The 57671-nt window shown below is 39.9% G+C and carries 48 protein-coding genes and 4 tRNA genes (1 of these 52 cut by a window edge); 20 read left to right on the forward strand and 32 right to left on the reverse strand.

The features are described 5' to 3' along the window. On the reverse strand, positions 1-1468 hold the 5' portion of the coding sequence (msbA, locus tag AAEU28_RS01730) for a lipid A export permease/ATP-binding protein MsbA (RefSeq protein WP_421962696.1). The gene continues 281 nt to the left of window position 1, outside the view; only the first 1468 of its 1749 coding nucleotides appear in the window; it begins with the start codon at positions 1466-1468; the stop codon falls past the left edge of the window. A 213-nt stretch (positions 1469-1681) separates the two neighbouring features. Beyond that, positions 1682-3919, reverse strand: coding sequence for a DNA internalization-related competence protein ComEC/Rec2 (locus AAEU28_RS01735; protein WP_421963087.1), 2238 nt, complete (start codon positions 3917-3919; stop codon positions 1682-1684). Positions 3920-3940: 21 nt separating this feature from the next. On the opposite strand from AAEU28_RS01735, the gene AAEU28_RS01740 reads away from it, so the two are divergent. Next, complete coding sequence (locus tag AAEU28_RS01740; protein ID WP_138478583.1) at positions 3941-4447, forward strand: DUF2062 domain-containing protein; 507 nt, start codon at positions 3941-3943, stop codon at positions 4445-4447. Between the two features lie 64 nt (positions 4448-4511). Here the strand turns inward: AAEU28_RS01740 and AAEU28_RS01745 are convergent, their stop codons facing one another. The 21 genes from AAEU28_RS01745 to AAEU28_RS01845 all read right to left on the reverse strand — a co-directional run bounded on the left by AAEU28_RS01745 (position 4512) and on the right by AAEU28_RS01845 (position 33572). Next, on the reverse strand, positions 4512-6251 hold the full coding sequence (locus AAEU28_RS01745; protein WP_421962697.1) for a DUF3466 family protein: 1740 nt from the start codon (positions 6249-6251) through the stop codon (positions 4512-4514). Positions 6252-6262: 11 nt separating this feature from the next. After that, positions 6263-8173: an ABC transporter ATP-binding protein gene (locus tag AAEU28_RS01750; protein WP_421962698.1), complete on the reverse strand. Its 1911-nt coding sequence runs from the start codon at positions 8171-8173 to the stop codon at positions 6263-6265. Between the two features lies 1 nt (position 8174). Then, positions 8175-8402 carry a glutaredoxin family protein gene (locus tag AAEU28_RS01755; RefSeq protein ID WP_421962699.1) on the reverse strand — a complete coding sequence of 76 codons (228 nt, stop codon included), beginning with the start codon at positions 8400-8402 and terminating at the stop codon, positions 8175-8177. Then, the gene (rlmKL, locus tag AAEU28_RS01760) at positions 8395-10506 is read right to left on the reverse strand and encodes a bifunctional 23S rRNA (guanine(2069)-N(7))-methyltransferase RlmK/23S rRNA (guanine(2445)-N(2))-methyltransferase RlmL (protein ID WP_421962700.1); all 2112 of its coding nucleotides are present in this window, start codon (positions 10504-10506) and stop codon (positions 8395-8397) included. Before rlmKL ends, AAEU28_RS01755 begins: the two co-directional genes overlap by 8 nt. 68 nt (positions 10507-10574) lie before the next feature. Continuing rightward, positions 10575-11102, reverse strand: a complete 528-nt coding sequence (locus tag AAEU28_RS01765) for a cell division protein ZapC domain-containing protein (protein WP_421962701.1) — start codon at positions 11100-11102, stop codon at positions 10575-10577. Between the two features lie 122 nt (positions 11103-11224). Then, the gene (pyrD, locus tag AAEU28_RS01770; protein WP_421962702.1) at positions 11225-12235 is read right to left on the reverse strand and encodes a quinone-dependent dihydroorotate dehydrogenase; all 1011 of its coding nucleotides are present in this window, start codon (positions 12233-12235) and stop codon (positions 11225-11227) included. Between the two features lie 79 nt (positions 12236-12314). Continuing rightward, positions 12315-17153 (reverse strand): NAD-glutamate dehydrogenase, encoded by a 4839-nt coding sequence (locus tag AAEU28_RS01775; RefSeq protein ID WP_421962703.1) that lies wholly within the window; start codon positions 17151-17153, stop codon positions 12315-12317. A gap of 200 nt (positions 17154-17353) precedes the next feature. Next, complete coding sequence (locus AAEU28_RS01780) at positions 17354-19684, reverse strand: efflux RND transporter permease subunit (RefSeq protein WP_421962704.1); 2331 nt, start codon at positions 19682-19684, stop codon at positions 17354-17356. Beyond that, a complete protein-coding gene (locus AAEU28_RS01785) occupies positions 19684-20682 on the reverse strand; it encodes a WD40/YVTN/BNR-like repeat-containing protein (protein ID WP_421962705.1) in 999 nt (332 codons plus the stop codon). The genes AAEU28_RS01780 and AAEU28_RS01785 overlap by 1 nt, the downstream gene beginning before the upstream one ends. Before the next feature lie 99 nt (positions 20683-20781). Continuing rightward, on the reverse strand, positions 20782-22149 hold the full coding sequence (locus AAEU28_RS01790) for a DUF1329 domain-containing protein (RefSeq protein WP_421962706.1): 1368 nt from the start codon (positions 22147-22149) through the stop codon (positions 20782-20784). Between the two features lie 11 nt (positions 22150-22160). After that, on the reverse strand, positions 22161-24272 hold the full coding sequence (locus AAEU28_RS01795) for a DUF1302 domain-containing protein (RefSeq protein WP_421962707.1): 2112 nt from the start codon (positions 24270-24272) through the stop codon (positions 22161-22163). Positions 24273-24587: 315 nt separating this feature from the next. Beyond that, the gene (locus AAEU28_RS01800) at positions 24588-24809 is read right to left on the reverse strand and encodes a DUF2835 family protein (RefSeq protein WP_421962708.1); all 222 of its coding nucleotides are present in this window, start codon (positions 24807-24809) and stop codon (positions 24588-24590) included. Then, the gene (gene pepN / locus AAEU28_RS01805; RefSeq protein WP_421962709.1) at positions 24810-27407 is read right to left on the reverse strand and encodes an aminopeptidase N; all 2598 of its coding nucleotides are present in this window, start codon (positions 27405-27407) and stop codon (positions 24810-24812) included. It abuts the gene before it with no gap. Positions 27408-27461: 54 nt separating this feature from the next. Then, positions 27462-28922 (reverse strand): Na+/H+ antiporter NhaC, encoded by a 1461-nt coding sequence (gene nhaC / locus AAEU28_RS01810; protein WP_421962710.1) that lies wholly within the window; start codon positions 28920-28922, stop codon positions 27462-27464. A 315-nt stretch (positions 28923-29237) separates the two neighbouring features. After that, positions 29238-31274 (reverse strand): carboxy terminal-processing peptidase, encoded by a 2037-nt coding sequence (gene prc / locus AAEU28_RS01815; RefSeq protein WP_421962711.1) that lies wholly within the window; start codon positions 31272-31274, stop codon positions 29238-29240. Positions 31275-31284: 10 nt separating this feature from the next. Then, positions 31285-31938, reverse strand: coding sequence for an RNA chaperone ProQ (gene proQ, locus AAEU28_RS01820; protein ID WP_138478556.1), 654 nt, complete (start codon positions 31936-31938; stop codon positions 31285-31287). Positions 31939-31952: 14 nt separating this feature from the next. Beyond that, positions 31953-32231 (reverse strand): hypothetical protein, encoded by a 279-nt coding sequence (locus AAEU28_RS01825; protein WP_130253618.1) that lies wholly within the window; start codon positions 32229-32231, stop codon positions 31953-31955. Then, a complete protein-coding gene (locus AAEU28_RS01830; RefSeq protein ID WP_138568362.1) occupies positions 32231-32689 on the reverse strand; it encodes a GAF domain-containing protein in 459 nt (152 codons plus the stop codon). Before AAEU28_RS01830 ends, AAEU28_RS01825 begins: the two co-directional genes overlap by 1 nt. A gap of 131 nt (positions 32690-32820) precedes the next feature. Further along, the gene (locus AAEU28_RS01835) at positions 32821-33195 is read right to left on the reverse strand and encodes a hypothetical protein (protein ID WP_421962712.1); all 375 of its coding nucleotides are present in this window, start codon (positions 33193-33195) and stop codon (positions 32821-32823) included. Between the two features lie 155 nt (positions 33196-33350). Continuing rightward, positions 33351-33441: transfer RNA gene (locus AAEU28_RS01840), tRNA-Ser, on the reverse strand. Positions 33442-33481: 40 nt separating this feature from the next. Further along, positions 33482-33572, reverse strand: a tRNA-Ser gene (locus tag AAEU28_RS01845). 264 nt (positions 33573-33836) lie between these two features. Here AAEU28_RS01845 and AAEU28_RS01850 point away from each other — a divergent pair. Genes AAEU28_RS01850 through AAEU28_RS01870 form a run of 5 tightly spaced genes read left to right on the forward strand, consistent with a single transcriptional unit; the run spans position 33837 to position 35863 of the window. Next, positions 33837-34505 carry a Bax inhibitor-1/YccA family protein gene (locus tag AAEU28_RS01850; protein ID WP_130253620.1) on the forward strand — a complete coding sequence of 223 codons (669 nt, stop codon included), beginning with the start codon at positions 33837-33839 and terminating at the stop codon, positions 34503-34505. A 54-nt stretch (positions 34506-34559) separates the two neighbouring features. Next, the gene (tusD, locus tag AAEU28_RS01855) at positions 34560-34913 is read left to right on the forward strand and encodes a sulfurtransferase complex subunit TusD (protein ID WP_421962713.1); all 354 of its coding nucleotides are present in this window, start codon (positions 34560-34562) and stop codon (positions 34911-34913) included. Continuing rightward, complete coding sequence (gene tusC, locus AAEU28_RS01860; RefSeq protein WP_421962714.1) at positions 34910-35269, forward strand: sulfurtransferase complex subunit TusC; 360 nt, start codon at positions 34910-34912, stop codon at positions 35267-35269. The genes tusD and tusC overlap by 4 nt, the downstream gene beginning before the upstream one ends. Beyond that, entirely contained in the window at positions 35266-35532 is a 267-nt protein-coding gene (locus AAEU28_RS01865; protein ID WP_421962715.1) for a hypothetical protein, read from the forward strand. Before tusC ends, AAEU28_RS01865 begins: the two co-directional genes overlap by 4 nt. 1 nt (position 35533) lies before the next feature. Then, positions 35534-35863, forward strand: coding sequence for a TusE/DsrC/DsvC family sulfur relay protein (locus AAEU28_RS01870; RefSeq protein ID WP_138628714.1), 330 nt, complete (start codon positions 35534-35536; stop codon positions 35861-35863). Positions 35864-35924: 61 nt separating this feature from the next. Here the strand turns inward: AAEU28_RS01870 and AAEU28_RS01875 are convergent, their stop codons facing one another. Next, positions 35925-37163 (reverse strand): amidohydrolase family protein, encoded by a 1239-nt coding sequence (locus AAEU28_RS01875; RefSeq protein ID WP_421962716.1) that lies wholly within the window; start codon positions 37161-37163, stop codon positions 35925-35927. Positions 37164-37172: 9 nt separating this feature from the next. Further along, a complete protein-coding gene (locus AAEU28_RS01880) occupies positions 37173-38555 on the reverse strand; it encodes an amidohydrolase (RefSeq protein ID WP_421962717.1) in 1383 nt (460 codons plus the stop codon). Positions 38556-38994: 439 nt separating this feature from the next. Between AAEU28_RS01880 and AAEU28_RS01885 the strand changes: the two genes are divergently transcribed. Beyond that, entirely contained in the window at positions 38995-39360 is a 366-nt protein-coding gene (locus tag AAEU28_RS01885; protein ID WP_421962718.1) for a DUF3718 domain-containing protein, read from the forward strand. Between the two features lie 69 nt (positions 39361-39429). Here the strand turns inward: AAEU28_RS01885 and AAEU28_RS01890 are convergent, their stop codons facing one another. Then, positions 39430-40122 (reverse strand): DUF445 domain-containing protein, encoded by a 693-nt coding sequence (locus AAEU28_RS01890; protein ID WP_421962719.1) that lies wholly within the window; start codon positions 40120-40122, stop codon positions 39430-39432. A gap of 156 nt (positions 40123-40278) precedes the next feature. Here AAEU28_RS01890 and AAEU28_RS01895 point away from each other — a divergent pair, with 156 nt between their 5' ends. Next, the gene (locus AAEU28_RS01895; protein ID WP_421962720.1) at positions 40279-41136 is read left to right on the forward strand and encodes a fructosamine kinase family protein; all 858 of its coding nucleotides are present in this window, start codon (positions 40279-40281) and stop codon (positions 41134-41136) included. Between the two features lie 81 nt (positions 41137-41217). Next, on the forward strand, positions 41218-41421 hold the full coding sequence (locus AAEU28_RS01900; RefSeq protein WP_421962721.1) for a CPXCG motif-containing cysteine-rich protein: 204 nt from the start codon (positions 41218-41220) through the stop codon (positions 41419-41421). An 18-nt stretch (positions 41422-41439) separates the two neighbouring features. Here the strand turns inward: AAEU28_RS01900 and AAEU28_RS01905 are convergent, their stop codons facing one another. Further along, positions 41440-42069: a riboflavin synthase subunit alpha gene (locus AAEU28_RS01905; protein ID WP_421962722.1), complete on the reverse strand. Its 630-nt coding sequence runs from the start codon at positions 42067-42069 to the stop codon at positions 41440-41442. Between the two features lie 138 nt (positions 42070-42207). On the opposite strand from AAEU28_RS01905, the gene AAEU28_RS01910 reads away from it, so the two are divergent. The 4 genes from AAEU28_RS01910 (at position 42208) to AAEU28_RS01925 (ending at position 44805) form a co-directional block, all read left to right on the forward strand. After that, positions 42208-43557, forward strand: a complete 1350-nt coding sequence (locus AAEU28_RS01910) for an MATE family efflux transporter (protein ID WP_421962723.1) — start codon at positions 42208-42210, stop codon at positions 43555-43557. Then, positions 43535-44536 carry a DUF3080 family protein gene (locus AAEU28_RS01915; RefSeq protein ID WP_421962724.1) on the forward strand — a complete coding sequence of 334 codons (1002 nt, stop codon included), beginning with the start codon at positions 43535-43537 and terminating at the stop codon, positions 44534-44536. Before AAEU28_RS01910 ends, AAEU28_RS01915 begins: the two co-directional genes overlap by 23 nt. 102 nt (positions 44537-44638) lie before the next feature. Further along, a tRNA-Val gene (locus tag AAEU28_RS01920) sits at positions 44639-44715 on the forward strand. 13 nt (positions 44716-44728) lie between these two features. Then, a tRNA-Val gene (locus AAEU28_RS01925) sits at positions 44729-44805 on the forward strand. 31 nt (positions 44806-44836) lie between these two features. Here AAEU28_RS01925 and AAEU28_RS01930 read toward each other — a convergent pair. Both AAEU28_RS01930 and msrA read right to left on the reverse strand, forming a co-directional pair. Beyond that, positions 44837-45886 carry a sensor domain-containing diguanylate cyclase gene (locus tag AAEU28_RS01930; RefSeq protein ID WP_421962725.1) on the reverse strand — a complete coding sequence of 350 codons (1050 nt, stop codon included), beginning with the start codon at positions 45884-45886 and terminating at the stop codon, positions 44837-44839. Between the two features lie 163 nt (positions 45887-46049). Then, complete coding sequence (msrA, locus tag AAEU28_RS01935) at positions 46050-47246, reverse strand: peptide-methionine (S)-S-oxide reductase MsrA (protein WP_421963088.1); 1197 nt, start codon at positions 47244-47246, stop codon at positions 46050-46052. Between the two features lie 220 nt (positions 47247-47466). Here msrA and AAEU28_RS01940 point away from each other — a divergent pair, with 220 nt between their 5' ends. The 7 genes from AAEU28_RS01940 (at position 47467) to asnB (ending at position 55016) form a co-directional block, all read left to right on the forward strand. Then, positions 47467-48981, forward strand: coding sequence for a leucyl aminopeptidase (locus AAEU28_RS01940; protein WP_421962726.1), 1515 nt, complete (start codon positions 47467-47469; stop codon positions 48979-48981). 144 nt (positions 48982-49125) lie between these two features. Then, entirely contained in the window at positions 49126-49773 is a 648-nt protein-coding gene (gene pxpB / locus AAEU28_RS01945; RefSeq protein WP_421962727.1) for a 5-oxoprolinase subunit PxpB, read from the forward strand. Beyond that, on the forward strand, positions 49773-50708 hold the full coding sequence (locus AAEU28_RS01950; protein ID WP_421962728.1) for a biotin-dependent carboxyltransferase family protein: 936 nt from the start codon (positions 49773-49775) through the stop codon (positions 50706-50708). The genes pxpB and AAEU28_RS01950 overlap by 1 nt, the downstream gene beginning before the upstream one ends. Positions 50709-50712: 4 nt before the next feature. Beyond that, positions 50713-51441: a DUF969 domain-containing protein gene (locus AAEU28_RS01955; RefSeq protein ID WP_138561679.1), complete on the forward strand. Its 729-nt coding sequence runs from the start codon at positions 50713-50715 to the stop codon at positions 51439-51441. Beyond that, complete coding sequence (locus AAEU28_RS01960; protein WP_421962729.1) at positions 51438-52460, forward strand: DUF979 domain-containing protein; 1023 nt, start codon at positions 51438-51440, stop codon at positions 52458-52460. The genes AAEU28_RS01955 and AAEU28_RS01960 overlap by 4 nt, the downstream gene beginning before the upstream one ends. Then, positions 52453-53136: a pyroglutamyl-peptidase I gene (pcp, locus tag AAEU28_RS01965; protein WP_421962730.1), complete on the forward strand. Its 684-nt coding sequence runs from the start codon at positions 52453-52455 to the stop codon at positions 53134-53136. The genes AAEU28_RS01960 and pcp overlap by 8 nt, the downstream gene beginning before the upstream one ends. Before the next feature lie 218 nt (positions 53137-53354). Further along, positions 53355-55016 carry an asparagine synthase B gene (asnB, locus tag AAEU28_RS01970; RefSeq protein ID WP_421962731.1) on the forward strand — a complete coding sequence of 554 codons (1662 nt, stop codon included), beginning with the start codon at positions 53355-53357 and terminating at the stop codon, positions 55014-55016. Between the two features lie 190 nt (positions 55017-55206). On the opposite strand, the gene AAEU28_RS01975 is transcribed toward asnB, so the two are convergent. From AAEU28_RS01975 to AAEU28_RS01985, 3 genes are all read right to left on the reverse strand, one after another. Beyond that, a complete protein-coding gene (locus AAEU28_RS01975) occupies positions 55207-55524 on the reverse strand; it encodes an AzlD domain-containing protein (RefSeq protein WP_421962732.1) in 318 nt (105 codons plus the stop codon). Beyond that, complete coding sequence (locus AAEU28_RS01980; protein ID WP_421962733.1) at positions 55517-56332, reverse strand: AzlC family ABC transporter permease; 816 nt, start codon at positions 56330-56332, stop codon at positions 55517-55519. Before AAEU28_RS01980 ends, AAEU28_RS01975 begins: the two co-directional genes overlap by 8 nt. A gap of 140 nt (positions 56333-56472) precedes the next feature. Continuing rightward, on the reverse strand, positions 56473-57300 hold the full coding sequence (locus AAEU28_RS01985; protein WP_421962734.1) for an AraC family transcriptional regulator: 828 nt from the start codon (positions 57298-57300) through the stop codon (positions 56473-56475). Between the last annotated feature and the right edge of the window lie 371 nt (positions 57301-57671).

The following is a 57671-nucleotide window of genomic DNA, read 5'->3' on the forward strand; positions in this document are numbered from 1 at the left end:
CAATACGTTGTCTTTGACCACCAGATAACATCACGCCGTTTTCACCGACTACTGTGTTAAGACCCTGTGGTAAGTCTTTTACAAACTCCCAAACATGTGCTTTTTTGGCTATTTCGATAATGTCTTGTTCGGTTAAAACCCTATCAGCACCATAACAAATGTTGTTTGCTAAGGTATCGTTGAACAACACCACTTGCTGAGAAACAATGGCAAATTGGGCTCTAAGATCTTTAAGTGGATAATCTGAAATATTATGGCCATCTAATAAAACTTCACCCTCTTTGAAATCGTAGAAACGAGGAAGTAGAGATGACAGTGTCGACTTACCAGAACCAGAACGGCCAACTAATGCGATATTTTCACCTGCTTTTATCTTTAACGACAAGTTGCTTAAAACAGGCTCATCCTTCGTAGGGTAAGTAAAGGTAATATTATTAACTTCAATATCACCGTTCGCTTTTTCAAGCTTTCGTGTCCCCGTATCTTTTTCAATGTCTAAATCTAAAATTTCAAAGATACTTTGTGCTGCTGTTATACCTCGTTGCAATTCGACATTCACATTCGCTAATTGTTTTAGTGGCTTTAACATCATCATCATTGATGACAAAAGAACCACAAACGTGCCTGAAGTGATGGTATCGATAACACTTGGCATCGCGATAATTGCTAAAATTAATGCCATCGCCCCCGCTGCTAAAAACTGAATGACAGACACACTGATTGCTCGAGTTGCATCCATTTTCACTCGTTGCTGACGGTTTTGATTATTTACTTGGGCGAAATTGGCAATTTCTTTATCTTGGCCGCCATAGCCATGAATGACTTTATGACCTGCCAACATTTGTTCTGAACCCCGTGTTACACCACCCATCGCGTCTTGAATATTTTTTGATATTTTCCTAAAACGCTTTGCGACTACAGCCACAATAACAGCAACAATAGGAATAACGGTTAAAAATATTGACGATAACTTCCAGTTCGCTTCGAACATAACGTACAGTAAGAAAACTACAAACGCGCCTTCTCTTATAATAACCTGTAGAGCTCGAGTAATCGCTTGCTGAACTTGTTCAGTGTCAAATGTGATCTTAGATATCAGTTCACCATTGGAGTGCTGATCATGAAATGACACAGGTAAAAACAGCATGTGTTCAAACAATTGCTGTCTCAGTTTTTGCACGACCCTAGAGCCTACATAACTTAAGCAATAAGAAGCCATGTAATTAAATACGCCACGCCCTAACACAAGCACAATTACAACTACCGGCGCCCAAGTTAATACTTCCGTATTTCTTGAGGTTAAACCATCATCAATAAACGGCTGCATTAAGCGGATGAACTGGGCATCCATCGCCGCATACCCAAGCATACCAATTACAGAGAATATGGCTGCTAATTTGAAATCATAGGTATATGAAAAAAGACGTTTATAAATTTGCTTTGCATTATGCTTGGCATTGGTTTGCATAGAAGCTCTCAACTACTTAATAACCTTGTTATTGTACTTCTCAAACGCATAAAACTAAATGCTCTACTGCAAATAACCTAAGCTCTAGATAATAAATCTAGCTATAACACTTACTTTAGGTGTTGAATCCAACGAGTTAATCTACAACTTATGATGAACAATCATGTAAAGTTTCATGCTACCTCAAAGCTACTGTTGTATTTAAACTCTCAATTAAAATCGATATCGATGCTTTACCCAAAAGTTAGTCTTTTCTCTTGCCAGTTCTATTTCATAAGAATCAGCAAAGAATTTAATGGTAATTTGCCCGGAAAATGCGGTATCGATTAATTTTATATTTTGTGAAGAGTAGCGTTCTTTAACCGTTTTATGGGGTAGATGCCAAGGGGAGAAATAGTTTCTTGAAATTAAACCTAGCTCAGGCTTTACAGCTTCTAGAAATGCAGTGCTTGAGGATGTTTTACTACCATGATGTGGTACGAGTAATATTTCTGATTTTAACACCTGACCATATTGCTCGACGAGTAGCCTTTCTGCTTCATTCTCAATGTCACCTGTTAATAAAATACTTCCACTAGAGCCAGACACTTTAACTACACAAGAATTGTTGTTATCTGAGTTCATGGTTTTAATAGGCCATATAGTCTGAATGTTTATGTTTTTCATTTTTATATTCTTAATATGACAGAGGTTTAACGGATCTCCATTATGAAAAGTCCTTAATGAAGCAAAATTATCATACGCATAAAGCTCATCAAGCCCGCCACTATGATCTTTATCATTGTGACTAATGATGGTGTGCCTTAACTCTAATCCACGCGCTTCTATCTCAGGCAAAGTGACCCGCTCAAACAATGAATAAAAGTTAAAGTACTTGGCACCTAGATCATACAATAATGCTTGGTCATCAGATACGATGAGAACTGATGTTCCATGGCCAACATCCATCGCATCAACCTGCCATAGAGGGGTCGAAACCGCATAGCTGGATACCATTGAAAATGCTGGTACAAGCGAAAACACCCTGAATTGTTTGATTAGTAGCAGCATCACAATCAGGTAAAATAGCACCACAGTTTCAAGTGATAGCTGTGACCATTTCATCCATGCGACGTCGAGAAGGTAATGCGTTGCCATATCTAACCCTGCTGACAATAGATAATCAACAAACATAAAATCTATGTTGCTAGATACACTGTTGAGTAATAAACATAAAATGATGTATGGGAAAATAACAATACTTAATAAAGGGATGACACATAAGTTGACAAGTAAACCAACAACACTCACCCCATTGAAAAAATAGATGCTGAGTGGCGCTAAGCTAATTAACAAAGCAAACTGAATTAACAATAACCTGATAAAAGTATTTGAAAAAAAACTGTTAGCTTCGGTTTTCTTCAAAACCCATATTACAGTTGCGTAACCGATAAAGGATAAATATAAGCCAGGATCAAGCAAAGAGAAGGGGTTTATCAATAACACAACGACCAGCGCATAGCTTAACATTTGAACTACTTTTACTGCTCGTCCTGTAATGAAAATATACGACAATATCGCTACCATTAGCCAGGCTCTAATTGCTGAGACTGGAAAATCACAAAGGTAAATATACTGAAATGAAAGTATTAGACTCAAAGTAATATAAAGTTTATTGAGGTTGAAACGCTGGTGACTGATCGGGAGCACACTTAAAGTCACCCAAGATGCGCCCTTAACTAGATAAAAACAAATAAAAACAAGGATCCCCACATGTAAGCCTGATATTGCCAGCATATGTCCAATACCAAGCTTTATGACATGCTCTTTCGTTTCTTCTGGTGTTCTTGATTTATCTCCGGTACTCAATCCATAGTATAGCCAATTTAATTCTTTTTCTTTGAACGCCTCCCAGGTTTTATCACGATAGCTTTGCCTTAAGTTTTTTTCTGCTGAAATATGCTCTTCCAGCTCAATAATTGTTCCCTTAAAGTAGATTTGTTTCTTAAAAGCATACTGTTCAGAATCAAAACTATGCTTATTTTTCCGTGTTCTAAAAACTTTTAGCTTAACGTTTGCCGTAACTTCGTCTCCTTGGACTAAGTTTACAATATCTGCTTGTATTGCTAATTGCGCTTTAACCGTTTTATAAAAAGGGATTTCTTGATTGTTTAATGCGATTAATTTTATTTCTACAAGCGAGTTTTTATGTGATCCAATCACTTTTGTGACAATGCCGTTTAACTCACTCACTTCTTTCAGTGCCCTTTTATCTGGCTCATAGCTATAAAAAAGCGCAGATTGTAGGCCTACGACAAAAATAGCAAAAATAAACCCTAACAATAGATTGAAAATGGGCTTAAAATAGCAACACATTACGATGAGGAATATCAGTAAGCTGTAAAACTGCCAAGTGTGAAAGTAAAATACCGCTTGAACACAGCCGTACAGAAATCCCCAGCACATCAACATTGAAGTATATGGTTGCTTGTTATGCCAAAAAAGACGATCCAAAAATTTTTACCTGATCACAACAAGGTCAAACAGCAAAAATCTTTGAAGATTTTTGGCAGTTTACTCCACGATGCGAATCTTTGGCATCTCAATCGCCGCTCTGCACGAGGCGCTTTTTCTGTAGGCTTATTTTTCGCTTTCATCCCTGTTCCTTTTCAGATGGTGTTAGCTGCAGCTTGTGCAATTCCTTTTAGAGTGAATTTACCTCTTTCTGTTGCATTAGTTTGGTTAACAAATCCTTTAACTATGCCGCCTATTTTTTACTGCTCTTATAGAGTTGGTGTATTCGCATTAGGCCAAGAAACACAACCTTTTCATTTTGAAGCAAGCTGGGAATGGCTTGTTGAAAGTCTCTCTACTATTGGCCCTGCATTTATGGTTGGCTCACTTATTTGTGCATCTATCGCAGCACTCATTGGTTATTTCGGTATAGACTGGCTTTGGCGCCATTCAGTCAACAAAGCTTGGAATTCTCGAGGCCAATAACCTCATAAATTATAGACATAAAAAAAAGCCCTTCCGGGCTTTTTTTTATGTCTATAGAGAGGATTTACGCTTTGCGTCTTCTCAACCACAATAAAGGAAGTGCAAACATAGAAAGAAAACCAAAACTTGCTGACTGTCTTTCATATTGTTCAGCTTCCGGAGGTGTACACTCGTCGATTGTGCCACCTGCGATAGGCGTCAAAAGGACCGGAACTGAAATTGCTTCTTTTTCAATGTTGCCCTCAGAATCCTTCATTACTTGACCTAAGCTGTCACGACGCTCAACTGTTTTAGTCGCATTTGCGTATATATGACCCGATTCAGTGATTTTTGTCGCTTCTGCAATCGTATATGGGAACGCAGTGCCATCTTCAGCTCGACAAGGCAAGAAATCATTAATATTTGTTACTTTGTCAGAACCAATTTCATATAAAAATGCTTCATATTTTGGAACAGACGTGTTTTTCTCAATTTCACCTTGACCAATGATCTGGCCTTTATCATTAATATCTCTTAAAGTCGCTTTTGATCCATTAAAAAATGCTGGGATTTCTTTGTAAGTATCTGAGTTAATATCGTAGTAGAAGCCAACTTTTTTTCTTACTATAAGACCACCACCATAACTTCTGCCTTGTTCATAGTAATTACCAATAACAATATTATTGTTGTTGATATCTATGGCTTTACCACCTTGAATATAGTTTTCGTGAGGATGAATTCTTATAAACTGGCCATCTTTAAAGTAACCAGCCTGCTCGTAAGAATAAAGTCTGTCATCATCAGTATTTCTTACAACTGAGTATCCTACTGATATCCCATTTTTATTCGTAGCGAGCGCCAAACTACTGAAGGCACTTTTTTCATCTTCTTTACGAACTAAACCCAAACCTAACTTTGCAGTACTTACCACATTTAAATTATTGTCTAATTCCCATTGATAAGCTTCAGTGTTATAGAAACTTCCCCTTTGCAGATCCCATGAACAGACTTGTACTAGTTCATCAATCCCGTCACATTGTTCATTGTATCTTTCTTGACTATTTTCTGGGATAGATATACTACTGCTACCAACTGCAATGTAATTACCAGAATCTAATTGAACAATATCTGTAACTAATGAAGAACCACCATAAGTATCAATTTCAGGTTCAAGCGTGACCCTTTTACCACTAGGCGAAATAACTATTCCACGAGAAGACCAATCTCTGACAAAAACGGTTTTATCGTCTTCGCCTTCTTTTTTGAAAACTTCCGGTCTATATGGTGCAGAACCCCAAGCGACAATGACACCATCGTTAGTAATTGCAGTCGGGAAGTTAGTAACTGAGCGTGTTAGTGAATCAGCATAGGTTGCTTGAGTATCAAAAATAACGAGTTCATCTGCAGAGTTAGCGGTAATTGTTAAGCCAATACGATCGTTAAGTTTCTGGTAATCGGCTTCGCTGCTTTTACCAGCCAAAAATCCGAGCATAAATGCGTTAGCATCCGCATTTGTTGCAGAAATACCATTCTTTACATCTTCTAATGTAAAGGTAGCTTCTTTGTTTATGTCAGCAAGCGCATCTACATACCTATCATAGGCTGTCTTTAAATCTGAATCATCGAGGTTTAAATACGACACATCGATAGCATAATTAAATAATTGTGTTGCAGCACCGATGATATCCCCAGATTCATTCACATCTGAGATAAATGTATTTTTGCCATTTTCATATCTTGGTAATTCAGTTAACTGGTAAGTAGCAGCCAATGCTGTACTACTTAGTACAGACAACATGCTTGCTGCTAAAATTGTTTTTTTCATTTTAATCCTTACTACTGATTCTGTAATTCTTCTAACTCTTCCCAGCGGGCATAAGCAGTTTCAAGCTCAGACTCTAGATTTGCCAATTGGTTCAATGCCGCTTGCGTTTCCTGTTGAGGTTGTTTGAAAAACTCTGGATCATTCACCAAGGTTTGTTGTTCTTCAAGCGCAAGTTCAAGGGCTTCTACTTTACTAGGCAGTTGTTCTAATTCAAGTTTTAATTTGTAACTTAGCTTACTACTTTTGTTATTTGTTTTATCTTTTTTTACTTCTTTTGCAGCTTGTGCAACCTGCTGCTTTTCCAGTTGCTTTCTTTTTTCATCAAGCTCAGCTTTATAGACCTGATAGTCTGTGTAACCACCAACAATATCAATTACTTCACCGTCACCTGAAAACGCCCAGACACTATTACAAGTGTTATCAATAAACTCTCGGTCGTGACTTACAATTAGGATTGTACCTTGATATTGGTTGATAATGTCTTCTAACAGTTCAAGCGTTTCAATATCCAAGTCATTGGTCGGTTCATCTAAAACAAGGACATTTGAAGGTTTCAAGAATAGCTTTGCTAATAACAAACGATTTTTCTCGCCACCTGACAGTGCTTTAACTGGCGTTCTAGCTCGCGCAGGCGGAAATAAGAAGTCTTGAAGATAACCCAGCACATGTCGGCTACGACCGCCCATCATGACTTCTTGCTTACCTTCAGCAACATTGTCTTGCACCGTTGCATCTTCGTCTAACTTTTCTCTGTATTGATCAAAATATGCAACTTCAAGGTTTACGCCTTGTTTGACATTGCCTGATACGGCTTCAAGTTGACCGAATAGCAATTTAAGTAAGGTTGTTTTACCTACACCGTTTGGTCCAATTAAACCGACTCTATCTCCACGCATAACAAGGGTAGAGAAATCATTGACAATAGGTTTATCTTTAAAGGCATGCTTCAAGTTTTTAGCTTCAAACACAAGCTTACCAGAGCGATCTGCTGTTTCGATATTAAAGTCAGCTTTACCTACTTGTTCAACTCGCTGCTTTCGTTCCACACGCAATGCTTTTAATGCTCTAACCCGGCCTTCATTACGAGTACGACGTGCTTTAATGCCTTGTCTGATCCAGGCTTCTTCCTCGGCCAAACGCTTATCAAATAGAGCATTTTGCGCTTCTTCAACTTTCAGGTCATGCGCTTTTTGCTCAAGATATTTTTCGTAGTTACCTGGGTAAGAAATTAACTGGCCGCGATCTAAATCTAGGATACGGGTGGCAATACTGCGGATGAATGCCCTATCGTGCGAAATAAATACAATGCCGCCTTTGAAATCTTTTAAAAACTGCTCTAGCCAAATAACACTGTTCATATCCAAGTGGTTCGTTGGCTCATCAAGTAGTAATAAGTCAGGTTCACTCACAAGTGCTTTGGCAAGGGCAACCTTTCTTAACCAGCCACCTGATAGCTTTTCCAATCGCATATCTGAAGTCAGCTCTAACTGTGCTAAAACTAACTTAATACGGCTTTCAAAGCGCCAACCATCTTGGGCTTCAATACGAGAAGACAGTTTCTCAAACTTATTTAACACAGACTCAGAGTAGTCTGTTTGCATTTGCTCACTGACATGGTGGTATTCAATGAGTAAATTAGCAATGTCAGGAATACCATTCGCGACATAATCAAAAACCGAGCCTTCAGCGCCTTTAGGCGGATCTTGCTCTAATCGTGATACCTTTAAATCACTAACTTGATTGATTTCTCCATCGTCGAGTTGAACTTGCCCATCAAGTACTTTGAGTAAAGTTGATTTACCGGCGCCGTTACGACCAACAATACAGACGCGTTCACCGGCTTCAATCACCGCATCAGCATTATCTAATAGTGGGTGTGTGCCAAAAGCTAACTGCGCTTTTGCAATTCTGATTAAATCCATCTTAGTTTATAAACTCTTTTAATTTTTGTTCGTCGAATGGCCAACCTAGCTCTTGGTTGTTTTTATTTGCAACAACAGGAATGGTGAACTGATATTTCTCTACCAACTCTGGCTCTTCAACGATATCTCTTAAAATTATTTGCTCAGACTGTAACTGAGCATTCAATAACGCAAGGGCTTGCTCACATAAATGGCAGCCCTCGGTGTGATAAAGGGTAAACTTATCCATGTGTGATCAACCAACTATTATGGATCTGCTTATTACGTTTAAAGTCAGGTGAGAGCGTCTTATCAGAGATATTCACAGCCTTAAGGCCTAACCCCATTAAAGCGACCTCATCCATTTTGAATCCACGTTTATTGTTCGAGAACAATAAAGTGCCTTTCGGGCTTAGAATTTTTTTCACCCACTCCATCAATTTGATGTGATCTCGCTGCACATCAAACTCTGCTTTCATACGCTTCGAGTTAGAGAAAGTCGGTGGATCTAAAAAGATCAAATCATATTGACCTTGAGCGTGTTCTAACCATTTCAAGCAGTCCGCTTGTTCAAATCTAAAGCGAGGATTTTTGAGATTGTTTAACGCAAAGTTTTCTTCAGCCCACTTTAAATAGGTTTTTGACATATCAACGGTTGTGACCGCTTTGGCTCCACCAATCGCAGCATGAACAGACGCACTCCCCGTGTAAGAGAATAAGTTCAATACACGTTGACCTTTTGCGTTTTGTTGAATATAACGACGTGCCAGACGATGATCTAAGAATAAACCTGTATCTAAATAGTCGAACAAGTTTACTTTAAACTTGGCACCAAACTCTTCAACAACGTCAACTCGATTTTGCTTATCAAAACTGTTGTATTGCGCATCGCCTTTTTGCTTTTTACGAACCTTAACTGCAATATTCTCAGCTGGAATATTAAGTTGCTCTGACGTTAAAGTGATCACATCTTGTAAACGTTTTTGCGCAACCGTATCGTCAATTTCTTTCGGTGCTGCATATTCAAAGATAACCGCAGAATCGTTATAAATATCAACAGCGACATTATACTCAGGAATGTCGGCGTCATATAAACGGTAGGCGTTAATGCCCTCTTTTTTAATCCAAGACTTAAGCGCGTTTCTATTTTTCTTTAAACGGTTTCCAAAAGCTGAAGAACCTTCAAAGTTAAGACCTGTTTTCTCTTGGCTTTGACTTACCTGTTTTTCGTTCACATCGTAAAGATAGAGTGCAACATCAAGTGGACCATTTTTAAACTTATAGGTTTTAGATTTAGCTAATTTGAGTAATTTAAATAAACTTTCGTCTGTCCCTAAAAGTGCCAATTGCCAATTTTGGAAGTACTTTTTAAACCCAAGACCCATATTTCTGTAAAGGTTTATGAGTTCAGCCATCGCACCTAAACGTTCACCATAAGGTAAGTTGCTTAATACAACCCCAGAACGTTTGGCAACTTGAGACAATTTATTTGCATCTTTAACACTAAAATCGATGAGGTCTTCAACACCTGCTCTGCGCGCATTTTGCTGTGCAACATTGATCACTCGTTCATCAAAATCTGACCCCATGATCCATAGATTGTTTTCTGTTATTTCGCTTTTCACAGCCTGTTTGATTTCATCAAATTTCGCAGGTCTAAAGCTTGGCAAGTTTTGGAATGCAAATTTACGATTAATATTTGCAGGCACCTTGTTTGCCATACCCACAGCTTCAATGAGTAAAGTGCCCGAGCCACAACATGGATCAAATAGAGGTTGGCTTACATCATTCAACCAGCCACTTCGCTTAACCAATGCCGCCGCTAAATTTTCACGAATAGGCGCTTTACCCTGACGAGTTCTATAGCCTCTGTCTGATAATCGGGGGCCTGAATAATCGAGATAAAGCATACAATGGCTTTTATTTAATTTTGCTACAATACGAATATTTGGCTCGGTTTTGTCTACGTTCGGACGTTGTTCAAACAAGTCATTGAAATAATCTACGACAGCATCTTTAATCACTAAGCCTGAAAATTGAGTATTTTTTAAAGCTTGATTTGTACCATTAAATTCAATTGCAAATGTTTGTTTTGGGCCAAAGAATTCCTGCCAAGGCTGAAAACGTGCAAATTTATATAAATCTTCTTTGGTGTTTATCTCTGCATTTTCTTCTAGAAGCAGCATGACACGTGTTGCAAAACGTGTGACTAAACAAAATCTTTGTGCTTGACTGTTATCCGCCTCAAACTTTACCGAACCAACAGACTGTTTGATAACTTCTAAGCCTTGCTCTTTGATTTCATCTACTAATAAATTTTCAATACCAATTGAAGTAAGTGCGATAAATTGCAATGTTTTAACCCTATATACTTTAATGGTCGAAAGTATATCACAGGTTGTTTGTTGCTTGCCTTGTTGAGTTAAGCTGTTTTGGTAATTTTGTCAGCTAACATCAGAGGGTGAATACGATTATTCAAAACGCGTATTGCTTGAAATGGCTCTAAACTAAGGTGCTCATCTAGTTTGAACTCAGCGTTTAAACTAATACACAATGAGCTCTCTACGTCACACTCTACAATGAAAAATTCACCGGTTTGTTCAGATGAAGTAAGTGCAATAATGGCTTCTGTTCTATCTGCATTTCCTGTGTATTCGCTAAAAAACCAACTTTTTGCAAGCATGGGTTTTAAATGAAACTTAGCAGCTGTCGCGTTCAAAGCTATTTGACAACACTGGGCGTCGGTCCAGACCTTAAAGTTTTGCAAGTAAAAGTATACGTTTTGGTAGTATTCTGCATCGTCGATACAAAAATTTGGATTAGATAAGGAATCACCAGTGAGTTGGTGTAGCTTGTAGGGAGTGCAAAGTTGAAGCTCATCGCCTAAGTCAATAAGAAGTCGGTTGCGTTCACTGCAACGTAACCACTGCCATTCTTTAGAAGCTTGCACTGTGAAATCTCCTGTCTACTAGCCATATCTAGATAGAGACAGGAGTATAACGAAAAATAACGAATGTTAAAAATGTTTATAAGAACAAATTTAAAAGGATCGTTTAGTTATATAACTGATCATTATAAAGCGTCAACAATACGCTTAACCAATTGCGGGCCTTCGTAGATAAACCCTGTGTAAACCTGGACTAAATCTGCACCTGCATTAAGCTTTTCTTTCGCAGAATCTGCAGAGTCGATCCCACCGACACCAATGATCGGAAGTTTTCCTTCAGTGATCCTTTTCAATTCGTTAACAACAAAGGTCGATTTTTCACGAACTGGACGACCTGACAAGCCACCCATTTCCTCAGCATACTGTAAGCCTTTAACCGCTTCACGCTCAAGGGTAGTGTTTGTCGCAATCACACCATCAATACGATTTTTCATAAGAGATTCGGCAATTTGTTGAACTTGTACAGCATCAACATCAGGTGCGATCTTCACAAGCATAGGCACTGATTTATCATGTTTCGCGATTAAATCAACTTGTTCATTCTTCAGACTTTGTAATAAATCGTCTAGAGCATCACCATATTGAAGGTCGCGAAGGCCAGGTGTGTTCGGTGATGAAATATTCACAGTGATGTAAGAAGCATGCTCAAATACTTTTCGCATACAATGAATATAATCATCTTTGCCCTTTTCATTTGGCGTATCTTTGTTTTTGCCAATGTTTATACCCAAAACACCTGTGTATTTTGAAGCTTTTACATTGTTAACTAGATTATCGACACCTTTGTTATTGAAACCCATGCGGTTAATAACAGCATGTGCTTCAGTTAGCCTGAAAATTCGTGGTTTATCATTACCAGCTTGAGGACGAGGTGTTACTGTGCCTACTTCAATAAAGCCAAAACCCATTTGGCCAAATGCATCGATACATTCAGCATTTTTGTCTAATCCGGCGGCGAGACCGACTGGGTTTTTAAAATCTATGCCAAGAAAGTTTACAGGTTTATCTGCAACAGATTGCGACCAAGCCATACTGAGCGGTGTATTGGCAAAACGACGAAGGTTACCCAATGCAAAATCATGGGCCCACTCGGCATCTCGACCGAACATATAGCGACGCGCTAGTTCATAAAACATGAAAACTCCTTAGTAATCGTTAAAAAATCTGGGCAAAAAAATACCCCAGCAAAGCTGAGGTATTTTAGCGGTTTATAAATTATTTGGAAGTGTCACAGTTGTGGCTAAGTAACATTAATTCACGCAGCGCAACTGAAATCTTCGCAAAGTCGTGACTCTGGGATGTCTTAAACTCTTGAAGCATATGCTGCCAACGTGTTAGCAACACAGATTGAGTATCCATCCAAGACTCTACAAGTTCATTCACATCTGCTGTTTCAGTCTCTAGGCTGTTGAGTACAACTTCAGACAATGAACGCTGTTGCCAGTCTAGCTCTTCACGATATGAAGCACGTGCTAGTGCTTGCCAATGGTTAGTCACTGGTTGAGCCGTAATTTGGTCTAAGAACCAATGTAGGCCCATCTTCGCACCTAACTTGAAGTACGTATTAGACACCATATCAATCGCTTTAGACGAGTTATCTGCAACTTCAGCTAAGTCCATCACAGAGAACAAGCTAGATAGAGATACAATACGTGTCGCAATATCAGAAGGCACGCCTTGTTCAATCAACTTATCTGCATTTTTAGCAATAGATTCTGCTTCATCAGCAACTAAGTAATCACTTAGGTTTGCACTTACATCTTTAAATGTTGGTGCAAAGAACTCGATTGTTTGTTCAATTGTCATTGCCTTGTTGCGGTGACGTAAGAACCAACGCGTTGCACGACGAACCGTACGGCGAAGTTGATATAGCATTTCAGTCTGTACATCTGCTGAGATTTGGTTATCCAAATCTGCAATATCAGCCCAAGTGTCTTTCATTTCGAAAATAGCACTTGCAATTGAGTAACAAAGTGCAATCTCGCTGTCTGAAGCACCTGTTTCTTCATGCATACGAACCATAAAGTTAAGACCCATGTCATTAACGATATTATTCGCAAGTTTTGTGGCGATGATCTCTTTGCGCAGTGGATGGTTATCCATTGCTGCATTGAATTTATCACGAAGTGGAACAGGGAAAGAATTTACCAACAATTGACGGTAATAAGGATTTTCAGAAACTTCATCCGTTACTAAAGACTCTTTTAATACCATCTTAGAGTAAGAAACAAGAACAGACAGCTCTGGACGCGTTAAATCTTGACCAGCAGCAGCACGCTCTGCTAATTCTTCATCTGTCGGTAAGAACTCGATTGCTCTATCTAACTTGCCATCTTTTTCTAAGGCATGGATAAAGCGGATCTTCTCTTTAAGCGTCGCAGGACCCTTAGACTTAGTGATAGAAAGCGTGTGAGTTTGACGGTAACAATCAGCCAATACCAGCTCAGATACTTCATCTGTCATGGCATAAAGTAATTCATCACGTTGCTTCTTAGTTAAGTCGCCTTCTGCCACTAAACCATTAAGCAAAATTTTGATATTTACTTCATTATCTGAACACGCAACACCACCTACGTTATCGATGAAGTCAGTATTGATACGGCCACCTTTAGCAGCAAACTCAATACGACCTAATTGCGTCGCACCTAAGTTACCACCTTCGCCAAAGATTTTTGCACCTAGCTCAGAACCATTTATACGCAGTGCATCATTAGCGCGGTCACCCACATCAGCATCTGTTTCAGATTTAGCTTTAATGTAAGTACCGATACCACCATTCCATAAAAGATCTGAAGGCATCATTAATAATGCTTTGATCAATTCGTTTGGTGTCATGCTGGCTTTTTTAGTGCCTAACATCTTTTTAATTTCTGGTGTCAACGTAATTGACTTAGCAGCACGAGAGAATATACCACCACCTTCAGAAATTAATGACTTGTCGTAGTCTTCCCAGCTTGAGCGAGGTAGTGCAAATAATCTCTCACGCTCTTGATAAGAACTTGCCGCAACAGGGTTCGGATCGATGAAAATGTGCATGTGGTTAAATGCAGCTTGTAAACGAATATGCTTAGATAGAAGCATACCGTTACCGAATACGTCACCCGCCATGTCACCAATTGCAACCGCTGTGAAATCAGTTGTTTGACAATCGATACCCATTTCTCTGAAATGACGTTTAACTGATTCCCAAGCACCTTTCGCAGTAATACCCATCTTCTTGTGGTCATAACCAATAGAGCCACCTGAAGCAAACGCATCACCTAACCAGAAGTTGTACTCTTCTGCAATACCATTCGCGATGTCTGAGAATGTCGCCGTACCTTTATCAGCTGCAACAACTAAATAAGGGTCGTCTTCGTCGTGACGAACAACATCAACAGGTGGCACGATGTCACCATGAATGATGTTATCAGTGATATCTAATAGACCACGGATAAATAGTTTGTAACACTCTTGACCTTCTTTAAAGAAAGCTTCTCTTTCTGTTGGAAGCTGTTTACAAACGAAGCCACCTTTTGAACCAACAGGTACGATAACCGTGTTTTTAACTTGTTGTGCTTTTACAAGACCCAGTACTTCAGTACGGAAATCTTCACGACGGTCAGACCAACGTAGGCCACCACGTGCAACTTTACCACCTCGTAAGTGAACACCTTCTACGCGAGGCGAGTATACGAAGATTTCGAATGCTGGCAGCGGTAATGGCATTTCAGGAATAGCACTTGGCTGAACTTTGAATGAAACATATGATTTGTTCGTACCATCAGCTTCTTTTTGGAAGAAGTTAGTACGAAGTGTGGCATTGATCATATCAACATATAAGCGAATGATACGATCATCATCCAGGTTTGCTACATGTTCTAGATCTTCATGAATACTCGCAACTAGCTTGTCTAAAGTCTTCTGCGCTGCAGGTTTTGCAGGAGAAAACTTTTTGGTGAATAGCTCAACAATCTTGCTTGCGATCTGAGGGTAATGCTCGAAAGTATTCTCGATATATGACTGAGAGAAAGTCACACCGATTTGACGCATATACTTAGCGTATGCACGAAGAATTGACGCTTCGCGACCTTTTAAGCCACCCATAAGCACTAGACGGTTAAAACCATCATTTTCTAAACGGTTGTTCCAAACATTTGTTAGTGCTGCACGGAAACGCGCTGAAACTTGATTGAAATCAGAAATACCTTTGCTATCAAGTAGCATAGAGAAATCCATGATCCAGTTTACTTGGCCATCACTGGTTTTCACTGCATAAGGTGTTTCACCAATGACACGTAAGCCAAAGTTTTCAAGCATCGGCATTACATCTGACAAGTGAATAGGCTCATCTTTATGGAATAAGCTTAAACGAACAATGTTAGAGTTTGCTTCTTCTTGCGGACGATAGAACAACATTTCAAGCTTGTTCTCTTCATCTAGCGTTTCAAGCTTTTCGATATCGACAACCGCAGCTGAAGGTAAAACTTGATCTTTATATGCCGATGGGAACGCATTGCTATATTTACGGTTTAGCTCATTACCACGAGACTCGCCATTGCTTTCTAAAAGCGCTGCTTGAAGCTTATCTTCCCAAGTGCGGGCCGCTTCAACTAAATTATTTTCGATATCTTTCACGTTATATTCAATATTGTTGTCAGCTACACGCACAATATAATGTGTACGCGCTAACGTAGATTCTGAGAAGAAAGTGGTAAATTCAACTTTATCCGTTGAATTAAATGAACGGGCAAGGAGTTGCTGAGTTTCACGACGAAGCGCGGTGTTATATCTCTCTCGAGGTACATACACCATACAAGAGAAGAAACGGCCATAAACATCTTTACGGATGAATAGACGACACATGTTGCGCTCTTGAACCTGTAAAACACCGGTTGCAACTTCTAAAAGCTCAGCTTCACGCGCTTGAACTAATTCATCACGAGGATAAGTTTCAAGGATGTTCAAAACCGCTTTGTATGCGTGCGTGCCTTTTGCAAAGTCACATGCTTCCATGATGCGATTAATCTTGCTTTTTAAGATTGGCACATCTGCTGCGCTGTTGTTGTAAAAGCTTGAAGAGAATAAACCAATGAAGCGGTCTTCACCAACTACATTGCCTTTGTCATCAAAACGCTTGATACCAACATAATCAACATAAGCTGGTCTGTGTACACGCGATAACGAATTTGTTTTTGTAAGAATTAATAAGTTATTGCTACGTGCTTCTTTACGGGCGACTTCTGGTAACTCAGAAAGTAAACGACTGTTTTCATCAGACGTATTTTTCATAAGACCCAAAGAAGTACCTGAAACCGGTTTTAACTCGTAGTCCCCTTGCACTGGGTTCAAGTCATACTGGCGATAGCCCATGAAAGTAAAGTTATCTTTCACTAGCCATTCTAAGAATTCAGCGGCTTCTTTTACTTCAGCTTCAGTACAACCAAAGTTACGAGATGGTAGCTCATTTGTCACAGAAACAAGTTTGTCTCTGATTGGCAACCAGTCTGCCACAGCAAGCGAAACGTCTTTTAGAACTGACTGTAATTCACTTGTCAAATTTTCGATTGCTTGAGTATCTGTTTGACGATCAATTTCGATAAAGAAAACAGTTTTAGTAGAATTTGATTCTTGCTCGGCTTTTAAGTTTGAAATTGCAGAGATTTGGCTGTTTTCGTCACGTTTGATTTTCAACGGACTGTGTAGAAGAAGATGAGAGACGATGTTCAGACGATTCATTGCCATACGCACTGAATCAACTAAGAACGGCATGTCGTTTGCGATGATCTCAACAATCGTATGAGACGATTGCCAACCATCTTTTGATACCTCTGGATTAAACACTCTAATTACGGCTTCATCAGACGTATTTTTTTCAAGTGAATTCCAAAGACTCAGTGCTGCACCGTATAGGTCACTGTCGTTACGTTTTGCCAGATCCTCTTTAGACATATTGCTGTACAAGGCTTTGGCAAAAGTTTCAACGAGTGACACATTGTCTGCATGAACTTTCTTTTGGATCAACTTACATACATTATCTAAGATAACAGATGCTGGACCTTCATTTTGTGTCATATGTGTTCCTTAATCTATACCACCTTGAACGGTAGATTATTTGTACAGCCATTTATTAGCGTGGAGTCAGGTAAATTCTAACCTTTCTGACGCTAATAAACAGCTTTTTCGACGAAAACATTTCAAGCTTTTCAGCCATTTGCTCATCTATTCACAAATAATAGATATAAATAGGCAATCCTTGCCATTTTACAGCACATTTATTCACAATTTTTTTTCTGGTCAGGCCAGAGAAGTGTCCCTATAGCAGGCAATAACAGCACTGCACCCAACATATTCACTAAAAACATGAAGGTGAGCAGAATACCCATATCAACTTGGAATTTAAGTGCAGAGAATATCCAAGTACTCACACCTATTGCTAGCGTAATACCTGTGAATAGTACAGCGCTACCACGTTCAGCCAGAGCATTGCGATAGGCAATCGATAAAGGCACATTTTGCTTAAGCTGTGTCATCATCGATGAAAGGATATAAATACCATAGTCAACACCAATGCCCACACCGAGAGCAATAACTGGTAATGTTGATACAGTTAAACCAATTTCCAGCTTCACCATCAGTGCTTGCGCCAAAGTTGATACAATGTAGAGAGGTAGGACAACTGCAATGGTCGCTTTAACACTTCTAAAACTCAATAAGCATAGAATGATGACAGCACCATATACATATATCATCATTGGAATTTGTGCTTCAGCTACCGACTCATTGGTCGCTGCCATTACCCCTATCGGGCCCGAAGCTAGCTTGAATTGAACTTTGTCTGTATTCTCTATCGACGCAAACTCTTTGATTTTAGCAACCACATGGTCAATGGTTTCAGCTTTGTGATCTTCCATAAAGATAACAATCGGCATCACTGAGCAATCGCCATTAAGTAAACCCGTGCTCGTTTCAACACGAGAAGTTGCCTGAACTAAAGAAGCACTATTACGTGGAAGTGTTTGCCACTTCAAATTACCTTCGTTGTAGCCTGCATTCACTGATTGCGCAACAGAGCTTAAAGACACTGCCGATTGCACGCCTTCTAAGTTCTCGATTCTCCATTGGAAACGACTTACTCGCTCCATAGTATCGAACTCAGTACAGGCCGCTGGATAAGCTTCTACTAGTACCTTTAAGATATCTGACGAAATGGTATATCTATCATTAATCAAGAAGGTATCTTGGTTGTATCGCGCACTTTCATGTAAAGCCGGTGCACCTGCATGCAGATCACCAATCTTCATGTTGTTTGATTGCCAATAACCAAAGGCAAATAACACAACAGAGACAAAAATGATTATTTTTGCTTTTTTAGGGTCTGTCGCTGCAACTAAGCTTTCACGCATCGCAGTGAATAACTTATGCGAGGCTGTATCACCATCATCAACACGGTGGATCTTTGAAGAGTTAAAATAAGAAGCTAGTACAGGTAGTAACAGTAGATTAGTAAAGATAATAACAGCAACACCTAAACTCGCTGTGATAGCAAGCTCACGAATAATGCCGATATCAATTGCTAATAACGTTAAGAAGCCGACTGTGTCTGATAGTAATGCGATACCACCCGGAATAAGTAGCGCTTTAAAGCTTGCTTGCGCTGCAACTTTACTTGATACCCCTTCAGATACTTTCTTACCAATGGCATTGATCATTTGCACGCCATGGCTCACACCAATTGCAAACACTAAGAATGGCACCAAAATTGACATAGGATCTAAGCCAAAGCCTAGAGAGGACAGTAAGCCCATTTGCCAAATAACAGCAATTAATGAACATAAAATAGGTAGCAGTGTTAATTTAAAACTCTTACAGAATAACCACACCATGATAAAGGTGAAGACGATAGCAATAACAAAGAATAAAACTACCCCTTTCGCTCCGTCTGCGATATCACCAGCCATTTTCGCGAAGCCAATAATATGAATACTCACATTATCATTTTCTAGAGGCTGGCGGATTTCCTCTTCTAGCTTTTTAGCAAACGCCAACGTATCTAACTTCTCCTGCGTTTGCGGATCAGTCTCTAATAATTGTGCTGTCACCATGGCACAGCTGTAGTCACTCGCAATCATGCGCCCTACTACATTGGCTTTTTCAATGTTTTGCTTTACGACTGCTAAACCTGTCTTTGTTGGTGCAAAATTAGCAGGAATAATTGGCCCACCGGCGAAACCATCTTCTACGACTTCTACAAAGCGTGCACTCGGCGAAAAAATAGAATTTACAAGCGGTCTATTAACACCAGGAATAAAATAAAGTTGGTCATGAACTGATTTTAGTGTTGAGAAAAATGGTTCATTGAAAATGTCGCCGTTAGCATCACACACCGAAATCAAAATACTGTTGGCACCACCAAACTGCTTTTCATGCTTAAGATAAACTTTCATGTAATCATGTTGCAGAGGAATATTCTTTGTAAAGGCTGCATCTAGTTGAATATGTGTTGCTTTGTAGCCAAGAAAAATGGTGGCGAATAAAAACACCAAAACCATGAAGAGTCTGTGACGAAATACAACATATTCGAGTTTATTTAATATAGCTTGCATTACTTGCTATCTCCCCAAGTAATTAGCCCTTTTTCTGTTGCCATAATTACTTTGTTATTAAATATAGTGGCTGACAAAATTGCATGACCTGAAGGCAATTGTTCACTAGTTACCTGCTGACCATTAAAAGCGTGGATCAACCCAGAGTTTGCGAAAAGTAAAGTTGAATCTTTAAATGGCAAAATCGAATTAATTGTTGCCGTTTGCGCAATGTCGATTTCAGTGAAACCAATATCACTTTGTGACTTAATGAAGGCATTCCCTCTTAGTCCTGCAACCAGAATCTGTCCATCTGGTGTTTCGTTCACACTAAAAAAAGAACCAGGGTAAAACTCTTCAAACTTTTGCCAGGAGATGCCTTTGTCTTCACTTTTACCCACTAAGCCCATTTCTCCCACAAGATAAAAAACGTTATCTTGTATTAGCAAACGATTAAAATGCGGCAGAATAAACTTAATTTCATCTTGATAGGCTTCAGGATCATCCTGCTTTAGTTCTTCAAGATATTCTTTGTCATCAGGGTGAACAAAATCACTGATGAATTGTGATTGCCAAGTTTTGCCACCATTATCAGTCTTATAAAACATGCCATAGGCACCAATAGCAAACCCCGTTTTCTCATCGACAAACTCAATATCTAGGCATGGCTTGCCTTGTTCAGGTAAGTGCTGTTGTAATTGCCAAGTTTTACCATTATCTGAGCTATGTACAATTGTTGCATCATGACCACATGCCCATGCTGCTTTATCAGATTTTATGGTGACAGCGGTTAAAAGCGATTGAACTGGCACTTCAGCTTGTTGCCAACTCTGTCCATCATTTGAAGTCACAATAGTGCCAAACTTGCCAACTGCAACGACTTGATTATCTGTGCTATCAATGTCTGCAAATAGTGTTGTATGTGGTTTCGCAACCTGAAGTGAGGCTGGTGGCGCTGATAATGCTTCATAAGAAGAAAAAGCCGCCATTAAGCAAAACGCGTACTGATTAAATTTCATGCTGAATACTCGAACATCTGTTGTCGAAGACAAAGAAACTTGTCTTGAAAGTTGAATAAAGTGGCTGGGTGACAGCCACTTTTTATTTCTATTTGAAGATTAACGCTTACCTTCGCGACGAAGTGCACTTTGCGTAAACTCATTGTCGTTGAATGACTGAGTGAAGTCATACATAGACTCTTCGTTATCAAGACCTATCGCTAGGTAACGACGAGAATTTAAGTCATGGTAAACATCTAATGTACTCCAATGCGTTGGCACATCGTAATAGTTCAAACCATGCGCCATCGCAACGCGGTACATTTGATCACGGTTATCGTAAATATCCGTTACATGGATCTGCCAGCTATCTTCATCAATGTAGAATACACGCTTCTTGTAAATATGGCGTGTGCCTTCTTTAAGATTTGCTTCAACAACCCACACACGGTGCTTCTCATAACGCACATGCTCAGGATTGATATGGCCTGCATGAAGAATGTCATCATACTTTAGCTTATCGCTGTGAAGCTTATAGCTGTTATACGGAATGTACATTTCTTTTTTGCCTTTTAGAGTCCACTCGTAACGATTTGGTGAACCGTTGAACATATCAAAATCATCAGTTGTACGAAGACTATCTGACGCTGTTCCTGGTGCATCATACGCAACGTTTGGCGCACGACGAACACGACGTTGACCAGTATTATAAGTCCACGCTTGACGAGGCGTTAAGATTTGGTCCATTGTTTCATGAACAAGAAGCGCAGTACCGGCAAGTCGCGCTGGTTCTGTTACTTTTTGCTTGAATTTGAATAATACGTTCGACTCTTGAAGCGCTTCAGGCGTTGCCGCTGGATCAGAGTATTTAACAAGTAGCTTTTCATCAAAGCCGATGATGTTATAAGAGCCAGACGCTGTTGGCATTGCTTGACCACCAAAACGCGCGATCGATAGACCACGGTAACGTAATAAGTGATTCCAAATTGCTTCTAGGCCATTTGCAGGTACAGGGAATGGAATACCGATGGCCGTATTTTTAATACCATTTCCACCTTCAATCAGCTCTGCAGTTTGTGCATATTTCTTAGTTGCGTCATAAACAAACTGAGGATATGCAGCACTACGACGAGTTGGGTAAATGTTCATTTTGAACGTATCAGGATACGTTTCGAATAATGCAATTTGGCCCGGACTTAATAAGTCTTTATGCTTATCAAGGTTACTCTTATCGATAGTTAAAATAACTTTATCGTCTGCATATGGGTCAATGTGGTGCATACCTGGCTCAAAACCTGCAGGTGGCTTAGTAATACCGCCTGTCCATGCTGGAATTGAACCATCAGCGTTGCCCGCTTTTTCTGCGCCAATTGGCGTTAAATCCGCACCTAGTCTAGCTACTTGCTCAGCAGTCATATCTGCATGCGCAAATGGAGCAGACATCATTGTTATTATTGTTGCTGCGATCATGCTTGGTTTTTTAAACATATAACAAGCCCTTAAATTGAATACTTAATATTGAAAGAGACAAAGTCACGGTCTGCAAAGGTATTTGTTGCACCGCCACCCCAGAATGTGTTGTAGCTAAAGTCAAATGACCAAGCATTCTGGTAAGTGAAGTTCATTGTCATACCCAAAGACTTTCTGTCTTCGACAAATAGATACATAGGATCAGGCGTCGTACCATTTACATCATGTGAGAACACAATACGAGGAGAGAAGTTAACACCTGCAAAAAGGTTGTTGTAATCCCCCTTCGCAATTAAACGATAACCCCATGAAGACGCTGTTGGGAATGGGTTTGTTTCTGGACCATTCGAAAGTGCCATATGAAGAAGATCATACCTTGCACCCTTTTCAATTAAAGGACCGTAGCCTTCAATCGTACCACTACGGCCCGTACCTGCAACATTCAGGCGAAGCTCGTCGTAGCTAGGCATGTCTTTTATCGTTACAGCACCGACTTCACCTACTACAGCCCAGCTATCAGCGCCTAAAGAAGGACCGAATAAATGCGTTGCAGTAAACTGAACTTGCATAGAGTCTTTTAAAATATAACCCTGAGCAACTTCACCTGGCTTAACGTAGCTCACTTCATCTCTTGCACTTAATTGAGATAAGCTACTGAAATCTTCACGAAGACCTGAGTAAGCTAGCTGTTCAGCCATACCAGCGTAAAGTAACTCTACGTCGTCAATTTGAAGTGGTTCGTCTTGGCGATAAGAGAATTCACCTGAGAAAGCAGTTTCACCAATGGCTGTATTAAAACTTAAACCATAAAGCTTAATATCTTCAGGGTAAGTAATAGTAGCTTGAGTGAAAGCGTTTAGATTAGTTACATTATTCTCATCAATTGGGTTTGCAGCGATGTATGCTAAATCCTGTGCGATAACATCAGCTTCAAAGTTTGATGCTTTACCAGAAATAAGCGGACGGCGACTGTGATAGTTAATGTAGTAAAGCGCAAATTCTGTATCATTTAACTCAGGTGCAAACATACCAAGACGAATACCATACTGGCCTGCATCTTTTGGTTCACTCTTACCGTTTAAGCCCTTGCCTTTAAGCGCAACTTTCGTTGGGTAAGCCATATACATTGACGCAGCAGTTTGACCAACTAACTGAGGTGTTGGCTCTACGCCTTGTGCAATTAAAGCTGCTGTTGCATCAGCATAAAGGCTGTTAAGTGATTCAGTTAAGTGGTGTAAATCAATATCAGGGTTTGACGTAAAGCCTAACTGTACGTTTTGCATATAACCGTTTTCAGATGCAAAATCGTTTGTTGAGAAATAACTACCCGATGCAGGTAAACGGGTTTCATGCCACTGGTACTGATAGAAACCTTCTAAGGTTACATTTTCAGTAATACCTAGAGACGCCCAGAACATACCGACAGGAATAAACGCTTCTTTTAATTCAGAACCTGGCGCTCTTAAACGGTCAATATCAACAGGGTTTACATTGATACCGTGAGAGATGAGTGTACTTTCACCCCAGTTTACAACTTGTTGACCAAGTCGAACAGAAAGAGGATTTTGACCATCATTTAGATCAAAGTCAGCCCAAATGAAGGCATCTAATAAACGCACATCAGAACATACCTGCTCTTTAGTTTGCTTATCAGCACAAGGATCTACTTTTTTACCTGATACTGGGTTGGTATAGGCAAAATCACCATCTTCCATCGCAAAATCTTTAAAATACATAAAGCGCGAGAAAATACCCCAGTTATCTTTAGAGATGCTGAAATCGTGAGTACCTTTAATTAATTGAGAAAAAGTGTCACCAGAATCAAAGTTCAGGTTACCAGCGTCGCCATTATTTGAATAAGCGCCTGGCTGAGCCCAAACTTGTGCAGAGCCATACTTTGTATTACCAAGACCTGCATTATAACCAGACCAATCAAACCTTGGGTGGTTACTTTTACCAATATATTGGAAGTCGCGATCTTCTACACGAATACTTTGACCGTATGAAAACGTTGAATCGAATGTGATGTCAAAATCACCGACTTGGAAACTTGCAGCTGAAACATTTGCACTTGTTACAGCAACGGTGGCCGCTAAGCCGAGCATTATTTTGTTTGGAACAAAGAGCGCTCTTTTAATCATTATGCGTTCCCCCTATGCGGGTTATTTTAATCAAGTTGTTGTTTTTATATTGAAGTAACATTAGAAGTGAACGTACAAAAACTCAAATCCACTAAACCAAAAGTTACTATTTTTTTGTTCTGGACACGACTTTACCCTTGGTAAGACGTCTTACCAGATAATTTATAACACGTAATTCTGCTTTATAACAAATCCTATTCTCAAAATTGTGACGATTTAATGCGCTGAACAATAAACTAATAATATTTTATTCTGCATTATCGAGTATTATTCAGCCGAAATTTGAAGTTATTAATAACAATACAATTTTTGCTTTTAAGACACTTGATCAAGAGAAATAAAGCTATTTGTGTCTGTTAGACAGAGTCTAAAACGCCCCCTTATACCAAGGGAGCTGACAAAACGTCTAATATGTGTAGCAGGAAAACGAATGCTTTTACCGCCATCTTCGATTACTTGAACAAACTCATAATCGCCTCGGTAGTAAGCCATGCATTCGTCATAGCTTAAAGATAAATAAAAATAGTACTCTATCATTTATGCGTTTAATGCCTTATCCACTTTTTCAAACAAGTCATCACTCAAGTTATCAATACTTGCTATTCGCTGTAGCTGTGCCTTTATTAATTGTTGACGAGTGAAATCAAAACGTTTCCAAGACATAAATGGCGTCACCATTCTCGAGGCATTCTGTGGATTAATTGCATTTAGTTCAATTAATAAATCGGCAAGTAGTTCATAGCCCTTTCCATCAATACGATGGAATTGAGCAGGATTGCTGCGCGCAAATTGACCAACTAAAGCTCGCACTCGGTTTGGATTTGATTTGTCAAAACAAGGGTGATCATATAAAGACTTTATTAAGTCAATCGCACCATCGTTATCTGTAGTCGCCTGAAGTGCAAACCATTTGTCCATAACCAATGGATCATGTCGCCATTGTGCATCGAATTGTGCGATCAACTGTTCCATAATTTCATGATCGGCATTTTTTACCGCCTTAAGCGCAGCCAATTTCAGTGTCATATTGTCTTGCTGGCTGTTTGCAAGTAACCAATCAGTTACCTCATCATTTTCAATCAGTGCTAAATAATACAGTGCCATTGCTTTTAAGCCCCTGGCTGCAACCGCACTAGCACTAATCTCACCTGACTCTGAACAACTTTTGTAAGCAGCAATCAATTCTGATTGCAATTGTGTCGCAATTTGAAGTTCGAATTGCTTGTAAATGTGAACCAGTTCAGTGATCGGAACAGGCGAAAATTCAGCACTGACAGTGTCAAAATTAGGTAGTTTGATCAGTTCAGAGATAAGCGCTTTGTCAGTGTTTTCTTCAGTAACAATTGATTTGAGCGCCTGAATTAATGTGTCAGAGATACTAACTGGATCACTACCCGACATTGTGTTCACAGCGTGTTTAATTTCCATCGTGAAAGCACGCTGAGCCGCTTCCCAACGCGTAAAATCACTAGAAGCATGTCTAAGAATATGAATCAACTCTTCAGATTCATAGCCGTAGTTTACAACACAAGGCGCGGAAAAGTTTTCTAGCAAAACAGGCGTTGGCTTCGATAAGATATTTTCAAAAGTAAATTCTGCGTTCATTTCTTTCAATTCAATAACAGCATCGAACGCTTTGCCATTAGAAATAAGCGGTATCGTATTGCCAGCTTCATCAAGCAGTTCTATTGCAAAAGGAATATGCAGTGGTTCAGAAACAGGATCATTTTCTGCATGAATCTGATTAAGTTTTAATGTGAAAGTTTGTTGCTCAACATTATAAAAAGTTTCAACTTGAACCGATGGCGTACCATACTGACGGTACCAAAGTTTAAATTGCTCTAAGCATTTACCACTGGCATCACTCATAGCAGCAACAAAGTCATCACATGTAACAGCTTGTCCATCGTGACGTTCAAAATAAAGTTTCATGCCTTTTTGAAAATTAGCTTCACCTAACAAGGTGTGCATCATTCGAATGACTTCTGCCCCCTTGTTATAAACCGTCACAGTATAAAAGTTATTCATCTCAATCACTTTTTCTGGACGTATAGGGTGAGCCATCGGGCCTGCATCTTCTGCAAACTGATGTGTTCTCATCGCCATAACTGCATCGATGCGATTCAGCGCGCGCGAGCCAAGGTCACTACTGAACTCTTGATCTCTAAATACTGTCAACCCTTCTTTCAAAGACAACTGAAACCAATCACGGCAAGTAACACGGTTGCCCGTCCAATTATGGAAATATTCGTGGCCAACAATTGATTCGATTGTGTGATAGTCACGATCTGTTGCTGTTTGTTGATTTGCCAAAACGCAAGCGCTGTTAAATACATTTAATCCTTTATTTTCCATTGCCCCCATATTGAAGAAGTCAACAGCCACTATCATATAGATATCCAGATCGTACTCTAGGTCAAAGCGCTCTTCATCCCACTTCATGGCATTTTTTAGCGATGCCATTGCATGCGGTGTTTTATCTAAATTGCCTTTATCAACAAAAATCTCAAGCACAACTTCACGACCACCTCTTGTTACAAAAGTGTCTCTAAGTACATCAAAATCACCAGCTACAAGGGCGAATAAATAACTCGGCTTTTTATGTGGGTCTTGCCACTTAGTGAAACAACGTCCGTCAGGCAAAGTGCCCTCTTCGATTTTATTGCCATTAGACAACAAGTAAGGAATGTCTTTATCGGCAATTATTGTTACTAAGTAATCAGTTAACACATCGGGTCTATCTAAGAAATACGTGATTTTTCTAAACCCTTCAGCCTCACACTGGGTGCAATAAGCACCTTCTGAAAGATAAAGGCCCTCTAATGATGTATTAGTACTAGGAGAAATCGTGTTCTCGATTTCTAGTGAGAATTCATTCGGTAGATTCTTCAGCGTCAATGATGTTTCAGTTTGGACGAAGTCTTCAAATAATTGACCATTCACTTTTACCGAGATTAAGTTTAATTCAACGCCGTCGAGACAAAGCTCAGAGAGAGCTTGCGTTGATGAATACAACGCTTTACTAACTACCTTGGTATCTGTTGGATGTAATTCTACAGTTAACTCTAAATTCGTTACTGTGTGAGAAGGTGCTTGATAATCTTTTAAATACTTAGCTTGAGGCTGGCTTTGCATATCGAATTCCTTAAAAGAGTTAGCCCTTAAAAAGGGCTAATCATTATGCATGGATTATGCTTTTTCTTTGTCTAACTGTTTTGGCTCAATTTTTAAAATCTTTATGCCTATGTATGCATAGATTATTGCCAAGAAAGGATTAATTAAGTTAAAGAAGGCATAGACTGCGTAGTCAAGTGGATTGATCATTAATACACTTTGCATATACGCACCACATGTATTCCATGGGATCAATGGGCTAGTAATTGTACCACCATCTTCTAGTGTTCTTGATAAGTTCACACTTTTCAATCCACGTTTTTTGTATTCTTCTTTAAACATACGTCCAGGTACAACAATGGCGATATACTGATCAGCGGCAATTAAATTCGTACCGAAACAAGTTGCAATTGTTGACGCTATCAACGAGCCTGTACTGCGTGCCACTCTTAAAATACTTCTTACAAACACTTCTAGTAGACCAGTCTTTTCCATAATGGCACCGAACATTAAAGCTGTCATGACCAGCCATGTCGTTGTCAGCATACCAGCCATGCCACCACCACTTAATAAGTCATCCATGGTGCTATCACCTGTTTGAATAGCGAAACCATCATAGAATGTCGCCCAAACAAGTTTAAAGTAACCAACTAATTGCCCTTGAGACACATCAACTTGTGTGGCAAGTAGATCTGATTGAAAGATAAGTGCCCAGACAGCCCCGATCACTGCACCAATTGAAATTGCTGGAAAAGCTGGCATTTTCTTATAAGCCAAAACAAGCAATACAACTAAAGGAACCAGCATCATAGGGTTGATATTGAAGTTGGCATTTAAAATAGAAACAATGTCATCAATTCGACCAATATCACTTGTTACATCTGCACTGAACCCCATGATGACAAAGATGATCATCGCAATCACAAAGCTTGGTACCGTTGTCCAAAGCATATGTTGAATATGTTCAAAAAGGTCGCTTCCGGCAACAGCTGGTGCTAAATTCGTTGTCTCAGAAAGCGGGCTTAATTTATCTCCAAAATATGCGCCTGAGATTACCGCCCCCGCAGTGACAACTTGATCTAAGCCTAGACCTGTTGCTACACCAAGCAAAGCGACACCTATGGTGGCAGCTGTCGTCCATGAAGAGCCGATACTCATTGCAACAATGCCACAAATTAGACAACTCGCAGCATAGAACCACTGCGGACTGATTATTTGTAACCCGTAATAGATTAATGTCGGAACAGTACCTGACAGCAACCAAGTGCCAATTAAAGCACCGACCATTAGAAGGATTAATATCGCCCCCAAAGATAAGGTGATGCCTTTGATCATTGCCTCTTCTAATAAACGCCAAGTGTAGCCATTTTTTAAACCCACAAGAGCAGCTGTAAATGTGGCAAAAAGAAGCGCAATTTGATTAGGGCCTGATGAAGAGTTATCACCATACAGATACACTGCAGAGCCTAATAAACAGACCAATACAAAAATTGGTATAAATGCATCAAGAAATGATGCTTGCTTTTGTTGTTTCAACTGGGTTCTCCCGGCAAGGTGGACCTTGCTCTAATTAATATTCAAAAGGCTCAAGGCCGTTTTTATTTTTATATCATTTACACGATTGAATATTTGCTAAAGCACTGACATCTTCTCAGTGTTTTAGCAAAAGCTCAGTTTTTCGTGTGGAAGCTATACCAATCTTTTTAATTGAGTGCTCTATTTTTAAGACTGGTCTTACTTAAGGTAATCTTCTTTTATGAAAAAATTACGTACTTATTCCAATAATAACAAAACATATTGCTTAGGGTAATAAAAAAGGCGCCGAAGCGCCTTTATTGAATAGGTTCTAGCTTAATTCTGAAGGTTGTTCTTAGCTAATCGCCCATATCTGATTAAATCTTGAGTGATCAGAGCCGCTTCTTCTAAATAAGGGTCTAGCTCAGAGATTACATCAGGCACATCGTCTAAATCTTTCACAGGTTCTAAACCAAGACGTTTTAGCCTTTCATTGGTTCTCGCTAATGAACGCTGTTCTGATTCTTCTCTGTCTTTTAATCTTTGAGATTCAACTAAAGAAATAAAGTTTTTATCTTTTTCTTCGTTATAACGGGCGATATCCGCCAATACATAATTAAATTCAGGCTCTTGCGCCACACGTAATGCATGCTTTTCATTTAAATATGTTACAAGTGGGTTTAAGTTATCTAAACTCTTATATTTCGCTTGCTTAATCTTATCCCAAGGTAATGCATTGTCCTCTTGACTCTCCCCCCACTCTTCAGGATCAATCGCTGAAGGTAATAAAATGTCAGGTACTACACCTTTATGTTGCGTGCTACCGCCGTTAATACGATAAAACTTCGCGATAGTATAAGTCACGCTACCAAGGGCATTACTGAATAAATCATAGTTTTTTGCAAGCGGTCTATGCTGCTGCACTGTGCCTTTACCAAACGTTTGCTCACCAATTACAATACCACGTCCGTAATCTTGAATAGCGGCAGCAAAAATTTCTGATGCCGATGCACTATATCTGTCTACAAGTACAGTGATAGGGCCATCATAAAAAGTAATGCCGTCTCTGTCTTTTTGTGCTTCTACTCGATTGTAAGCTGTATGAATTTGAACAACTGGACCTTGGTCAATAAACAACCCTGTCAATTGTGTAGCTTCATACAATGAACCACCACCATTTTGACGAAGGTCGATGACGATGCCATCCACATTTTGTTCTTTAAGCTTTGTAAGTTCTACTTTTACATCTTTAGATAAGTTGTTATAGAAGCTAGGGATCTCGATCACACCAATTTTTGAAGTTAAGTCAGAGTATTTGGCTTCAAAAACGTCAGATTTTGCGGCTCTATCTTCTAATTTGATCTTGTCTCGAACAATTTCAACCACTTTAGGCGTGCCATGGGTATCTGAGCCTTTTAAATATTGTAGTCTAACCTTAGTACCTTTAGGACCTTTGATCAGATCTACAACATTATCTAAACGCCAGCCGATAACATCGACAAACTCTTCACCCTCTTGTGCCACACCAACAATTTTATCGTCAGGCTTGATCTTTTCAGACTTGTCAGCCGGACCACCAGGCACAAGTGAACGAATAACCGTGTAATCTTCATCGTAACCAAGTACTGCGCCAATGCCTTCTAACTCAAGATCCATATCCATCTTGAATTGTTCAGCTCTTCGCGGCGATAAGTAGGATGTATGTGCTTCAATGCTTCGCGCAAACGCATTCATCACGACTTGGAATGCATCTTCACTGTCTGTTTGACTTAAACGTTTTAACGCATTGTTGTAACGTTTAGTCAGTAATTCTTTAATTTCAGGCCACGTTTTGCCTGTCAGTTTTAAACGTAACGCATCAGATTTTACGCGTTGACGCCAATACTCATTCAACTCGTCTTGTGTTTTAGCAAACTCAGCTTCTTCTCTGTCATAGTAAAATGCATCTTCTTTATCAAAAGTCATTTCTTTATCTAGCAGCGAGATGGCGTATTGAAAACGTTCAAAACGGCGTTGTAAGCTTAAGTTGAATAAGTCATAAGCAAAATCAAGTTTGCCTGACATAAGGGCATCGTCAAATTGCTTTTTGTTCGCTTCAAAACGCGCAATATCAGATTGCAAAAAGATAGACTTACTGAAATCTAAAGACTCAACATATCTATCAAAAATTTGCTCTGACAGCGCGTCATTGAAGCTAAATCGCTTGTAATGCTGTCGAGTAAATAAGTTAGTCACCCTTTTACTTGCTGTTGTATGCTGAGCCTCTTGCTTTAATACGGGAAGATCCTTCACTGTAACAGCATCAACTGCAGCAAAAGAAGCACTAGAGATGAGTGCAGCGACAACGGGAATGAGCGAAAACTTTTTACTCATACACTACTCCTTAAACGATAAATAAGCTGTCAGCTTTTGTTTTAACTTGCATACCAGTTACTAGTTCAACATGAACTTCGTCTTTGTTTACTTCAGTAATGGTCGCATTAACAAGAGCCTGACCAAGTTTAACTTTTACTTTGTTATTAACCTTGACTTCAGAAGCTGGCAAAGGTTCAACTTTTCCTGAGCTGCGTTTTGCTTGTTGAGCTGCAGGCTTCTTATTAACTCTAGCGCCTTTGTCGTTAGAACGTGACTGACCATGCGGTTTCTTTTTGTAAGATTTTGTGTCACCGTCTTGCTGACGAGGACGCTGAGGCTTTTTACGCTTGGCCATTTTCGCACGGCTTTCTTCAAGTGCTTTTTGAGCATGTTCAATGTGCTCTTGTTCCACTTTTTCAGCATCATTGCCATCTAGGTCAACGCGGAATTCGTTTTTGGTAACGGCTTCTAAGTAACGCCAGTTTGATGTGTACTTGCGAAGCGCTTGACGAACTTGCGTTTTACTTACAACTTCTGAGCCTTCAATACGCTCTGCAACGTCTTTAAAAATACCAACTTTTAACGGTTTGATGCCGTCTTTTTTCTTGAAGCAGTTAGGAAATTCTTTAAATAAGAACTCCAATACTTCATTAATGTCTTTTAGCTTGTTTGTGGTTTCCATGTTTAACCTATTTGTTATACCTGTTCATCTAGTGATGAATGAATATAGTGAGTAACCCAATCTGTTAACTCTTCAAATTCAGCCTCAATAAGCGCTAAATCACCACGAAGATGTTCCCAGATGCCGTTAATCAAGTTGTCGATTGTTTCACAATCTAAATCATCAGGTAGCATATCCCATGCAAAATGAATTAATTCATTTAAGGTTTCTGCTACCTGCTCTTCTTCTCCTTCCCAATCACCAACATCATGAATGGCAAAAAGATAATCTTGTACATTTAAAAGGTCTTTCACTAAAGTGTGGCCTCAAAAATCTTCACAATTTGTTCTAGACCAGCTTGGTCATCTAAATCAAAGCGAGCATGCAGTGGGCTATCAATATCTAACACACCAAATACTTCACCATTTTTGAAAACAGGCACTACAATTTCAGAGTTTGAAGCTGCATCACATGCGATATGACCTGCAAAAGCATGCACATCTTCAACAAGTTGTGTACTTTTCGAATGTGCAGCAGTACCACATACCCCTTTTCCAACCGGAATACGGATACACGCGGGGTTACCTTGGAAAGGCCCTAACACTAACTCGTCAGGCGTATCAATTAAGTAGAAACCTGCCCAGTTAACGTCATCTAACGATGTAAAAAGCAAAGCACTGAGGTTTGCCATGTTTGCGATTGCGTTTTTTTCGTCGCTGATCAAACCTTCGGCCTGCTTGGCCAAAGATTGATAGAAGTCTGTTTTTTGCATTCGACTCATCAAAATAAAATGTTCAAATGCTTAAGGTACTCTTTAGCGTTAAGAATTAAAACCTTTTCAGCAGAAAAACTGTTAATAAACTGAAAAACAGAGCATTAATTGGTTAGTTTTCAGGCTGCGCGTTAATTAAAGCGCCTTAAGCCATATAAAAACAGACCTGAAGCAAGAGCAGCCATCACTGTATTGACTAAAAATACCATACCTGCTGAAGCTGAAAACAAGAAGCTAAATAAGGCCCCGCCAAGCATCCCTAGAGTCAAGATACCTGAATATTGTACTTTGTTGTATTTATACATAAGCATATATCCAGGCACAACAAGTAAAGCCATTGAAAGCCCGACTATATGCGCATTAGCAATGGCACTCATCAACAAAGAAAAAAACATTTTTGCCCCACCACTTTCTACACTCAGTGCGTAGTATACCCCTAAAGTAGTCCCTACAATTACAGGAGCCAGTAGTGACATTGCCACACTTTTAGCCAGTTGTTGTTTCATGAAACCTCACCCTTCTTTTTATTGTTTCAATTAGAGAGTGTATGAAAATGTACAAATAACCAGTGGACTTTAGTCGAAGCTCTAGCCAAGTATATAAATGAAAGGCAAAAAAAAAGCCGCTAGATTACTAGCGGCTTACTTATTCTATGAATAAGTGGCGGAGAGATAGGGATTTGAACCCTAGATACGCTATTAACGTATGCCGGTTTTCAAGACCGGTGCTTTCAACCACTCAGCCATCTCTCCGAAGTCGGAACTTTTTGATTACTCAAAAAGTCAAAATTAGTGGCGGAGAGATAGGGATTTGAACCCTAGATACGCTATTAACGTATGCCGGTTTTCAAGACCGGTGCTTTCAACCACTCAGCCATCTCTCCGCAGCGGGGCGAATAATAGGGAAAGCTGAGCCAGTTGTGAAGCTTTTTTTTCAACTTTTTGTTTAACCGAGCAAAAAAAGGACATAACGTTCGTTATTTCAGCGAAAACAGTTACTCAACATATCGAAGTCAGGTTTTTGTTGTGTTTAACTCAAAAAAAACCGATCGGGTATTTGATTAACTATATTTGCCCACATTTATAAGACTTGATACTCTTAGGTAGTTCATTTATCGGAACATTTGTTTCATTTAAGGAGTTTAACCATGGCATTCAATCATTCGTACGGCGCCGCTAAACCGGTAATGTCGACAATTGAAACGAACAAGGTTTTAAAAAATACTTATTTCCTATTGGCTATGACACTGGCATTTAGTGCAGTGACTGCCGCTATTTCAATGACAATGGCATTACCACGCTTCACTGGTCTGGTTTGCTCGTTGATTGGTTTTGGTTTGATCTTCGTAATTCAGAAAAAAGCCAATTCATCATCAGCAATCGGTCTAGTGTTCCTTTTCACTGGTATTATGGGTTTTGGTTTAGGTCCTCTACTTGCTCACTATGCAGCAATGCCGAATGGCGGCCTACTTATTACTCAAGCGCTAGGTTCTACAGCACTGATTTTCTTCGGTCTTTCAGCGTACGCGTTAACAACTAAAAAAGACTTCTCGTTCATGGGCGGTTTTTTAACAGTTGGTTTAATCGTGGTTGTAATCTCAAGCCTAGTAAACCTTTTCATTGGTAGTTCAGTTGCGTTTATGGCTATTAACGCTGCTGTTGTATTGCTGATGTCAGGTATGATTTTATTTGATACTAGCCGTATCGTTAACGGTGGCGAAACAAACTATGTAATGGCGACGGTAAGTCTTTACCTAAACATCTACAACCTGTTCGTATCACTACTTCAACTTCTTGGCATGTCAAATGATGACTAAGTCATAAGTTTTGTTAAAATAAGCCCCATCAGGGGCTTTTTTTATGAGAAAAATTTGCGCAATTTCGTCTTGTCACTGCATTCTGGTGTTGATGATCACCACAATGTATTCCTTTTAAAACGGTTTGTTGATGCTGCTTTACAAGCGGGTCATCAGATTGATTGTATTTTCTTGTACCAAGATGGTGTGAATCACGCCAACCAAAATATTCAACTTGCTAGTGACGAGTTTCCACTCGTAGAGACCTGGCAATCACTACATGCTTTAAACATTCCTATTTTACTGTGTGTCACAGCAGCAGAAAAACGTGGTATCGATATTGATAACACAGGTCGCTTTAAGGTCGCTGGTCTGGCTGAGTTTTCAATGTTGGCAGCAAAAGCTGATAAATGGGTGCAATTCAAATGAAGAATATTTTAGTCATCAGCAATAAAGCCCCTTTCGATAAAATGCATATTCGCGAATCATTGGATACGTGCTTAATTTTCGCAGCCATTGAGCAAAACATCAGTTGGCTATTTAAAGATGATGCTGTTTTAGCCTTAAAAGCAGGCTACAACCTTTCAAATTCAGGTTTAAAAGATTTTTTTAAAACCCTTAAGACGCTTGAAATCTATGATGTTGAACAAGTCTATGTGTGTGCTGAAAGCCTTAAAAAGTACGCACTGACTTGCGATGATTTAAGTATCGAGATCACCCCACTCTCTTTAGAAGAGCAGCAATCACTAATTACTAAGCAAGATCATACGGTGGTTTTATCATGAGTACAGTCCATATTTTCTCAAAGCCACTTAGTAACTATAGCGCCACGACAATTGAGCTGATACAAAATGACGCTAACCAGCTTTTATTAACCGGTGATGCTTGCTTTGATTGGCGCACGTTTATGTCACTTCAAGTAAAGAATGTATATTTATTAAAAACATGTGTTGAGCTTCGAAATATTGAAACTTCAGACGCTGTTAACTTAGTTGACGACTCAACATGGGTCGAGCTAATCACCATCAACAACACAGTAAATTGGTAATATGATTGAATTTAATAACATCCAAATAGAGACCGATAAGCAAGGCTACTTACTTGACCATACACAGTGGTGCGAAGCATTAGCGCCTATTATTGCTGCAGAAGAAAATATCGAGCTATCTGAAGCCCATTGGGAAGTTGTGCGTTTTGTCAGAGACTTTTATGAGGAATACAACACCAGCCCTGCAATCCGTATGCTCGTGAAAGCCATGGCCAAAGCGCTTGGTGAAGATAAAGGCAATAGTATGTATTTATATAAATTATTTCCAAAAGGTCCAGCTAAACAAGCGACCAAAATAGCTGGTCTACCAAAACCTGCCCGTTGTATTTAAACTTTTTGAAACTTAGTTATAAAAAAGGGCTGATTATCAGCCCTTTAGTGTTTTTTACCCTTTACTTAGTATATGCGCGCGGCATATCTGAAGGCGTATTATAACGGTCACGTAATTTGTCGTGACGTGAATCATTTGTATTCACTTTTTCGCCGTTGATCCACATTGATTCAATACTCGTGCTGAATTCAAATGGATCTGCGCTCCAAAGTACTAAATCTGCACGTTGACCTTTCGCTACTTTACCTGCATTCAGACCAAATACATCCGCAATATTGCTTGTCACTGCTTTTAATGCACCGTCATGGCTCATGCCATTTGCAACAGCAATACCCGCATCAAAGCGTAGCTGATAGACATTGTGGCTTGAGTCTGAACCCACTGCTAAAAGAACTTTAACACCCGCTTTTTCAAGCTCACCCGCCGTTTCAAGACTTGCGTGAAGCGAATCAAAGTCACTAGGTAAATTGCTAACAGCGCTTAAGATAACCGGCGTTTTGCTTTCAGAGATCTGAGTTTTTACCAAAGGCGCATCTTCAGCATTCCAAAGTACTAGGTTTAAGCCAAACTGCTTTTTAACCTTTAACAACTCTAAAATGTCTGATGCACGAGATACTTTAGTAATAACTGGTAGCTCGCCTTTAAGTACTTTTGTTAGTACCTGTTCTTCTTTATTAGGCTCGTCTTTCTTATCCTCTTTTTTGTCTTTCTTAGCTAATTTCTTTTGTTGACCTTCAAGTTTGTCAACTAGCTGCTTTAAAGACACTGCACGAGAACCACTGCTCTTTGCACCTAAACGCACAATCAAGGCTGTCTCTGTAGCTGTAACACTTTCAAAGTCACCAGTAAGGTCTGTTACAAAGCTTAAACCTGAGAAAATGCTCTCACCACCACGTGGTACAACCACGTTTTGTGTTAGACCACCTTTGCGCGCATAAGGAATTAACGAAGAGCGAGGGTTGAATGCTGTGCTTGCATCAAACATTGCACTCGCTTTTTTGTCATAGCCATCGTTTGAGCGTGAAACGGCTCCCACTTCAACCAAACCCACTTGATTCATTGAACCAATGAAACCCGGCGTTAAGATTTTGTCTTGCGCATCGATTGTTACGTCTGCTGATACTGATGATGGATTAATCGCAATGATTTTACCGTCTTCGATTAGTACTGTGGCGTCTTTAAGTACACCTTTATCAGTCATAGTATGAACTGTGGCATTCGTAATTGCCGTAACTTGTGCAAATGCTGTAGAGCTCACAAGTAAAGCACCCGTTACTAAAGATAAATTAAACTTTTTCATGCTTTACTCCTATCGCTGACCTAGCATAAAGTCACTGACTGCTTGATACTTTTCGTCGTTGCGGTCATAAACTTTTGCACCATCAACGTAAACTTCTTGTGCTTTACTGTATACGCTGAACGGGTTTTTATCCCAAATTACAACATCAGCCTGTTTGCCCGCTTCAAGTGAACCTGTTTTATCTGCAACACCTAGTGATTTAGCCGCATTGTAAGTGATCCACTTAATTGCATGTTCTTCAGTTAGGTTGAAACCATTTTGGTTCGCTGTGTACATGATTTTTGCAGCTTCTTGGTTTAGACGCTGAATTGTCGTGTCTGAATCAGAATGAACAACAGCACATGAGTTCTTAACTGCATCAACGATAGCCACGTTTTCTTGAACCATGTCATACGCTTCCATCTTGAAGCCCCACCAATCTGGCCAAAGCGCCGCACAGTTGCCGTTTTCGGCTAGTAAGTCAGCGACTTTATACGCTTCAATACCGTGGTGGAAAGTACCAGCGTGATAACCAAACTCTTTAGATAGGTCGATCATCATCGCCATTTCTTCTGCTTTATAACAGTGGTTATGAATTAAGATTTCACCGTCTAATACACCACGTAACGTATCGTACTTAATATCACGCTCAGGGGCTGTTGGGTTCAAACCAGCTTTATAAGCAGCTTCATATTGTTCCCAAGCCGATTTATATTCTGTTGCTTCAATCCAAGCTTGACGGTAGCCAGCCATGTTACCCATACGTGTATATGGCGCAACGCCTTTACGGCCATAAACACGTTTCGGGTTTTCACCACATGCCATTTTTAGACCGTATGGTGCATCAGGGAATTTCATTGCTTGCATGGTATGTGCTGGCACATTTTTAAGTGTTACTGCACGACCACCAAACAAGTTAGCTGAACCTGGTAAGATTTGTAGCGTAGTAATACCGCCTTCACGAGCACGGTTGAAACCTGGATCTTGTGGCCATACCGAGTGCTCAACCCATACTTCAGCAGTGTTCGGGCTGATCATTTCATTACCATCTTGGTGTGACTCAACCGATGGGCTTGGGTATGCGCCAAGATGCGAGTGAACATCTATAATACCTGGTGTTACCCATTTACCAGCTGCATTTACTGTAGTATCAGCTTGAACAGCTAAGTCTTTACCTACTTGTTGAATCTTACCGTCAACAATATATACATCAGCACTTTCTAAACGCTCACCCGTCCCAGTCAGTACAGTGGCATCAGTAATTAACACTGATTTATTTGATACTGGCTTATAAGTACTCGGATATGGATTTTTTTCGATTGATACAAACTCTTTTTGCGGGCCTTTATCCTGACATCCAGATAAAGCTGCAGCAAGTGCAAGTACAACCGTAGACATTGCAAATTTTTGCATAAGGTTATCTCAGTTTGTTGATTTTAGTTTGTCATTAATAGGTTACGACGTGTGTAACTGTCACTGCAATGATTTACGATGAAATATTACATTTTTACGCCATATACCAAGCTTAAATTATAAAAGGTTTAAAAAGTGAGTTGTAAGAATTACCGAAAAGTATGTCGTAAATGACACATTTTGCCATTCACCGTTGCAAATAAATACTTTCAGATAATATAAGGTACAAATTATGAAAACAGTCTGTTAACAATGAAATGTCTACAATTTTTTTCTGTGTGTTATTTACATGTTTTGCAAATATAAACCTAATAAAACAATAGGTTAAGCAAACAGAAACATAAAACACATTTCATTACATTCTGTCGATTTTGTTTTACAGCATTCTGTTTGAGAACAGGCAATACTAAACCTGTATCTCATAAACACATGGAGCAAAATGATGAATACTTTAACTACATTAGGTGCAACTTTACTTCTAGCAACATCAACATTTGTAGCAACTAATGCAAATGCAACCGAATTTACAGCTGCTGACAACTCAATTGGCACTCAACTATGTATGGCTGTTGCGAAAGACGACAAACTGGCACTCTCACAAACAATGAAAGATGTGCGTATTAAAAAGCACTCACTAGTAAACAAATTAACTTGTAATGATTTAAGCGTCGCTAAATTTGCTGCAACTTATGATTTAGAAAACAGTGCTAAATTTCTCAACCTTGATTTGAATACTGTCACAACCATTCGAGACTTAGCGGCCAAACGCGATCAGAAAGTGCTTGTTGTTGCTGGTTCAAGATAACTGCGGGTATGATTTATATGCTTTACGAACAAAATGCGTCAAATTATCTTATTTGACGCATTCTATTATCTAACCTAAAAGCGCAGCGACTAAACCGAACACCCCACCAAATACACCACCCCAAACAACTAACCAACCCAAATGAGTTCTGATCATATTTTGAATAATGTCTTTCACCATCACAGGTGTTAACTCAGCAAGTCTGCCATCGACTGCTTTTTCAATGGTAGAGAAAATTTTATCTGAGCCACCATGGCTAAATAGTTCATCTTTTAATAAGTGCTTAAATTTTTCTTCTTCGGTAATTTCTATAATCGCCCCTTGCATCTTCTCAGTGAATGACTCGCGCATTGGCTCTAAGGCTTCTTTTCCACCGAACATACCTAGCATCGGACCAAATTGAGATCCTTCAATCACAGTGACTAGCTTATCGAATGCCGGGCTTAAATCTACTTTCTCAATAACAGGTTTAAGATCTACGTCACCTTGACTTTCTAATACCGATTCGATTTTTTCTTTGCTAAAGAATTGCTCCAAAATGAGCGAGCGTATTGATGCTTTAAATTCTTTAAACTTGAGCGTGATAACACCGCTGCCATATAAAAAAGGCACTTTCTCAAACAACATATGGATTGCAATAAGGTTTGTCATTGCACCAGACAAAGCAAATATACCAACGGAAAATAAAATCGGTTGAGGATAAAAATAGCCAATAAAAACCAGTAGAGATGCAATTATGTTAGTGATGTAACTCTTATTCATTTGTCCTCCCATGTTAAGGACACGGATTGTAACTATGCTTTTGCACAAAATACAGATTCAATCACAATATCATGGATATTTTTGTTTGCTTTTATTGAGTTATTTGAAATTTAAACCATAGTTTTAGTATTCAAATCGAAAAAGCTGAGCTGTCTTATGTGGCAATGTGTCAAACAACAAGTTTCCGCGGCCATTCATACCTCTTTTGAATTAACCCAAAAACACGTAATTACTACACACTCTGCTTTCAAGCACTATAAGATTTCTGATGATAACCACTGCTTTTTAGTCAAAGTTGCTCCAATAGAGCAAATTGAACTTTTCGAAGCTGAAAAGCACGCCAGAGATACCCTCACCAGAGATTCTGATCTCATCATTGCAGACACGATAACCCTCGGCACCTCAAAAGAGTTTGCATTTATCGTATTAGAGTTTCTTGAAGATTTAACATCTCAAGATAATTGGTATTTATGCGGGCAAACCTTAGCAAAAATGCACATAAAGTGTGAGCAAGAAATGTTTGGCTCAGATGAAGATAACTACGTTATTGACCAACCTCAGCCCAATCAGTGGCATAAAAAATGGCACATATTCTTTGCCGAAGAACGCCTTGGATGGCAACTGCAGCTCTTATCAGAACAGGCAATTAAACTGGTCGATATTGATGAATTTGTACATATCATAAAACCCCATATCCCTCATCACATTACACCGTCTTTACTACATGGTCACTTTTGGAAAGGGAATATTCGCTTCTATCATGGTAAACCCATGTTGCTAGACCCTGCTTGTTATTACGGTGATAAACTTGTTGATATTGCAACAGCCGAACTATTCGCTACATTGCCTGATGAGTTTTATGCTGGGTATCAGTCAGTTTCTGCAATTAATTTATCACCTATTTTAAAAGATATTTACCAATTGTACCCGCTTTTAGTGTTAGCTAACCGTTTCTCTGGTGATTACATTAACCAATCGAAAGATAAAATAAAACACATACTTGAACAGCTCTAAAATATACAGCTTTTAACAACAATGTAATTCTCATGACAGCTGCTATATTTAAGTTACATTCTTTGATTTATGGAGGCTTCCATGAAGTCTTTATATCAACAACGTATTAGCTGTCCACATTGTGGCCATCATGTATTTGTCAGTTTAGATGCAAGCGAAGGCGATCAAGATATGTATGAAGATTGTGCTGCGTGTTGCAACCCCATTCATTTGAATATGCATATTGACTATGCACATAATAAATTAGAGCTACATGTAGATAGCGATGACGAACAGATCTTTTAGATCTGTTCGCGCAAACCGTTATTGAATATGCTTTTGCATATAGTTTTCTACTGTATTTACTATTGTGTAGGTTTGCTGATCAACTTCGATATTAAGTTTATCGCCGACTTGTGCAAGTCCAAGGTTGGTGATCGACAAGGTTTCTGGAATTAAGTGCAGCCAAAACCCGGTGTCAGTCATTTCTCCCACCGTCAAGCTTGCACCGTTAATACAGACAAAGCCCTTATACACTATGTACTTCAACCACGCTTTAGGTAAATCAAGCAAGATTTTGCAGTTATTGCCACTCACAACAATATCTTCAATTTCGGCAGTACAATGAATATGACCCGACACGATATGGCCGCCGAGTTCAGTGCCAAATGTTACCGAGCGTTCTAAGTTTACAAACATGCCACGTTTTAGCTCGCCAAGATTCGTCAGCTTCAGCGTTTCTTCAATCACATCAAAAGTCACTTGCCCAACCACATCTTGCGGGTTTAATTCATAACTTACGACGGTTAAACAACATCCATTGATTGCAATACTTGCTCCTAAATCAAGGTGCTGTAAGTATTCAGAACCAACTGACAATACCAGTCTAAGTACACCACCATTTAGGTTTGTTGAAATTACACTCGCTTTTGTTTGAATAATGCCTGTAAACATGAATACTCCTCTATCGTAATAATGCAATCATACAGGAACGAAATAGCTGCAGTAAGCGATCATTTAAGTTATTTATCTCTTTTAATAGCTTATGGTTTATAACCAGATTAGAATTAGGGTTTTTTACCGTCGTTCCTTATGAAATTTAGTCTTTGGGAAGCCAAACGCCTTCTACAACTTGCCGTACCTGTATTTTTTGCACAGATCATTCTTGTATTAATGTCAGTGGTAGACACCATGATGGCCGGCCAAGTAAGTGCCAATGACCTTGCGGCTTTGTCTATTGCAACTGGGGTATTAAACCCAGTTATCTTTTCTTTGCAGGGGATCTTACTGGCATTGACCAGCGTGGTCGCTCACTGCCATGGCGCAAAAGACAAAAAAGGGATAAAACACTACTTTCAACAAAGCTTATTTTTAGTTGCCATATTAAGTGCATTGGTCTTTCTGTTCCCTCTTATTACCCCTTATGTTTTTTCTAAACTTGGTGCGCAAGCTGAAATCACTAACACCTCACAAGCCTATATTGAGTATGTTAAATGGGGTGTGCTTGGCTTTTTGGTGTTTAACGTTTATCGAAACGTTTCTGAAGGTATCGGGCTGACTAAAGTCACTTTTTACATCAGCATTATCGGATTATTGGTAAACATAGTGGCTAACTATATTTTTATATACGGAAAGTTAGGCATGCCGGCGATGGGAGCAGCAGGCTGTGGCGTAGCGACAAGTCTAGTGGCATGTGCGATGGCGTTGAGCCAAGTTATATATAGTTTGAATAGCAAAAAATTGAAAGGCCGTTGGCTGATTAGCCGGTTTGAAAAGCCAAACTTTAAATCCATGTTTTATCTCACTAAGCTGGGGTTTCCGATTTCGATGGCGACATTTTTTGAAGTCACTTTATTTGCATGTATTCCGCTGTTCATTGCTGACTTAGGTGCCATTATGGTATCTGGCCACCAGATTGCTGCGAGTGTCACAGCCGTGTTATTTATGATGCCATTAAGTCTCTCTATGGCCATTGCGATCCGTATTGGTAACCTTTCTGGCCAACAAGCATACACACAACTTAAAACGGCCATTTTTACGAGTTTTTGCTTAGCCGCAATGATCGCTTTCTTTGTCGCACTCGTTACATTTATATTTAGAGAGCCAGTTACATATTTGTATACTCAAAACGAACAAGTTGCTCAGTTGGCAATGGGGATCATCATCTTAGCTTGTTTTTATCAGTTACCAGATGCCCTTCAAGTTGCAGCCAGCGGTGTACTCAGAGGCCTTAAACATACTCAGCCTATCATGGGTATCACTTTTGTATCTTATTGGTTGATTGGCTTTGCGCTGGGGTATGTACTGGCAAAAACAAATTGGCTGGTAGAACCTATGGGCGCGAAAGGGTTTTGGATTGGCATTATCCTTGGTTTATCTGTTGCCGCCTGTTTACTCTTACTTAGTGTGAGGTCACGTCTTGCAAAAATGGTTACTAATTAGTAGTTTGCTGCTTCTCTCAGCATGTACTGAGCAGGCTGTTGATATAAATGAAGATTATAAAGCGCGCTTAAATACCGTGTTAGGAGACGCTCCTGACAAGCCGGCACTAAAGAATATCCAAGTGCCTGTTGTATATCAGCTTGAATCACAGTTTCAAATTTCTATACTCGAACTAGGTTCATTGGGACATTGTAAGCTATCTAACTTAGTTGCAAAAAGAAATAATCAGCTAGGTAAAACGCAAGTTGCCAGTGAGCGGCTAAAGTATCAAATTCAGTTCATTAAACTTGCTAATGATTGCCTAAATGACCCCCTAACCAAAGATGAATCGCTAAAAGCTACACTTAAAGGCGCAGCTGTAGAAAAGCAGCAAAACCTAATGAGCGAATTTAATTATATGCTTTTCAATGAAGCTGAATTAAAAGGTTTATTGCAACTTACTAGCGACTTTCTTCCTGCCGACAGAAATAAATACAGCAGTGCTAGCGCTTTAGAAGCTTTAGATAGCCTTCTGATTATACGTAAACAAATAGCCATCCAAAAAACCGACTCTATCGATGCATCGTCAATCACTACATCGTTAGAAAAGCTTTATCAAAATCGATTTATTAGACAGCTTTTATCAAGTGCTCAGTTGCAAATTGCATACAACCAACAATTTACCACTTGGATATCCAGTTTTGATTATATGAATTCTGTGTGTAGAGAAGGTAAAAGTAAAAAAGAGGCCCAGATCCTAAATACGATTTTCAATAAATTTTACTTAAATAAAATTCAGGGATATCAGTCCGACTTAACGGGTCTACTCGAAAAGACCTCTCCTATGTTGTTTGAATTGTGGCAATCACATCCTGAACTGTCAGAGTTAGTCGATGTTGAAAGTAAGAACTCGTTACTTAACCAATTAAAACAAACAAGCAAAGAGCACGTTATATGGTGGCAAAATTTTTATAAAGCATGTGACATTAGACCTTTATGAACAAAAAAACTGCAATTAAACAAAATTTTAGCTTCAACGCTTGAACATTTTATTTTAGCGCTATATATTAGCCGCCGTTGCCTAGGAACTTCCTAGCATTGTACAACCGTAGCTCAGTTGGTTAGAGCACTACCTTGACATGGTAGGGGTCGGTGGTTCGAATCCACTCGGTTGTACCAACTATTCTTTTATACAACCGTAGCTCAGTTGGTTAGAGCACTACCTTGACATGGTAGGGGTCGGTGGTTCGAATCCACTCGGTTGTACCAACACTCTAAATAACTTTACCTCAACCTCAAATTACACTCTTTTTGTATAAACACCTAAATCGTTTTGTTTCGCAAAATACATAGCTTCATCAGCAATATTAATCAACTTTTTCAGAGATAACTTCTCATACGCAGACATTCTGGCGACACCTATACTCATTCCAAAATTCAACGCTAGTATATTTTCAGATACGCTGTCCATAATTGCGTGATGAATTCGCTTTGCTACTGATTCACCATCGTCTTCTGCTGTATTTTCCATAATGATAATAAATTCATCACCGCCAAACCTCGCAGAAATATCGCTTTTACGAGTTTGCTTTTGAATTATCTTAGCGACATGAACAAGTAATTCATCGCCGGCTTTATGACCTAGTTCGTCGTTTACGCGTTTAAACTTGTTTAGATCCATGAATAGCACAGAACAATTCATTTCATTCCTGGTGCAAAGTGATAAAAAATTTTCACCGGCTTCGTTTAAGAAAGCGCGGTTATGGAGACGAGTGAGTTCATCATGTGTCGCACTAAATATTAATTGCTCTTCTAATTTCAACTTTTCCATTGCAACTGAAGTTATAAGGGCAGCTACTTTGACAATCTCAATTTCAGCTTCTGTCGGAGACTTTACTTCGTGATGATAAATTGCAAACGTCCCCATGACCTCTTTGTAAGAGTCAGTGAAAGGAATAGACCAACATGCATGAAGATTAGCTTGTTGGGTAAGCGCTAAATATGGTTGCCAATTTGCGTGCGAATTTATATTTTCGACAATAACAGGTTTATTTAAAAATGCCGCAGCGCCACAACTTCCCACATTTTCACCTATTTTAACGCCTTCAATGGCATCGTTATAGAAGTCTGGTAGGTTATTTTCGGCACCACTGTGGAGTGTATTGTGTTCTTTATTTAAAGTTAGAATAGAAACCTTACAGCCAGGCAAAAATTGTTCTACTGTTCCTATCACTTCTTTGAGAAAAGGAGCAATGTCAGAGCTTAATGCTAAATCGCTTAAAAGACGATTAAACTGCCTATGAGCTGTTAATAAAAATAAATTTTGGTCCAAAACTACACCATCTAACAAATAAATAACCTGCGAATAGAACCATGCCGTAACTTACGCATCTTCTACAATTAAAGTATACGCTAAACAATGAAAAATAGTGCACTTTTGCATCATTTAGCATCATTTAGCATGAACATGTTCATATAACACTGGGTTAATTAGTTGTAGCTTACAGTCAAATTTATACTTTTTCTTTAAATTCTAATACGGTAGCGTTAATACAGTATCTATCTTGCCCTCTTGGACCTTCACCTTTAAAAACATGACCTAGATGAATGCCGCTTGATTTAGAACGTATTTCAATTCGTTGCATACCAAAGCTGTGGTCGTCATGGTAAGTCACACTGTCTTTTACAGGACGAGTAAACGACAACCAGCCTGTACCAGAGTTGAACCGTTTTGATGTTTCAAACAATGGCGCACCGCTTAATTTGTCAATAAACACGCCCTCGCCTGTTTTCTTGAACAGATCGTATTCTTTACAAAACGGTCTGTCAGTTCCCTTTTGAAAAGCAACTTCATAGGCTTCTGAGTCACCTAATTTAAATGCACCCAGCGCTTGATAAAAGTCTTCACGGGTCATATAACCCTGAAAACCAGCCACTTCTTTACCATTTTCAAAAAATAAAATGGTAGGCGTTGCCCAAGTCGCTGAACGAACCACTAAACCGTCAAGTTGATCTGCATAGCGATAAGTTAATGGAATGGTGCCTTGATAGTCGTTCAGTACGGTAGATTTCAGTTTTTCACAATATGGGCAGTAATTGCGAGAATCAATGATCACCACTTGCTTGCCCACCAGCAATGAACTGTTATCAACTTTATTTGGTTTTGTTTGCTTAAAGGTCACACCAGTAGAATGATCAGGGCAATACCCGTTCGGATTTTTAGCAATGTAGTTTTGATGATATTCTTCGGCACGATAAAACTGCTCAAGTGGTTTCACTTGGGTCTTTATTTCTCCATACCCAGCCTTACTTAATAAGTTCTGAAACTCTGTTTTTGCTTCCTTGATCACTGAAAGCTGTTCAGGTGTGTTATACAAAATAATAGAACGGTACTGAGTACCAATGTCATTACCTTGGCGATTTTCTTGCGTTGGGTCATGCTTTTCAAAAAAATGTTCAAGCAATGCGCGTGTACTGAGCATATTGGCGTTGTAAGTAACTTTCACGACTTCGGCATAATTATTGTCATCAAAACGTCGTTTGCGTTTGATTATCTCTTTATAGGTAGCTTTGAATCCACGCCCATCTGCATAACCAGACTCAGCGTCTAGCACCCCTTCTAACTGTTCATAGCCTTTTTCAGCTCCCCAGAAACATCCCGAGCCCAGCACCAATGTTTGAATGTGCGAAGTTGCATTGTCTTTATCCATTGCATTTGAAAACAGAGGAAAAAATAGCAAGGCAGACAAAATCGTAATTATTACTTTCATTTATTTGACCTAAAATGTGCTTGAAACTTATTAACTATGACCTTGTGGGTGTGAATTTACTTTCATCCACCGTTTAAACTCGTAAATTGAACGACATTGAGTGTCTTTTTTTACGAATTTAATGTAAAAAGCCAACAAATTATTTATCTAGGAATGTACTATGAAATTTGTTTCACAGATCAGTGCAATCGCGTTAGCAGTTTCTGCTTCAAGCGCATTTGCAGCAGACTTCAATTTCAACTCTAAATTAAGCAAGGGTGATGCGCTTGTTGTTTTCCAAGCAGGCGAAGCAGCAACACAATTTGATTTCTTAGATAGAGATACCAAAAAACAAATTAATCGCGCTATCAAAACAGCTGAATTCAAAGGTGCTTACGGTAAAACATTAGAAGTTATCGCGCCAGTTGACAGCGATTACGGCCGCATCTTAGTGGTTGGTTTAGGTGAAGAAGACAAGCTTGACTCAGCAAAAATGGCTAAGCTTGGTGCTAACTTACACGCTAAACTTGAAGGTAAAAAAGTAAATAAAGCGACAATCGCGTTTGAAGATGTAAAAGGCGCAGCGAGCAACGCTGACCTTGCAGCACAACTTGCACACGGTGCAAATTTACGTGATTACACGTTTGAACTTTACAAAAAAGAGCCAAACAAATTTAATGTAACTTACAACATCGATGTAGCTGATAAAAAAGCAACAGCGAAAGCGTACCAGCAACTAGCAAACATCGAAAAAGGTGTATTTTTAGCACGTGATCTAACGTCTGAAGTACCAACTGAAATGACGCCAGTTGATTTCGCAAAAGCAGCAAAAGAGCTTGAGCAATACGGCGTTAAAGTAACTATTTTAGAGCCTGCAAAACTTAAAGAGCTTGGCATGGGTGCACTTGAAGGTGTTGGCCGTGGCTCTAAAGATGGTGCACGTTTAGTTGTTGCACACTATGAAGGTAATAACAGCACACCAATCGCACTTGTTGGTAAAGGTATTACATTCGATTCAGGTGGTTACAGCATCAAAACTGGTTCATCTATCAACCGCATGAAATCTGACATGGCCGGTGCTGCAGCAGTACTTGGTACTGTTAAAGCAATGGCACTAAGCAAAGCAGACGTAAACGTAGTTGCGGTTATGGGTATGGCTGCAAACATGGTGTCAGAAAACTCAATCGCACCGGGTGATGTACTTCGCACAGCGGAAGGCATTAGTGTTGAAGTATTAAACACTGACGCTGAAGGTCGTTTAGTATTAAGTGACGCAATGTGGTATGCACGTGAATACTACAAGCCAGAGATCATGATTGATGTGGCAACACTTACTGGTTCTAAGATCCGTGCAGTAGGTAACCGTTACTCTGCAATCTTCTCTGATGACGAAACGCTAGTTGACCAAATCACTGTTGCTGGTAAGCAAGTAAACGAGCCTGTATGGCGTTTACCGTTAGGCTATAAAGACATGCTTAAGTCACCAATTGCTGATATCACTAACATTGGTTCTGGTGGCCCAGGTGCAACAACTGCAGCATCATTCCTACAACACTTTGCTGGTGACACACGCTGGTTACACATCGATATCGCGGGTAACGCGTTAACTAACTCTGCAAAAGATGAAATCCCAGCAGGCGGCACAGGTTACGGTGTTCGTATGCTAAGTAACTGGCTTTTAACTAACAAGCAGTAATAACCGCTTTAGTTAAAACAGTTCTTCTAAAAAGCCACATCAAATTTTCTCGATGTGGCTTTTTTGTATTGGTTTGCCGCTAAGGTACTCAATACTTGCCTGTTATGACACAATAAGAAAATAAATATAATAATCGGAACAACCATGACCTGCGTGCAATGCTATCAACTTAGTGAACAAGCATTAGTTCTATCAATTAGCGGATTAATTACTCAGGAAGTACGACAAAAAATCTTTGCGATCGCACAAACCGCAAATAATACCAATGAATTTTTTGACATAGTTCCAGCCAACTCATCTATTACCTTCTACCTCAATGACTTCACTCGAACTGACTATTGGTTAGAACAACTAACCACCTTATGGGAAAAAAGTGAACCTGAAGCATTCACCCCAAAAATACATCTAATCGATACCTTCTACGGTGGTGAATTCGGCCCTGACTTAAATGAAGTCTCAGAGCTAACCGGTTTAAGTCAAAAACAAGTCATCGAATTACATGCATCGAAAGAGTATCAGGTCGGATTTTTAGGCTTTTTACCTGGTTTTGGCTATTTAGAATCGCTCCCAGAGAAACTCAGGCTGCCTCGAAAAGCCACACCAAGAGCACATGTACCTGCACTCAGTGTTGCAATAGCAGAATCTCTTACTGCTATTTACCCATCTATCTCACCCGGAGGTTGGCACCTTATTGGTAGATGCGAGCAACCTTTATTTGACCCTCATGCTGATTCGCCTAGCTTGTTAGTACCCGGTGATATTGTCAGGTTTATTCCAAAGGAGCACCTCTGATGCTAAGAGTAATCAAACCCGGCGTTTTCAGTAGCATTCAAGATTTAGGTCGTCACGGGCGTCGTCATTTAGGTGTCTCACAATCTGGCGTATTAGATCCAATCGCATTGAAAGCAGGCAATGCACTACTAGGAAATAAAGAAACTGCCGCCTGTATTGAAATTACTGTTGGTCTGGCTGAATTTGAATTTACTAAGCCATGTAATTTTACCATTACAGGGGGCAACCTGAATGCAAAACTCAATGCAAAAGCCCTTTACCCAGGATGGCGTTACCATGCAAAAGCGGGCGACATCATTAAATTTGCCAGTCACCCAGAGTTTTTACGCGCCTATTTATGTGTAGAAAATGGTTTTGATGTACCGAAAGTAATGAACTCTCGCAGTACCGACTGCCAAGCGAAATTTGGCGGTTTTGAAGGAAACGCGCTGCAAAAAGGTGATTGCATTCCCTTCTCTGAAACCTTAGTTCCTTGCTCAGAGCTGGCTGTAAAACCCTCTGACTATACAAACGTGGTAAGAGTACTCAAAGGCCCACATTGTGATATCTTGCCAGAGGATTATTTGGCACAACTTTTATCGCAAACTTGGACGGTCAGCGAATTAAGCAATCGTATGGGTGTCCGTTTAGAACACTCTTCATTGTTAACGCACCAAAAAAGCATTGATTCGCAAGGTGTTTACCCCGGCGTTATTCAATTACCGCCAACAGGCACCCCAATTGTTTTGCTCAATGATTGCCAAACAACAGGTGGCTACCCAATTATTGCCTCTGTGATCCAAGCAGACTTACGCCATTTTAGCCAATTAGCGCCAACTAAAACGTGTCGCTTTGAGCTGGTAGATTTTGAAGTGGCTAACACCGCATTGCAAAAACAACAACAAGAAATAACGCGATTCAAAATCGCAAAACAACAATTAGAAAATAAGAAGTAACATCATGTTTGATTTAAACTATATGCCGCTTATCGGCATTCTAGTGGTCGTGGTTGGCTTTGCCTTAAAGTTCAACCCACTACTGGTTGTGACAGCGGCAGGTCTTGCCACCGGTATTGCCGTGGACATGGACTTTATCGCCTTAATCGAAACCTTTGGTGAGAAGTTTATGAACTCCCGCCAACTCGCTAGCTTTTTACTTATCTTGCCTGTGATCGCTATTCTAGAACGCTACGGTCTGCAGCAGCGCGCAAAAACTTGGATTGCTAACATTAAAGGCGCAACCACCACACGTATTTTAAGCATGTATTTTGTAGTACGTGAATGCTCAGCGGCTTTGGGCTTATTAAGCCTAGCAGGTCAAGCGCAAACCGTTCGCCCATTACTTGCCCCCATGGCATTAGGTGCCGCCGCGAATACGCATGGAGATTTACCTAAACCGATTAAAGATTTAATTAGCGCCCATGCCGCGGCTTGCGACAACATTGCGGTGTTTTTTGGTGAGGATATTTTTATCGCATTCGGTGCAGTTCTGCTGATGGACGCGTTCTTAAAAGAAAATGGCATTGCGGGCATTGAACCGCTACACATTGGTCTTTGGGCTATTCCAACTGCTATCGCCGCTTTAATCGTTCATCTGTTCCGTCTTGCGCGCTTTGAAGCAAAAATTAGAAACCTCATTGCAGAGCATAAATCACAGCAAACGAAAAACGCTGAGGGGGCATTATCATGAGTGCGCCAGTAAACGAGAATACAGTGAATAGCACAGCCATTATTTCAATTGAAAACATCTATCTTTTGATTGGCTTTGTTGTGATGTTTTTAGTGGTTAAAACCCTACAAGATAAACAACATCCCCAAAAATACACCACAGCCCTATTTTGGTTCTTGTTTGGTAATGTATTTTTATTTGGCGATCTCTCAATAAAATTAATTGGCGAGTCTCTCACCTATCAATGGGTTGGTTTTAGTGTCATCGCCATTGCCTTACTTGCTGGCTTTGGCAAAGTCTCAATGGGCTCATACCACCAGCCATCAGAAGAGCAACTTGAAAGTGACGCTAAGCGAATAGGCAATAAGTTGTTTGTGCCCGCAGTTTTAATCCCATTCGTCACTGTGGTCTGTACATTGCTTTTAAGTAATTTGAACATTGCTGAGGTGTATTTATTTGACCAAAAACATGTAACGCTTGCTTCACTCACCCTCGCATGTGGTGTTGCACTGATTGTTGCTTGGCGTTTTACCTCAGGCTCGCCTTTCCAAGCACTCTCTGAATCGCGCCGTTTGGTTGATTCAATTGGCTGGGCGGCTATTTTACCGCAAATGCTCGCCATGTTAGGTGGCGTATTTATCGTAGCCAACACTGGCACGGCTATTCAAGACCTTGTGAAGCTATTTATCTCGCCAGACAACCGCTTCATGTTAGTCGTGTTGTACTGTGTTGGTATGGCACTATTTACCATGATCATGGGTAATGCGTTCGCGGCTTTCCCGGTGATGACTGCGGGTGTCGCTCTACCGTTTTTAATTGAAGGCCACGGCGCCGCTGCAGCACCGCTTGTTGCCATAGGTATGTATTCTGGTTACTGCGGTACGCTGATGACGCCAATGGCTGCGAACTTTAATATTGTGCCTGCCGCACTGCTTGATTTAAAAGACAAATATCAAGTTATTAAAGTGCAGATCCCTACGGCCATTGCATTACTTATTATCAATATTTTCTTAATGTACGGAGTGATCTTTAATGACTAAACAGACCAAAAACGAATTAAAGACCGTGCTCCTGACGGGTTTTGAACCCTTTGGCGGTGAAAGTATTAACCCATCATGGCAAGCGGTAAAACAATTACATGGTCAAAGCATTAATGACCACCAGGTTGAATGTGTAGAGCTTCCCTGTGAGTTCGGGCGCTCCCTTGAACACTTATATCAAGCGATAGAAAAACATCAACCAAGCTTAGTGTTGTGCATTGGTCAAGCAGGCGGACGCTCTCATATTTCGATAGAACGTATCGCCATTAATATCGATGATGCTCGCATTGATGACAATGCAGGTAATCAACCAGTCGATACCACCATTATTGATGATGCACCTGCTGCATATTTTGCCAAGCTGCCTATTAAAACCATGTTTAAAGGCTTGATAGAAGCAGGCATTCCAGCAGAAGTGTCAAATACAGCAGGAACTTATGTGTGTAACCATGTGATGTTTGGCTTACTGGATTATATAGCGCGCCATTTTGGTGAGAACGACGAATCAATCCGAGGAGGCTTTATCCATATTCCATTTTTGCCAGAGCAAGCCGTGCACCACAGTGGTGCACCAAGCATGAGTCAAACAACGGTTGTTGATGCACTCAAGCTATTGATAAGAAATGGACTTTCAAGCGAGCCTGATCTCAAAGTTGCCGCTGGCACCACACATTAATCACAGCAATTCACCCTCTTTTTCATATTGGTGCAATAGTGCTTTGCTATTGCACCAGCTTTGACATAAAAAATTCATTTTAAGCCTAATTATCTATGTGACTTAACTAAAATTTTCTGTTAGTTATAGAGGCTGTGCCTGCGCAATTTTACAATTCTTTAACTATGCCTGACAAAACAGGCAATGCGCAGTCAGCAATTAACAGGAATGAGGTAATTATGTGTTCTATTTTTGGAGTACTAGAACTTAAGACAGATCCCGCTCAGTTGCGAACACAAGCAATTGAGATGTCTAAAAAGCTACGACATCGAGGCCCAGATTGGTCAGGTGTCTATTCATCAGATAAAGCCATTTTAGTCCATGAGCGCTTAGCGATCGTTGGCGTTTCAAGTGGTGCGCAACCACTATACAACCCTGAGAAAACCCATATTCTCGCAGTCAACGGGGAAATCTATAACCACAAAGAACTTGCTGCGAATTTAACCACTGACTTTGAATTTCAAACAGAATCCGATTGCGAAGTCATCTTGGCGCTATACAAACAAAAAGGTCCTGAGTTTTTAGACGATCTGAACGGTATTTTCGCTTTCTGCCTGTACGATGAAGAAAACGATGCTTATTTAATTGGTCGTGACCACATAGGTATTATTCCACTTTATACGGGTCGCGATCAGCACGGTAACTTTTATGTCGCCAGTGAAATGAAAGCGCTAACACCGATTTGTACTAGCATTGAAGAGTTTCCTCCGGGCCATTATCTATATTCAAAAGAAGGTACGCTGCATAGCTACTATCAACGTGACTGGCAGTCATTTGATGCGGTAAAAGACAACCCAGCCAGTGCTGAAGAAGTAAAAGACGCTCTTGAAGCTGCGGTTAAACGCCAACTCATGTGTGACGTGCCTTATGGCGTATTACTGTCTGGCGGCTTAGATTCATCGGTTATTTCAGCCATTACCCAAAAGTTTGCCGCAAAACGTATTGAAGACAACGATGAGTCAGATGCATGGTGGCCTAAGCTACACTCTTTTTCTATCGGTCTTGAAGGCTCACCAGATTTAGCCGCTGCACAAAAAGTTGCAGATGAAATTGGTACTGTGCACCACCCTATTCACTTTACCGTTCAACAGGGGTTAGATGCGCTACGTGAAGTCATCTATCACCTTGAAACCTATGATGTGACTACAGTGCGAGCATCGACACCAATGTATTTAATGTCGCGCCAAATTAAAGCCATGGGCATTAAAATGGTGCTTTCAGGTGAAGGGGCTGATGAGCTATTTGGCGGTTACTTATACTTCCATAAAGCGCCAAATGCGCAAGAGTTTCATGAAGAGTTAAACCGTAAAGTTTCAAAACTGCATATGTTTGACTGTTTACGTGCTAACAAATCAATGGCCGCTTGGGGTGTTGAAGCGCGCGTACCATTCTTAGACAAAGAATTCGTTGATATTGCCATGCGCACCAACCCTGATTACAAGATGTGTAAAGATGGCCGCATTGAGAAGCATATCGTTCGTGAAGCATTCGACGGCTATTTACCTGATGAAGTGCTATGGCGTCAAAAAGAGCAATTCTCTGATGGCGTAGGCTATTCTTGGATTGATTCTTTGAAAGAGTTTGTTGAAGAGCAAGTATCTGATTCTGATCTTGAAAATGCGCAATATCGCTTCCCTATCAATACGCCTGATAGCAAAGAAGCCTATTTCTATCGCACAATATTTGAAGAGCACTTCCCGGGTGAAGCTGCAGCGAAATGTGTACCACACGGAAAATCAGTTGCATGTTCAACCCCGCAGGCTTTAGCTTGGGATAAAGCATTCCAAGAAAATGCCGACCCATCTGGTCGCGCAGCAAAAGTGCATAACGATGCTTATTAAATTTTACGTTTTACTCTAAACAAAACGCAGCCCAAGGCTGCGTTTTTATTTATTCGGGGAATAGCCCATGACTTCTAACTTCTAGCTTCTAGCTTCTAACTTCTAGCTTCTAGCTTCTAACTTCTAACTTCTAACTTCTAACTTCTAACTTCTAACTTCTAACTTCTAACTTCTAACTTCTAACTTCCAATCATAAAACCCAATTCAATATCAAAAATGATCCCATACCTACAACCACCACTGCCAAGGTATTTTTAATTTTCAAACTCGCCAACACTGTAATTAATCCAGCGTACAAAAATGGGCTTTGAAAAAACGCAGCGCCTTCGGTTTTATGTCCTAAAAACACAATCGGCACCCACATTGCAGTTAACACTGATGGTGCGGTGTACTGCAACAATTGTTGTACTCTCGGGCTCAAGCTAATTGGTAATGACTTCATAAAAAACAAATACCGACATGATAAAGTGATCACTGTCATTAATACTATCAATAGATCGTTACTCATCACTTTGCTCCTGTTTAGCTTCCCCTCTCACGGCACGCTTTCTCGCTTCACGCTTTATTGCTGAATTCTTTATTGCGAAATAATACCCAGCAAACATACCTATAAAAGTCGAGGCAATTAACGCATATTCAAATGCTATTAACTCTAAAACCAAAACAGAGGCACCACTTGCCAACACCGACATCAAAACAGGTTTATCTTTTATGGCTGGCACCACTAAAGCAATGAAAGTCGCCGCTATGGCAAACTCCAACCCATAGGCTTGCAGATTCTCTATGTTATTACCCGCTACTATGCCAACCAGCGTGGCTAGATTCCACATCACATAAAAGGCAAAACCCGATGCAACCGCATACACGTAACAGAAACGTTTATTTTTTGCGATGAAGGCGTTGGTCAGCGCAAACATTTCATCTGTTAAGAAGAAGGCAAAAACGATGCGTTTAAACAAAGGTAAGTCTTTCACATAACTCTGAAAAACCGCTGAATACAATAAGTGCCGAGAACTTATTACAAATGTTGAAGACAAAATCGGCATGGCTGGGCTACCCAAGCCAATTAATTGCATGCCCGCTAACTGCGCAGCTCCTGCAAAAACAAACAACGACATGGCTTGTGCCTGCCAAGGCGATAAACCAACTTGAATGGCTAGAGATCCGCATAAGATCCCCCATGGGATCACAGCCACACAGAGCGGGAACATATCAATGAACCCGCGCACAATAATACTCAAATTGCCTTGTTGATTTTCAGCTTGCATAGGTGCTGTATTGTCTAATTCTTCTATTAAGGGTTTGGATGATGCCATATTTTAAGCTCAACGATGAATAGTACGTAGTTAAAGCATAAACAGGGTTCAAAACAATTTATTGTACAAAGTTGCGCTCATAGAATTGCTTTTATACCTATCCTCTTAAATAAGTGATCTATTTTGAGGATTGGTATTATCTAGGCTACTACTGATGTGAGTTGAAACTGTTTAGGCGTTGTGCCCAATGCTTTTTTGAAATGGCGGTTGAAATGACTTTGGTCGTGAAAACCACAGCCGATAGCGGTATCTAAAATAGATGCACCAGCTCGAAGCATCTTCTTTGCTTTGATAAGCCTGGCTTGAATTTGATAGGCATGGGGCGTAATACCAAATGCCTGGCTGAATTGGCGCACAAAGTGAAATTTACTACAGCCTACTACATTCGCTAGCTGCTCTAACGAGACGTTAACTTGGGTATATTCGTCTAAAAACTCTCTTGCGAGTTTGAGTTTTTGCACATCAACACTGGCTGCTTTTACCGCTTCGACATGACGGCCATAGCCAGACGCCAATTGTGCCAACGTGCTGTATAACAGCGTTTCAATAAGTAATTTAGACGCCCCATTTTCAATCTGTTCGAATACACACCTTAGCTGGGCCGCTATTCGAGCATCTTCAATCACAGAGTCTTTAAAATAAGGTGTGAGGCTTTGATTATTTACTAAATCTTTAGAGATTTGATTAAAGTGCTCAACAGTCGGATAAAGGGCTTTATATTTCCAGCCACCCGCCGTTGCCGTTTCGCCTGTGTGAACATCATCGGCATTAACTAGAATAATGCTATTTTCAGCCGCAACATGATTTGCGCCACTGCGGTAAAAACGCTGTGCCCCCTGCTCAATCAAGCCAATGGTATAGCCTTCATGGACGTGCTTAGAAAAAGTTTGTCGCTCGTATTGTGCATCGACCACTTCAAGGCCGTTTAATACATCGGCGTAGTGATATTTTGCCTGCTCTTTTGCCAACCGATTTGCCTCTAAATAATGGTATTTCTTTTATAACACTATTTAAGCAATCTGTTTTGTACAAAATTGCTGTTTCAATGTCCTATTTTATAAACCACAGCTCGCTAGCACCGACTTTATGTCGGGTTAAAAGCTGTAAATCCACAAAGAAGCATCAACCCTCTTCACAAATTCTAAAACCTCGGTAGCACCGACTTTATGCCGGGTCAAAAGCCGCAAACCCACAAAGAAGTATCAAGCCTCTTCACAAATTCTAAAACCTCGGTAGCACCGACATTATGTCGGGTCAAAATCCGCAAACCCACAAAGAAGTATCAAGCCTCTTCACAAATTCTAAAACCTCGGTAGCACCGACATTCTGTCGGGTCAAA

Source organism: Pseudoalteromonas sp. SS15, assembly GCF_049257195.1.
In the GTDB taxonomy this organism is placed as follows: domain Bacteria; phylum Pseudomonadota; class Gammaproteobacteria; order Enterobacterales; family Alteromonadaceae; genus Pseudoalteromonas.

Excerpts from the sequence above, each read along its gene's own strand:
- AAEU28_RS01790 (WP_421962706.1), bottom strand. The coding sequence starts at position 22,149 with ATGTTTAAAAAACCAAGCATGATCGCAGCAACAATAATAACAATGATG.
- AAEU28_RS01975 (WP_421962732.1), bottom strand. The coding sequence starts at position 55,524 with ATGAGTAACGATCTATTGATAGTATTAATGACAGTGATCACTTTATCA.
- AAEU28_RS01875 (WP_421962716.1), bottom strand. The coding sequence starts at position 37,163 with ATGAAAAAGTTTAATTTATCTTTAGTAACGGGTGCTTTACTTGTGAGC.
- AAEU28_RS01940 (WP_421962726.1), top strand. The coding sequence starts at position 47,467 with ATGAAATTTGTTTCACAGATCAGTGCAATCGCGTTAGCAGTTTCTGCT.
- AAEU28_RS01780 (WP_421962704.1), bottom strand. The coding sequence starts at position 19,684 with ATGCAAGCTATATTAAATAAACTCGAATATGTTGTATTTCGTCACAGA.
- pxpB (WP_421962727.1), top strand. The coding sequence starts at position 49,126 with ATGACCTGCGTGCAATGCTATCAACTTAGTGAACAAGCATTAGTTCTA.
- AAEU28_RS01835 (WP_421962712.1), bottom strand. The coding sequence starts at position 33,195 with ATGAAACAACAACTGGCTAAAAGTGTGGCAATGTCACTACTGGCTCCT.
- prc (WP_421962711.1), bottom strand. The coding sequence starts at position 31,274 with ATGAGTAAAAAGTTTTCGCTCATTCCCGTTGTCGCTGCACTCATCTCT.
- AAEU28_RS01890 (WP_421962719.1), bottom strand. The coding sequence starts at position 40,122 with ATGAATAAGAGTTACATCACTAACATAATTGCATCTCTACTGGTTTTT.
- AAEU28_RS01775 (WP_421962703.1), bottom strand. The coding sequence starts at position 17,153 with ATGACACAAAATGAAGGTCCAGCATCTGTTATCTTAGATAATGTATGT.
- AAEU28_RS01795 (WP_421962707.1), bottom strand. The coding sequence starts at position 24,272 with ATGATTAAAAGAGCGCTCTTTGTTCCAAACAAAATAATGCTCGGCTTA.
- AAEU28_RS01900 (WP_421962721.1), top strand. The coding sequence starts at position 41,218 with ATGAAGTCTTTATATCAACAACGTATTAGCTGTCCACATTGTGGCCAT.
- AAEU28_RS01955 (WP_138561679.1), top strand. The coding sequence starts at position 50,713 with ATGTTTGATTTAAACTATATGCCGCTTATCGGCATTCTAGTGGTCGTG.
- asnB (WP_421962731.1), top strand. The coding sequence starts at position 53,355 with ATGTGTTCTATTTTTGGAGTACTAGAACTTAAGACAGATCCCGCTCAG.
- AAEU28_RS01755 (WP_421962699.1), bottom strand. The coding sequence starts at position 8,402 with ATGGATAAGTTTACCCTTTATCACACCGAGGGCTGCCATTTATGTGAG.
- pcp (WP_421962730.1), top strand. The coding sequence starts at position 52,453 with ATGACTAAACAGACCAAAAACGAATTAAAGACCGTGCTCCTGACGGGT.
- msrA (WP_421963088.1), bottom strand. The coding sequence starts at position 47,246 with ATGGATAAAGACAATGCAACTTCGCACATTCAAACATTGGTGCTGGGC.
- AAEU28_RS01735 (WP_421963087.1), bottom strand. The coding sequence starts at position 3,919 with ATGTTGATGTGCTGGGGATTTCTGTACGGCTGTGTTCAAGCGGTATTT.
- AAEU28_RS01910 (WP_421962723.1), top strand. The coding sequence starts at position 42,208 with ATGAAATTTAGTCTTTGGGAAGCCAAACGCCTTCTACAACTTGCCGTA.
- AAEU28_RS01740 (WP_138478583.1), top strand. The coding sequence starts at position 3,941 with ATGCCAAAAAAGACGATCCAAAAATTTTTACCTGATCACAACAAGGTC.
- AAEU28_RS01905 (WP_421962722.1), bottom strand. The coding sequence starts at position 42,069 with ATGTTTACAGGCATTATTCAAACAAAAGCGAGTGTAATTTCAACAAAC.
- pepN (WP_421962709.1), bottom strand. The coding sequence starts at position 27,407 with ATGCAAAGCCAGCCTCAAGCTAAGTATTTAAAAGATTATCAAGCACCT.
- tusC (WP_421962714.1), top strand. The coding sequence starts at position 34,910 with ATGAAGAATATTTTAGTCATCAGCAATAAAGCCCCTTTCGATAAAATG.
- proQ (WP_138478556.1), bottom strand. The coding sequence starts at position 31,938 with ATGGAAACCACAAACAAGCTAAAAGACATTAATGAAGTATTGGAGTTC.
- AAEU28_RS01785 (WP_421962705.1), bottom strand. The coding sequence starts at position 20,682 with ATGAAATTTAATCAGTACGCGTTTTGCTTAATGGCGGCTTTTTCTTCT.
- AAEU28_RS01885 (WP_421962718.1), top strand. The coding sequence starts at position 38,995 with ATGATGAATACTTTAACTACATTAGGTGCAACTTTACTTCTAGCAACA.
- AAEU28_RS01830 (WP_138568362.1), bottom strand. The coding sequence starts at position 32,689 with ATGCAAAAAACAGACTTCTATCAATCTTTGGCCAAGCAGGCCGAAGGT.
- AAEU28_RS01980 (WP_421962733.1), bottom strand. The coding sequence starts at position 56,332 with ATGGCATCATCCAAACCCTTAATAGAAGAATTAGACAATACAGCACCT.
- AAEU28_RS01850 (WP_130253620.1), top strand. The coding sequence starts at position 33,837 with ATGGCATTCAATCATTCGTACGGCGCCGCTAAACCGGTAATGTCGACA.
- AAEU28_RS01870 (WP_138628714.1), top strand. The coding sequence starts at position 35,534 with ATGATTGAATTTAATAACATCCAAATAGAGACCGATAAGCAAGGCTAC.
- AAEU28_RS01880 (WP_421962717.1), bottom strand. The coding sequence starts at position 38,555 with ATGCAAAAATTTGCAATGTCTACGGTTGTACTTGCACTTGCTGCAGCT.
- AAEU28_RS01895 (WP_421962720.1), top strand. The coding sequence starts at position 40,279 with ATGTGGCAATGTGTCAAACAACAAGTTTCCGCGGCCATTCATACCTCT.
- AAEU28_RS01950 (WP_421962728.1), top strand. The coding sequence starts at position 49,773 with ATGCTAAGAGTAATCAAACCCGGCGTTTTCAGTAGCATTCAAGATTTA.
- AAEU28_RS01745 (WP_421962697.1), bottom strand. The coding sequence starts at position 6,251 with ATGAAAAAAACAATTTTAGCAGCAAGCATGTTGTCTGTACTAAGTAGT.
- AAEU28_RS01865 (WP_421962715.1), top strand. The coding sequence starts at position 35,266 with ATGAGTACAGTCCATATTTTCTCAAAGCCACTTAGTAACTATAGCGCC.
- AAEU28_RS01750 (WP_421962698.1), bottom strand. The coding sequence starts at position 8,173 with ATGGATTTAATCAGAATTGCAAAAGCGCAGTTAGCTTTTGGCACACAC.
- pyrD (WP_421962702.1), bottom strand. The coding sequence starts at position 12,235 with ATGTTTTATGAACTAGCGCGTCGCTATATGTTCGGTCGAGATGCCGAG.
- AAEU28_RS01960 (WP_421962729.1), top strand. The coding sequence starts at position 51,438 with ATGAGTGCGCCAGTAAACGAGAATACAGTGAATAGCACAGCCATTATT.
- AAEU28_RS01800 (WP_421962708.1), bottom strand. The coding sequence starts at position 24,809 with ATGATAGAGTACTATTTTTATTTATCTTTAAGCTATGACGAATGCATG.